This window comes from Lentzea sp. NPDC055074 (genome assembly GCF_053608005.1).
The window spans coordinates 647,629-704,521 of sequence record NZ_JBSGUQ010000001.1 but is presented as its reverse complement, the minus strand read 5'-3'; the positions used below and the strand labels follow the sequence as shown (position 1 = coordinate 704,521).

The 56,893-nt window shown below is 70.1% G+C and carries 52 protein-coding genes (2 of these 52 running past the window's edge); 33 read left to right on the top strand and 19 right to left on the bottom strand.

Annotated features, from left to right (window positions below; genetic code table 11):
* On the top strand, positions 1-200 hold the 3' end of the coding sequence (locus tag ACWF7A_RS03290) for a winged helix DNA-binding domain-containing protein (RefSeq protein WP_452248765.1). It extends 904 nt beyond the left edge of the window; 200 of the gene's 1,104 nt are visible here — the last part of the coding sequence; its start codon lies beyond the left edge, outside the window; it ends in the stop codon at positions 198-200.
* Positions 201-203: 3 nt separating this feature from the next.
* On the opposite strand, the gene ACWF7A_RS03285 is transcribed toward ACWF7A_RS03290, so the two are convergent.
* Positions 204-1,046, bottom strand: a complete 843-nt coding sequence (locus tag ACWF7A_RS03285) for a helix-turn-helix transcriptional regulator (RefSeq protein ID WP_452248764.1) — start codon at positions 1,044-1,046, stop codon at positions 204-206.
* A 102-nt stretch (positions 1,047-1,148) separates the two neighbouring features.
* On the opposite strand from ACWF7A_RS03285, the gene ACWF7A_RS03280 reads away from it, so the two are divergent.
* A complete protein-coding gene (locus ACWF7A_RS03280) occupies positions 1,149-1,988 on the top strand; it encodes an alpha/beta hydrolase (RefSeq protein ID WP_452248763.1) in 840 nt (279 codons plus the stop codon).
* Here the strand turns inward: ACWF7A_RS03280 and ACWF7A_RS03275 are convergent.
* A complete protein-coding gene (locus ACWF7A_RS03275) occupies positions 1,985-2,989 on the bottom strand; it encodes a hypothetical protein (protein ID WP_452248762.1) in 1,005 nt (334 codons plus the stop codon). The genes ACWF7A_RS03280 and ACWF7A_RS03275 overlap by 4 nt on opposite strands.
* Positions 2,990-3,074: 85 nt before the next feature.
* Here ACWF7A_RS03275 and ACWF7A_RS03270 point away from each other — a divergent pair, with 85 nt between their 5' ends.
* Entirely contained in the window at positions 3,075-3,509 is a 435-nt protein-coding gene (locus ACWF7A_RS03270) for a hypothetical protein (RefSeq protein ID WP_452248761.1), read from the top strand.
* 7 nt (positions 3,510-3,516) lie between these two features.
* On the opposite strand, the gene ACWF7A_RS03265 is transcribed toward ACWF7A_RS03270, so the two are convergent.
* Positions 3,517-4,221 (bottom strand): hypothetical protein, encoded by a 705-nt coding sequence (locus tag ACWF7A_RS03265; protein ID WP_452248760.1) that lies wholly within the window; start codon positions 4,219-4,221, stop codon positions 3,517-3,519.
* A 67-nt stretch (positions 4,222-4,288) separates the two neighbouring features.
* A complete protein-coding gene (locus tag ACWF7A_RS03260; protein ID WP_452248759.1) occupies positions 4,289-4,900 on the bottom strand; it encodes a uridine kinase in 612 nt (203 codons plus the stop codon).
* A 136-nt stretch (positions 4,901-5,036) separates the two neighbouring features.
* Between ACWF7A_RS03260 and ACWF7A_RS03255 the strand changes: the two genes are divergently transcribed.
* Genes ACWF7A_RS03255 through ACWF7A_RS03225 form a run of 7 tightly spaced genes read left to right on the top strand, consistent with a single transcriptional unit; the run spans position 5,037 to position 12,511 of the window.
* Positions 5,037-5,177: a hypothetical protein gene (locus tag ACWF7A_RS03255; RefSeq protein ID WP_452248758.1), complete on the top strand. Its 141-nt coding sequence runs from the start codon at positions 5,037-5,039 to the stop codon at positions 5,175-5,177.
* Positions 5,174-5,272 carry a K(+)-transporting ATPase subunit F gene (kdpF, locus tag ACWF7A_RS03250; protein WP_090063996.1) on the top strand — a complete coding sequence of 33 codons (99 nt, stop codon included), beginning with the start codon at positions 5,174-5,176 and terminating at the stop codon, positions 5,270-5,272. Before ACWF7A_RS03255 ends, kdpF begins: the two co-directional genes overlap by 4 nt.
* A complete protein-coding gene (kdpA, locus tag ACWF7A_RS03245) occupies positions 5,272-6,894 on the top strand; it encodes a potassium-transporting ATPase subunit KdpA (protein WP_452248757.1) in 1,623 nt (540 codons plus the stop codon). Before kdpF ends, kdpA begins: the two co-directional genes overlap by 1 nt.
* A complete protein-coding gene (gene kdpB, locus ACWF7A_RS03240) occupies positions 6,891-8,840 on the top strand; it encodes a potassium-transporting ATPase subunit KdpB (RefSeq protein WP_452248756.1) in 1,950 nt (649 codons plus the stop codon). Before kdpA ends, kdpB begins: the two co-directional genes overlap by 4 nt.
* Positions 8,840-9,367, top strand: a complete 528-nt coding sequence (locus ACWF7A_RS03235) for a potassium-transporting ATPase subunit C (protein WP_452248755.1) — start codon at positions 8,840-8,842, stop codon at positions 9,365-9,367. Before kdpB ends, ACWF7A_RS03235 begins: the two co-directional genes overlap by 1 nt.
* Positions 9,345-11,837, top strand: a complete 2,493-nt coding sequence (locus tag ACWF7A_RS03230) for a DUF4118 domain-containing protein (RefSeq protein WP_452248754.1) — start codon at positions 9,345-9,347, stop codon at positions 11,835-11,837. Before ACWF7A_RS03235 ends, ACWF7A_RS03230 begins: the two co-directional genes overlap by 23 nt.
* Positions 11,834-12,511, top strand: coding sequence for a response regulator (locus tag ACWF7A_RS03225; RefSeq protein WP_452248753.1), 678 nt, complete (start codon positions 11,834-11,836; stop codon positions 12,509-12,511). The genes ACWF7A_RS03230 and ACWF7A_RS03225 overlap by 4 nt, the downstream gene beginning before the upstream one ends.
* Before the next feature lie 3 nt (positions 12,512-12,514).
* Here ACWF7A_RS03225 and ACWF7A_RS03220 read toward each other — a convergent pair whose 3' ends face one another.
* On the bottom strand, positions 12,515-14,005 hold the full coding sequence (locus tag ACWF7A_RS03220) for a PIN-like domain-containing protein (RefSeq protein ID WP_452248752.1): 1,491 nt from the start codon (positions 14,003-14,005) through the stop codon (positions 12,515-12,517).
* Between the two features lie 116 nt (positions 14,006-14,121).
* Here ACWF7A_RS03220 and ACWF7A_RS03215 point away from each other — a divergent pair, with 116 nt between their 5' ends.
* The 7 genes from ACWF7A_RS03215 to ACWF7A_RS03185 all read left to right on the top strand — a co-directional run bounded on the left by ACWF7A_RS03215 (position 14,122) and on the right by ACWF7A_RS03185 (position 24,566).
* Positions 14,122-15,036 carry a glycoside hydrolase family 16 protein gene (locus ACWF7A_RS03215; RefSeq protein WP_452248751.1) on the top strand — a complete coding sequence of 305 codons (915 nt, stop codon included), beginning with the start codon at positions 14,122-14,124 and terminating at the stop codon, positions 15,034-15,036.
* Positions 15,037-15,103: 67 nt separating this feature from the next.
* Positions 15,104-16,591 carry an amidohydrolase family protein gene (locus tag ACWF7A_RS03210; protein ID WP_452248750.1) on the top strand — a complete coding sequence of 496 codons (1,488 nt, stop codon included), beginning with the start codon at positions 15,104-15,106 and terminating at the stop codon, positions 16,589-16,591.
* 113 nt (positions 16,592-16,704) lie between these two features.
* The gene (gene lysA / locus ACWF7A_RS03205; protein WP_452248749.1) at positions 16,705-18,015 is read left to right on the top strand and encodes a diaminopimelate decarboxylase; all 1,311 of its coding nucleotides are present in this window, start codon (positions 16,705-16,707) and stop codon (positions 18,013-18,015) included.
* Positions 18,016-18,059: 44 nt separating this feature from the next.
* Positions 18,060-19,340 carry an SWIM zinc finger family protein gene (locus ACWF7A_RS03200; RefSeq protein ID WP_452248748.1) on the top strand — a complete coding sequence of 427 codons (1,281 nt, stop codon included), beginning with the start codon at positions 18,060-18,062 and terminating at the stop codon, positions 19,338-19,340.
* On the top strand, positions 19,337-21,805 hold the full coding sequence (locus ACWF7A_RS03195) for a hypothetical protein (RefSeq protein WP_452248747.1): 2,469 nt from the start codon (positions 19,337-19,339) through the stop codon (positions 21,803-21,805). The genes ACWF7A_RS03200 and ACWF7A_RS03195 overlap by 4 nt, the downstream gene beginning before the upstream one ends.
* Positions 21,802-24,258 carry a DUF7825 domain-containing protein gene (locus ACWF7A_RS03190; protein WP_452248746.1) on the top strand — a complete coding sequence of 819 codons (2,457 nt, stop codon included), beginning with the start codon at positions 21,802-21,804 and terminating at the stop codon, positions 24,256-24,258. The genes ACWF7A_RS03195 and ACWF7A_RS03190 overlap by 4 nt, the downstream gene beginning before the upstream one ends.
* A gap of 5 nt (positions 24,259-24,263) precedes the next feature.
* Positions 24,264-24,566 carry a DUF6968 family protein gene (locus ACWF7A_RS03185; protein ID WP_452248745.1) on the top strand — a complete coding sequence of 101 codons (303 nt, stop codon included), beginning with the start codon at positions 24,264-24,266 and terminating at the stop codon, positions 24,564-24,566.
* Here the strand turns inward: ACWF7A_RS03185 and sph are convergent.
* From sph to ACWF7A_RS03170, 3 genes are all read right to left on the bottom strand, one after another.
* Entirely contained in the window at positions 24,559-25,485 is a 927-nt protein-coding gene (gene sph / locus ACWF7A_RS03180) for a sphingomyelin phosphodiesterase (RefSeq protein ID WP_452248744.1), read from the bottom strand. The two genes, ACWF7A_RS03185 and sph, sit on opposite strands and share 8 nt — an antisense overlap.
* A 109-nt stretch (positions 25,486-25,594) precedes the next feature.
* Entirely contained in the window at positions 25,595-26,563 is a 969-nt protein-coding gene (locus tag ACWF7A_RS03175) for a hypothetical protein (RefSeq protein WP_452248743.1), read from the bottom strand.
* Positions 26,564-26,660: 97 nt separating this feature from the next.
* Positions 26,661-27,347 carry a FadR/GntR family transcriptional regulator gene (locus tag ACWF7A_RS03170; RefSeq protein ID WP_452248742.1) on the bottom strand — a complete coding sequence of 229 codons (687 nt, stop codon included), beginning with the start codon at positions 27,345-27,347 and terminating at the stop codon, positions 26,661-26,663.
* Between the two features lie 78 nt (positions 27,348-27,425).
* Here ACWF7A_RS03170 and ACWF7A_RS03165 point away from each other — a divergent pair, with 78 nt between their 5' ends.
* Genes ACWF7A_RS03165 through ACWF7A_RS03150 form a run of 4 tightly spaced genes read left to right on the top strand, consistent with a single transcriptional unit; the run spans position 27,426 to position 32,307 of the window.
* Positions 27,426-28,688 (top strand): ABC transporter substrate-binding protein, encoded by a 1,263-nt coding sequence (locus tag ACWF7A_RS03165; protein ID WP_452248741.1) that lies wholly within the window; start codon positions 27,426-27,428, stop codon positions 28,686-28,688.
* A gap of 1 nt (position 28,689) precedes the next feature.
* Complete coding sequence (locus ACWF7A_RS03160) at positions 28,690-29,526, top strand: carbohydrate ABC transporter permease (protein WP_452248740.1); 837 nt, start codon at positions 28,690-28,692, stop codon at positions 29,524-29,526.
* Position 29,527: 1 nt separating this feature from the next.
* Positions 29,528-30,352 carry a carbohydrate ABC transporter permease gene (locus tag ACWF7A_RS03155; RefSeq protein ID WP_452248739.1) on the top strand — a complete coding sequence of 275 codons (825 nt, stop codon included), beginning with the start codon at positions 29,528-29,530 and terminating at the stop codon, positions 30,350-30,352.
* Positions 30,353-30,369: 17 nt separating this feature from the next.
* Complete coding sequence (locus ACWF7A_RS03150) at positions 30,370-32,307, top strand: alpha-galactosidase (RefSeq protein ID WP_452248738.1); 1,938 nt, start codon at positions 30,370-30,372, stop codon at positions 32,305-32,307.
* On the opposite strand, the gene ACWF7A_RS03145 is transcribed toward ACWF7A_RS03150, so the two are convergent.
* Positions 32,285-32,875: a bifunctional 4-hydroxy-2-oxoglutarate aldolase/2-dehydro-3-deoxy-phosphogluconate aldolase gene (locus ACWF7A_RS03145; RefSeq protein ID WP_452248737.1), complete on the bottom strand. Its 591-nt coding sequence runs from the start codon at positions 32,873-32,875 to the stop codon at positions 32,285-32,287. The genes ACWF7A_RS03150 and ACWF7A_RS03145 overlap by 23 nt on opposite strands.
* A 74-nt stretch (positions 32,876-32,949) precedes the next feature.
* Between ACWF7A_RS03145 and ACWF7A_RS03140 the strand changes: the two genes are divergently transcribed.
* From ACWF7A_RS03140 to ACWF7A_RS03115, 6 genes are all read left to right on the top strand, one after another.
* Positions 32,950-33,420, top strand: coding sequence for a hypothetical protein (locus ACWF7A_RS03140; protein ID WP_452248736.1), 471 nt, complete (start codon positions 32,950-32,952; stop codon positions 33,418-33,420).
* Positions 33,421-33,430: 10 nt separating this feature from the next.
* Positions 33,431-34,111 (top strand): SDR family NAD(P)-dependent oxidoreductase, encoded by a 681-nt coding sequence (locus ACWF7A_RS03135; protein WP_452248735.1) that lies wholly within the window; start codon positions 33,431-33,433, stop codon positions 34,109-34,111.
* Positions 34,108-35,250 carry a galactonate dehydratase gene (gene dgoD, locus ACWF7A_RS03130; protein ID WP_452248734.1) on the top strand — a complete coding sequence of 381 codons (1,143 nt, stop codon included), beginning with the start codon at positions 34,108-34,110 and terminating at the stop codon, positions 35,248-35,250. Before ACWF7A_RS03135 ends, dgoD begins: the two co-directional genes overlap by 4 nt.
* A 106-nt stretch (positions 35,251-35,356) precedes the next feature.
* Positions 35,357-36,424 carry an FAD-dependent oxidoreductase gene (locus ACWF7A_RS03125; RefSeq protein WP_452248733.1) on the top strand — a complete coding sequence of 356 codons (1,068 nt, stop codon included), beginning with the start codon at positions 35,357-35,359 and terminating at the stop codon, positions 36,422-36,424.
* A gap of 86 nt (positions 36,425-36,510) precedes the next feature.
* Positions 36,511-37,080 carry a helix-turn-helix domain-containing protein gene (locus ACWF7A_RS03120; RefSeq protein WP_452248732.1) on the top strand — a complete coding sequence of 190 codons (570 nt, stop codon included), beginning with the start codon at positions 36,511-36,513 and terminating at the stop codon, positions 37,078-37,080.
* 90 nt (positions 37,081-37,170) lie between these two features.
* The gene (locus ACWF7A_RS03115) at positions 37,171-37,911 is read left to right on the top strand and encodes a class I SAM-dependent methyltransferase (RefSeq protein WP_452248731.1); all 741 of its coding nucleotides are present in this window, start codon (positions 37,171-37,173) and stop codon (positions 37,909-37,911) included.
* A gap of 1 nt (position 37,912) precedes the next feature.
* On the opposite strand, the gene ACWF7A_RS03110 is transcribed toward ACWF7A_RS03115, so the two are convergent.
* A complete protein-coding gene (locus tag ACWF7A_RS03110) occupies positions 37,913-38,986 on the bottom strand; it encodes an ROK family protein (RefSeq protein WP_452248730.1) in 1,074 nt (357 codons plus the stop codon).
* Between the two features lie 87 nt (positions 38,987-39,073).
* On the opposite strand from ACWF7A_RS03110, the gene ACWF7A_RS03105 reads away from it, so the two are divergent.
* On the top strand, positions 39,074-40,258 hold the full coding sequence (locus ACWF7A_RS03105) for a YbiU family protein (RefSeq protein ID WP_452248729.1): 1,185 nt from the start codon (positions 39,074-39,076) through the stop codon (positions 40,256-40,258).
* Here the strand turns inward: ACWF7A_RS03105 and ACWF7A_RS03100 are convergent.
* The 6 genes from ACWF7A_RS03100 to ACWF7A_RS03075 are packed head-to-tail and all read right to left on the bottom strand — an operon-like array spanning position 40,244 to position 45,637.
* Positions 40,244-41,473, bottom strand: coding sequence for a sensor histidine kinase (locus ACWF7A_RS03100; RefSeq protein WP_452248728.1), 1,230 nt, complete (start codon positions 41,471-41,473; stop codon positions 40,244-40,246). The genes ACWF7A_RS03105 and ACWF7A_RS03100 overlap by 15 nt on opposite strands.
* Positions 41,473-42,153, bottom strand: coding sequence for a response regulator transcription factor (locus ACWF7A_RS03095; RefSeq protein WP_452248727.1), 681 nt, complete (start codon positions 42,151-42,153; stop codon positions 41,473-41,475). The genes ACWF7A_RS03100 and ACWF7A_RS03095 overlap by 1 nt, the downstream gene beginning before the upstream one ends.
* Positions 42,153-42,635 (bottom strand): hypothetical protein, encoded by a 483-nt coding sequence (locus tag ACWF7A_RS03090; RefSeq protein WP_452248726.1) that lies wholly within the window; start codon positions 42,633-42,635, stop codon positions 42,153-42,155. Before ACWF7A_RS03090 ends, ACWF7A_RS03095 begins: the two co-directional genes overlap by 1 nt.
* 13 nt (positions 42,636-42,648) lie before the next feature.
* A complete protein-coding gene (locus ACWF7A_RS03085) occupies positions 42,649-43,842 on the bottom strand; it encodes an ABC transporter permease (RefSeq protein WP_452248725.1) in 1,194 nt (397 codons plus the stop codon).
* The gene (locus tag ACWF7A_RS03080) at positions 43,839-44,519 is read right to left on the bottom strand and encodes an ABC transporter ATP-binding protein (RefSeq protein WP_452248724.1); all 681 of its coding nucleotides are present in this window, start codon (positions 44,517-44,519) and stop codon (positions 43,839-43,841) included. Before ACWF7A_RS03080 ends, ACWF7A_RS03085 begins: the two co-directional genes overlap by 4 nt.
* On the bottom strand, positions 44,516-45,637 hold the full coding sequence (locus tag ACWF7A_RS03075) for an efflux RND transporter periplasmic adaptor subunit (RefSeq protein WP_452248723.1): 1,122 nt from the start codon (positions 45,635-45,637) through the stop codon (positions 44,516-44,518). Before ACWF7A_RS03075 ends, ACWF7A_RS03080 begins: the two co-directional genes overlap by 4 nt.
* A 130-nt stretch (positions 45,638-45,767) precedes the next feature.
* Between ACWF7A_RS03075 and ACWF7A_RS03070 the strand changes: the two genes are divergently transcribed.
* The 5 genes from ACWF7A_RS03070 to ACWF7A_RS03050 all read left to right on the top strand — a co-directional run bounded on the left by ACWF7A_RS03070 (position 45,768) and on the right by ACWF7A_RS03050 (position 50,846).
* On the top strand, positions 45,768-46,616 hold the full coding sequence (locus ACWF7A_RS03070) for a helix-turn-helix domain-containing protein (protein WP_452248722.1): 849 nt from the start codon (positions 45,768-45,770) through the stop codon (positions 46,614-46,616).
* Positions 46,591-46,764: a DUF397 domain-containing protein gene (locus ACWF7A_RS03065; protein WP_452248721.1), complete on the top strand. Its 174-nt coding sequence runs from the start codon at positions 46,591-46,593 to the stop codon at positions 46,762-46,764. Before ACWF7A_RS03070 ends, ACWF7A_RS03065 begins: the two co-directional genes overlap by 26 nt.
* A gap of 58 nt (positions 46,765-46,822) precedes the next feature.
* Entirely contained in the window at positions 46,823-48,403 is a 1,581-nt protein-coding gene (locus ACWF7A_RS03060) for a hypothetical protein (protein ID WP_452248720.1), read from the top strand.
* Positions 48,404-48,422: 19 nt separating this feature from the next.
* Entirely contained in the window at positions 48,423-48,638 is a 216-nt protein-coding gene (locus tag ACWF7A_RS03055) for a hypothetical protein (protein WP_452248719.1), read from the top strand.
* A gap of 522 nt (positions 48,639-49,160) precedes the next feature.
* Positions 49,161-50,846 carry an HEXXH motif domain-containing protein gene (locus tag ACWF7A_RS03050; protein ID WP_452248718.1) on the top strand — a complete coding sequence of 562 codons (1,686 nt, stop codon included), beginning with the start codon at positions 49,161-49,163 and terminating at the stop codon, positions 50,844-50,846.
* A gap of 3 nt (positions 50,847-50,849) precedes the next feature.
* On the opposite strand, the gene fxsT is transcribed toward ACWF7A_RS03050, so the two are convergent.
* The 3 genes in view from fxsT to ACWF7A_RS03035 are tightly spaced (at most 2 nt apart) and all read right to left on the bottom strand, a layout consistent with a single transcriptional unit that may run on beyond the window.
* The gene (gene fxsT, locus ACWF7A_RS03045; protein WP_452248717.1) at positions 50,850-55,259 is read right to left on the bottom strand and encodes an FxSxx-COOH system tetratricopeptide repeat protein; all 4,410 of its coding nucleotides are present in this window, start codon (positions 55,257-55,259) and stop codon (positions 50,850-50,852) included.
* On the bottom strand, positions 55,256-56,323 hold the full coding sequence (locus ACWF7A_RS03040) for an AAA family ATPase (protein WP_452248716.1): 1,068 nt from the start codon (positions 56,321-56,323) through the stop codon (positions 55,256-55,258). Before ACWF7A_RS03040 ends, fxsT begins: the two co-directional genes overlap by 4 nt.
* 2 nt (positions 56,324-56,325) lie before the next feature.
* On the bottom strand, positions 56,326-56,893 hold the 3' portion of the coding sequence (locus ACWF7A_RS03035) for a VMAP-C domain-containing protein (protein ID WP_452248715.1). It continues 935 nt past the right edge of the window; the window shows 568 of its 1,503 coding nt (coding positions 936-1,503); its start codon lies beyond the right edge, outside the window; its stop codon occupies positions 56,326-56,328.

The following is a 56,893-nucleotide window of genomic DNA, read 5'->3' as shown; positions in this document are numbered from 1 at the left end:
TGGCCGGTGTGTGGCGGCCCACGGCGGACGGCGGCGTCGAGGCGACCGCCTTTCACGCCCTCGGCGAGGAGCAGTGGGCCGGGCTGGCGGGGGAGGCGGAGGCGTTGCGGAAGCTGCTCGGGGACCGGGAGCCGCAGGTGTACAAGCGTTATGCGCGGTGGTGGAACGGCCTTCCGGCCCATGAGGTTCGTGTCGTGTGACGGTCAGGGCGCGACGTTGGTCGCCTTGACGCTGTCCTGCGTCGACAGCAGGAGGAAGCGCAACCCCTCCCGCGACGCGTCGTCCGTCGCCGTGTAGGCGACGAGCAGCTGGTCCGGGTGGGTGTCGACGGAGAACTGCTGCACGTCGAGCACCAGACTGCCCGCCACCGGGTGGTGGTAGGTCTTGACGAGCTGCCGCGGCCCGCGCACCTGATGCGTCGCCCACCAGTTCCGGAAGTCCAGGTCCTTCACGCTCAGCTCGCCGACCAAAGAGGACAGTGCCGTGTCGTGCGGCGCGCGGCCGGCCTCCATCCGCAGCACCGCGACGCATTCCTGCGCCGAGCGTTCCCAGTCACCGTAGAGAGCGCGGAACGCCGGTTCGAGGAACGTCAGCCGGATCAGGTTGCGCTCCGGCGCGGGCAGCGCCCCGAAGTCGGTCAGCAGGGCGGACGCGCCCCGGTTCCACGCGAGAACGTCCATGCGGCGGTGCAGGACCATCGCCGGGATGTCCGGCATGCCGTCCAGCAGCTGCTGCAACCGCGCGGCGACCTCGGGTGCGGCCTGCTGCCGGGCCGGGGCGACGTCCGCGACCCTGAACAGGTAGTCGCGTTCGTCCGGGGCCAGCCGCAGGGCGTCCGCCAGCGCGTCCAGGACGGTGCGGGAGACCCGTTGCGTGCGGCCCTGTTCGAGCCGGACGACGTAGTCGACGCTCACGTGGGCGAGCTGGGCCAGCTCCTCGCGGCGCAGACCCGGGACGCGGCGCTGCCGGCCGTCGTCGGGGAAGCCCGCGTGCCGCGGGTCCAGCGCGGCGCGGCGGGTGCGGAGGAACTCGCCCAGTTCGGTCATGTCTCCAGTGTCCGGGTTTCCGGTGGCGTGTGCCTGGTACTGCTGTGCATAGGCTGGACTGTCCCTGGTTCACCTGGGCATCGCGGGACGACCGTGGTGGCCATGGACAACGTGACCTTCCTCAGCAACGGACTCGAGATCGCCGGCCACCTCTACCGGCCACAGCACACGCCTCGCGGGGCGATCGTCGTCGGGCATCCCGGCACCGGGGTGAAGGAGCAGACCGCGGGGGAGTACGCGCGGCGCCTCGCGGAGCAGGGCTTCCTGGCGCTGGCGTTCGACGCGGCCTACCAGGGCGAGAGCGCGGGACTGCCGCGCGGCCTGGAGGACCCGGCGCACCGGGTCGAGGACATCCGGGCGGCCGTGACGTTCCTCGGTGAGGAACGCGTCGGCGTGCTCGGGATCTGCGCTTCCGGTGGCTACGGCCTGGCCGCCGCCGGGACCGATCCGCGGATCAAGGCGATCGCCACCGTGAGCCTCGCCGACATCGCCCGCCAGTTCCGGTTCGGCGCGGACGGCACCCAGGACCCCGCTGTCCTGCGAGGACTCCTGGCACAGGGGCAGGAGGGGAGCTTCCCGCTGTTCCCGGAGACCGGGGAGCAGGCGCGCGAAGGCGGGCCGCACGCCTTCGAGGGCTGGGAGTACTACAGCACGCCACGAGGTGAGCACCCGCGGTCGGCGAAGACGCTGACCTGGAACAGCGTCGGCAGGATCGCCGCGTTCGACGCGCTGCGGACCGTCGAGCTGATCGCGCCGCGGCCGTTGCTGCTGGTGGCCGGACGCGAGGCGGTGACGTCGTGGATGAGCGTCGAGGCCTTCCAGAAGGCGGGGCAGGGCAAGGAGTTCCACTGGGTCGACGGCGCCACGCACGTCGACCTGTACGACAGGTACGTGCCGCAGGTCGTCGAGCGGGTGTCCGAGTTCTTCGGCGAGAACCTCTAGATCTGAGCGGCGACCGAACGCGCGCGGTCCAGGTCCCGTTGGTAGCGGCCGGGGTTGTGGGCGGCGAGCTCCTCGTACATCGCCAGGGACTCGGTGATCGCGGCCCCGGCCTCGGCGCGTTCGGACCGCAGGGTGCGGATCACGGCGTGGTCGGTGAGCGCGTCGGCCAGCAGGTAGGCGTGCTCGTAGGGGTCTTCCGCGTGCTGCTCCCGGTAGAAGGTGACCACTCGCGACGACGACTCCAGCGCGACGTCGAGCGAGCCCGCGTGCGCGGAGGCAAGAGCGAAGGTGTTGCGCGCCAGCGCTTTTCCGTCCTCCGTCCGGTTCAGCTCGATGCCCTTCGCGGCCGCCTCCGCCGCCTCGGCGTAGGCATGCCGCGAGATCAGGAGACCGGCGCGGTTGTTCATCGCCCGCGCGAGCTCCTTGCGGCCGAGGTCGCGGTCGTCGTACCTGGTCGCGAGGGCGATCGCCTCGTCACTGGCGGCGAGCGACTCGTCGAGCCTGCCGGCGTCGTGCAGCCTGCTGCCCAGACTGACCAGGGCGACCGCGAGCCGCAGCTCCGCCTTCACGACCACGGCCCGGCGTTCGGCGGTCGCGAGCATCGCGCGGTAGCGGTCCACGGACTCCCGGGCGGCCTCCAGCGCCTCGTCGAAGAGGCCCAGGTCGCGCATCCGGTTGCCGTGGTTGTGCAGCCCTCCGGCGAGGTCCGAGAGCGACAGCTCGTCGCCTTCCGCCTCCGCGTGCCGGCGCAGCACGGCCACGGCCTCGTCCGCGGACGCGCGGGCCTCCTCCAGCCTCCCCAGCCGCAGCTGCAGGAAGAAGAGCTCCTCGAACGCCTCGTGGCAGTTGATGTTGCGCCCCGAGCCGGAACGATCCCGCCAGAACACCGCGCTCCACGACGTGAGCTCGGCCGCCTGCTCGTGGTCGCCGATCGTCGCGAGGCGGTGGGCGTACTCCCGCCACGCGTGCGCGAGCTGGTAGCCCGGCAGCTCGTGCGGCACCGGCTCCTGGCCGTCCAGCTCGGCGACGGCCTGACGGGCGTTCTCGGCGGCCTCGGTGTGCCGGCCGAGCCTGCCGAGGAGGTCGGTGACCCAGTACCTGGCCGTGTTGGCGATCTTCGTGCTCCGGTGCCCCCGGCACGGCCAGGCTCAGCGCGAGCGGCAGCTCCTCCTGCGCGACCTCCAGCGCCTCCTCGTACCGTTCCTGGCGCATCAGGTTGTCGCGCAACGAGGTCAGCACGACCCGCAGCTTCTCCGGATCGCCGAGCTCCCGGCGGAACTCCAGCACCTCGTGGTGCGTCCGCAGGGCGAAGTCGTCCCATCCGGCTTCCTCGAAGTACTCCGCCAGCTCCACCAGTTGGTCCGCCAGCGCGCCGGGCGCGGGCCACTCCTCACGGGGCGTGGCCCGCAGTTCCTCGACGCGCGGCCACACGTACCCCAGCATCTTCAGAGGATCCGGGTAGCCGCTCCTGGCGGGCCGGTGCCACGTCTCGCCGCGGGTTACTGGCTTGATCACGCGTGAGTGGGTATCACGCGGTGCGCACCTCCGGGACGGCCTTCGCCACATTCTCCTCCGATGCGACGGAAGCGAGGCGCTGCGCCATCGTCCCGCCCTCGGGGGTCCCGGCCGGTGACGGCACCTTGCCCAGCAGGTACCCGGCGTGGCTCACGCCCAGCAGCACCAGCAGCGCGTCGGTGAACGCGGGCAGCCCGGCGATGCCCGCGGGGTTGCCGACGGCCCTCAGCGCGGAGACGGCCTGCGCCACGTAGATCAGCACGAGCAGCACGGTGATCACGAAGTTCTGGAACTTGGCCAGGTCGATCGACCTGCCCGCCGACGTGCCCTCCTCGGCCGTCAGCATCTCCCAGAACGACCCGCCCTCGGCGCCGAGCGGGTACGCCGCCACCGACTCCGGCCGGCTCGTGCTCTTCGCGACCTTGATGCCCGCCGCCACGACCCCGGACCCGACGGAGATGCCGAGCAGCCACAGCACCTGCTGGGGGATCTGGAACCCGGCGACGTCGACCTGCCCGGCCGCGAACCGGCCGAACGCCATGCCGCTGATGAGCGAGAGCAGCACGACCGTCCACACCATCACCTGCACGCGCGACAGGCTGTAGCGGCCACGCGCGTCCCGCAGCACGTTCTGCGCGCCGAGACGGCTGGGGACCACCACCGCGAGCAGCACGATGACGAGAGCGGACACGACCCAAGCCCAGAACGTGGTCGCCATGGAGGCCTCCTCGTTACGCCGTTCGGACGCTGTGGCCCTTACGTCGTCTCGAGATGACCTGGCGTTATCACGCCGGGTAACGATTTGGGGGTCGGTGTGCGTTGTGGTCGACCACCAGAGAGGCCCGCGAAGCCGGGTCGCAGCGCGCCAGGTACAGCCGCTGGCCCTCGACGTACCGCCGGTTGCGGGGATCGTCCGGATCGGACGGACCGCCGTCGCGCCCGGCCATCCGCGCCACGGACACCGCGAAGTCCACGTCGAGGAACACCGAGAAGTCCCAGTGCCGCACCAGTTCGTCCCGGTGCAGGAAGATCCCGTCCACCAGCAGCAGCGCGTCGGGTGACGCGACCTCGGCCGGCGGGTCGACGTACTCGTCGGTCTCCAGGTCGTGGCTCGCACGCCGGAACGGCCGCCCCTCGGCGAACGGCGTGAGCAGGAAGCCGACGAACCGCTCGTAGTCGTAGCTGTCGAGGAAGAACCCCTCCGGAGACGTCCGCCCGCGCTGCCACCGCACGGCACGCGGGTGGTGGAAGTCGTCCACGGACGCGCGCACGACCTCACGGCCCTGGGCCCGCAGGACGTCGGCCAAGGCGTCGCAGAACGTCGTCTTGCCCGCGCCGTCCACGCCGTCGATGGCGACCAGACCTCGTGCGGGCAGCAGTGCGGCGACCTCGTTCACCTCGGCACGATTTCACAGATCGTGACCGCGATGGGCCCTATCGGATGAGACCCAGGTCTCCCCGGCCTCAAGAACGCGTAAAAGCCGGACCCGCCCCCGTAAGGACGTTGTCAGGCACCCCCTGATCAGGGATTTCGTGTTGCACGCTTCCGGGCGTCATCAAGAAAACCTTGTCGTTGAAGGGAGCGGCGTCATGGCCGACCTGGCCTACGCGTTGCTGCTGATCGGGAGTTTCGTCGTGCTGGGCCTGACGGTGCGTGGACTGGAGAAGTTGTGAGCACGGGTCTCGTCGCGAACGCCGTCGCCGGCGTGATCGCACTCGGGCTGATCGTCTACCTGTTCATCGCACTCGTCAGGCCGGAGAAGTTCTGATGTCACCTCTCGTGGCCGGCCTCCTGCAGGTCGGCATCCTCCTCACGGCCCTGGCGGTCGTGTACCGGCCCCTCGGCGACCACATGGCCCGCGTGTTCAGCGCCAAGGGCCACTTAAGAGCCGAGAAGGCCATCTACCGCTTCGCGCGGATCAACCCTGACGCGGAACAGAAGTGGAGCACCTACGCGTACGGCGTGCTGGGCTTCTCCTTCGTCAGCATCGTCCTCCTCTACGTCCTGCAGCGCGTCCAGAGCGTGCTGCCGTGGAACTTCGACCGCGGCAACGTCCCCGAGGGCATGGCGTTCAACACGGCGATCAGCTTCGTGGCCAACACGAACTGGCAGTCGTACGTGCCGGAGGCCGTCATGGGCCACTCGGTCCAGATGATCGGCCTGACCGTGCAGAACTTCGTGTCCGCGGCCGTCGGACTGGCCGTCGCCGTCGCGCTCGTGCGCGGGTTCGTGCGGCACCAGACCGACCGGCTGGGCAACTTCTGGGTCGACCTCGTCCGCGGCACCGTCCGGATCCTGCTGCCGATCGCGTTCGTCGGCGCGCTGGTGCTGATCGCGTTCGGCGTGACGATGTCGCTGAAGTCCGGTGTGGACGTCGACGGCCAGGTCGTGGCCAACGCGCCTGTCGCGAGCCAGGAGGTCATCAAGGAGCTCGGCACCAACGGCGGCGGCGTCCTCAACGCGAACTCCGCGCACCCGTTCGAGAACCCGAACGAGTGGACGAACCTGATCGAGATCTTCCTGATCCTGGTCATCCCGGTCGCACTGACCCGCACGTTCGGTCAGCTCGTGGGCAACAAGAAGCAGGGCTACGTCCTGCTGAGCGTCATGGGCCTCATCTGGACGGCCATGCTCACGGTGATCTGGACCGCCGAGGCGAACGGCCTGCGGCCGTTGGAGGGCAAGGAACTCCGCTTCGGCATTCCCGGCAGCGCGATCTTCGCCGACGCCACCACCGGCACGTCGACCGGCGCGATCAACTCGCTGCACGACAGCTACACCGGCCTCGGCGGCGGTGCCACGTTGCTGAACATGCTGTTCGGCGAGATGACGCCGGGCGGTGTCGGCACCGGCCTCTACAGCATCCTCGTGATGGCGATCATCGCGATGTTCCTGGCGGGCCTGATGGTCGGACGCACGCCCGAGTACCTCGGCAAGAAGCTGGGGCGCAAGGAGGTCACGGCGGCCGCGGTGTCGATCCTCGCGATGCCGACGGTGCTGCTGATCGGTGCGGGCATCGCCGCGATCCTGCCCAGCACCCGGGCGGCGCTGAACAACCCGGGCGAGCACGGCCTGTCCGAGATCCTCTACGCCTACGCCTCGGCGTCGAACAACAACGGGTCGGCGTTCGCCGGCATCACGGTGACGAACGACTGGTTCCAGTCGTCGCTCGGGCTGTGCATGCTGTTCGGCCGGTTCGTCCCGATCGTCGCCGTGCTCGCGCTCGCCGGTTCCCTCGCGGCGCAGAAGAAGGTGCCGGTCACGTCGGGCACGCTGCCCACCACCGGGCCGTTGTTCGCGACGCTGCTGACCGGCTCGATCGTGCTGGTCGCCGCGCTGACGTTCGTTCCCGCTCTCGCTCTCGGTCCCATCGCGGAGGCACTGCTGTGACCACGAAACCCGGTCTCGCGGCCGCACTTCCCGAGGCCCTGAAGAAGCTCGACCCGCGCCACCAGCTGCGCAGTCCCGTCATGTTCGTCGTGTGGGTCGGCTCGTTGCTCGTCACCGTGTTCGCGGTGACTGAGCCGAGCGTGTTCACGATCGCCGTGGCGGCGTGGCTGTGGTTCACCGTGCTGTTCGCGAACCTCGCCGAGGCCGTCGCGGAAGGACGCGGCAAGGCCCAGGCGGACTCGCTCAGGAAGACGAAGAAGGACGCCGTCGCACGACTGGTCAGCGGTAGCGTCGTCCCCGGCACCGAGCTCAAGATCGGTGACCTGGTCGTCGTCGAGGCGGGCGAGGTGATCCCCGGCGACGGTGACGTCGTGGAGGGCATCGCGACCGTCGACGAGTCGGCGATCACCGGTGAGTCCGCCCCCGTGATCCGCGAGTCCGGCGGTGACCGTTGTGCGGTCACGGGTGGCACGACCGTGCTGTCGGACCGGATCGTCGTGCGGATCACGACCAAGCCGGGCGAGTCCTTCGTGGACCGGATGATCGCGTTGGTCGAGGGCGCGGAACGGCAGAAGACGCCGAACGAGATCGCGCTGACGATCCTGCTGTCCACGCTGACGATCATCTTCCTGCTGGCCGTCGTGGCGCTGCAGCCGTTCGCGATCTACTCCGGCGGCGAGCAGTCGGTGGTCGTGCTGACCGCCTTGCTGGTCTGCCTGATCCCGACGACGATCGGCGCGCTGCTGTCCGCGATCGGCATCGCGGGCATGGACCGGCTGGTGCAGCGCAACGTGCTCGCCACGTCCGGCAAGGCGGTCGAGGCCGCGGGCGACATCGACACGCTGCTGCTCGACAAGACCGGCACGATCACCTGGGGCAACCGCCGCGCGACCGAGTTCATCCCGGTCGGCCCGACCTCCGACGAGGAGCTGGTGGCGGCCGCGCGGCTGGCGAGCCTCGCCGACGACACCCCGGAAGGCCGCAGCATCCTCGAGCTGGCGGGCGGCGCACCGGCGAGCGAGCACGAGAAGACCGGCGAGTTCGTGCCGTTCACGGCGCAGACCCGCATGTCCGGCATCGACCTCGGCGACCGCAGCATCCGCAAGGGCGCGGCGTCCGCGTTCGAGCTGACCGACACCGCCCGCGAGATCGTCGACGAGATCAGCGCCCAGGGCGGCACCCCGCTCGTCGTCGCCGAGAACGGCCGCGTGCTCGGCATCATCCGCCTGTCGGACGTCGTGAAGCCCGGCATGAAGGAACGCTTCGCCGAGCTGCGGGCGATGGGCATCCGGACGGTCATGGTGACGGGCGACAACCCGTTGACCGCCAAGGCCATCGCGGAGCAGGCGGGTGTCGACGACTTCCTGGCCGAGGCCAAGCCCGAGGACAAGATGGCCCTGATCCGCCAGGAGCAGGAGGGCGGTCGCCTGGTCGCGATGACCGGTGACGGCACGAACGACGCCCCGGCGCTGGCCCAGGCGGACGTCGGCGTCGCGATGAACACGGGCACGTCGGCCGCGAAGGAGGCCGGCAACATGGTCGACCTCGACTCGGACCCGACCAAGCTCATCGAGATCGTGGAGATCGGCAAGCAGCTGCTGATCACGCGAGGAGCGCTGACGACGTTCTCCGTCGCCAACGACCTAGCGAAGTACTTCGCGATCCTGCCCGCCATGTTCGCGGCCATCTACCCGGCGCTGGACAAGCTGAACATCATGCGGCTCGCCACGCCGCAGTCCGCGATCCTGTCGGCGGTGATCTTCAACGCCCTGGTGATCGTGGCGCTGATCCCGCTGGCCCTGAAGGGCGTCCGCTACCGGCCGTCCAGTGCGAGCGCCCTGCTGCGGCGCAACCTGCTGATCTACGGCCTGGGCGGCGTCGTGACGCCGTTCGCCGGGATCTGGCTGATCGACCTGCTCGTACGACTCATCCCCGGGATCGGCTGATGAACAACTTCCTGAAGCAGTCGTGGGCGGGTCTGCGGATCCTGCTCGCGCTCACGGTCCTCCTCGGCGTGCTCTACCCGTTGTCGGTCTGGGGTCTCTCGCGGATCCCCGGCCTGCACGCCAACGCCGAAGCCATCGACACGACCCTCGTGGCCGTTCCGCGCGAAGGAGAGCAGTACTTCGTGCCACGGCCGTCCGCCGCGGCGCTGCCCGCGTCCGGCGGCTCGAACAAGAGCGAGATCAACGAGGACTACACGAAGGTCATCGCCGAGCGCAGGACGGAGATCGCGCAACGCGAGGGCGTGCCCGAGAACGAGGTCCCGCAGGACGCCGTCACGGCGTCGGCCTCCGGTCTCGACCCGCACATCAGCCCGGAGTACGCGGCGCTGCAGGTGCCCCGCGTGGCCCGCGCGTCCGGGCTGTCCGTGGAGGAGGTGCGGGAGTTGGTGGCCTCCAACACCCACGGCACCTTCACCACCACCGTCAACGTGACAGCGCTGAACCGTGCCCTCGACAGCGCCCGTTGACGGTCGCCGGGGTGAGCTGAGGATCTACCTCGGCGCCGCTCCCGGCGTCGGCAAGACCTTCGCCATGCTCGGCGAGGCCCACCGGCGCCGGGAGCGGGGCACGGAGGTGGTCGTCGGGCTCGTGGAGACCCACGGCCGTGACAAGACCGCCTCCCTGCTCCACGACCTGGAACTGGTGCCGCGCAAACGTTTCCGGCACCGAGACCTCGAAGTGTCCGAAATGGACGTCGACGCGATCCTGGCACGCAGGCCCGAGGTCGCCGTCGTCGACGAGCTCGCGCACACCAACGCGCCGGGCTCGCGCAACGAGAAGAGGTGGCAGGACGTCGAGGAACTGCTCGAAGCGGGCATCGACGTCCTGTCCACGGTCAACGTCCAGCACCTGGAGTCGTTGAACGACGTCGTGGAGCGGATCACCGGTGTGCGGCAACGGGAGACCGTGCCGGACGAGGTGGTCCGCCGTGCCGAGCAGGTCGAGCTGATCGACATCACGCCCGAGGCGCTGCGGCGCAGGCTGGCGCACGGCAACGTCTATCCCGCGCACCGGATCGACGCCGCGCTGGGCAACTACTTCCGGCTCGGCAACCTGACGGCGTTGCGCGAGCTGGCGCTGCTGTGGGTGGCGGACCAGGTCGACGTGGCGTTGCAGCGCTACCGCAACGAGAAGGAGATCACCGACACCTGGGAGACCAGGGAACGGGTCGTCGCGTCGATCACCGGCGGTCCGGAGAGCGAGACGCTGATCCGCCGCGCCCGCCGGATCGCGACGCGGGCGGGCGCGGAGCTCCTGGTGGTGCACGTGCTGCGCGGCGACGGGCTGACCGGCGTCACCCCCGAGCACATCGCCCGCTCCCGCAAGATCACCGAGGACGTCGGCGCGACGTTCCACTCGGTCGTCGGGGACGACGTGCCGACGGCGCTGCTGGAGTTCGCCCGCGGCGTCAACGCCACCCAGCTCGTGCTGGGGACCTCGCGCAGGTCCCGGGTCGCGCGGGCGTTCGACGAGGGCATCGGCGCGGCGGTCGTGCAGGAGTCCGGCGCGATCGACGTGCACATGGTCACGCACGACGAGTCGCGGCGCGGCCTGCGGTGGAAGACCGCCGCGGACCCGCTGTCGTGGCAACGCCGTGCGCTCGGCTGGGCGCTCTCGCTCCTGCTGCCCGCCGCCGTGACCGCGCTCGGCATGCTGTGGCGCGACGAGCTGGACTTCTCGACGGACCTGGTGGCGTTCCTGCTGGCCACGTGCGTGGTGGCGATCGCGGGCGGGCTCGGTCCGGCGTTGCTCTGCGCGGTGCTCGGGGCCGGACTGCTGAACTACTTCTTCACCGAGCCCTACTACAGCCTCGCGGTGCAGACGCCGGAGAACGTGATCACGCTGGCGGCGATGGTGATCGTCGCGACCGTCGTGGCGCTGACGGTCGACCGGGCGGCACGGCTGGCGGAGCAGGGCGCGCGGGCGCGGACCGAGGCGGCGTTGCTGGCCTCCTACGCCCGCACGGTGCTGACGTCGCCCTACCCGCTGGCGCGGCTGCTGGAGAAGATCCGGGTCAACTTCGGCCTGGAGTCGGTGGCGCTGCTGGAACGCCGGGACGGGGCCTGGACGCGGGTGGAGTGCGCCGGGCAGGACCGCGGGCCGGAGTCCGAGGTGACGGTCACCGCGGATGTGCGGTTGAAACTGAGCGGACGGGTGCTGCCCGCGAGCGACCAGCGGGTGCTGGAGGCGGCGGCGGGGCAGACGTTCATGGCGCTGCGGCAGCAACGCATGGCCGCCGACGCCCTCGGCGCGCAACGGAAAGCGGAGTCGGCCGAGCTGCGCACCGCGTTGCTGTCCGCGGTCGGCCACGACCTGCGCACGCCGTTGACGTCGATCAAGGCGGCCATCGGCAGCCTGCGCGACACCTCGCTAGCTCTGTCCGAAGAGGACACTCTTGAGTTGATGGAGACGGTGGAGGAGTCCGCGGACCGGCTGACCGGCCTGGTGGACAACCTGCTCGACTCGTCGCGGCTCGCCACCGGCTCGGTCGAACCGGTGCTGCGGCCCGTCGGCTACTACGAGGTCGTGGCACGGGCGCTGACCGGCACCGGGGGAGAGGTGTCGGTGCTGGTGGACGAGGACCTGCCGCCGGTGCTCGCGGACCTGGGCCTGCTGGAACGCGTGGTCGCCAACGTGGTCGACAACGCCCTGCGGCACGGGCGTCCGTCGCCGGTCGCGATCCGCGCCAGCCGCCACGGAACGTCCGTCGAGCTGCGGGTCGTCGACCACGGCCCAGGACTGCCGAAGAAGGCCGGGCACAAGGTGTTCGCGCCGTTCCAGCGTCTCGACGACCGCTCGACCGGCATCGGCCTGGGCCTGAGCGTCGCGAAGGGCTTCACCGCCGCCATGGGCGGGGAGATCAGCGCCGAGGACACGCCGGGTGGTGGCCTGACCGTGGTCATCTCGCTGCCCGCCTACGAGGAGAGTTCCGGATGACGTCAGTGCTGGTGGTCGACGACGAACCGCAGATCGTGCGCGCGTTGAGGATCAACCTCAGCGCGCGGGGCTACGACGTGATGACGGCCTACGACGGCAAGTCCGCCCTGGGCGTCGCGGTGGAGGGCAAGCCGGACGTGGTCGTGCTCGACCTCGGCCTGCCCGACATCGACGGCGTGGACGTGATCGCCGGCCTGCGCGGCTGGTCCACGATCCCGATCATCGTGCTGTCCGCGCGCACCGACTCGTCGGCCAAGGTCGAGGCCCTCGACGCGGGTGCCGACGACTACGTGACCAAGCCGTTCGGGATGGACGAGCTGCTGGCCAGGCTGCGCGCGGCCGTCCGCCGCAACGCGGCCCGCGAGGACGGCGACCCGATCGTCGAGACGTCGTCGTTCGTGGTCGACCTGGCGGTGAAGAAGGTGCGGCGGGACGGTCGTGAGGTGCACCTGACGCCGACCGAGTGGGGGCTGGTCGAGATCCTCGCGCGCAACCCCGGCCGGCTCGTGTCGCAGCGGCAGCTGTTGCAGGAGGTGTGGGGGCCGATGCACGTCAACGAGTCGCAGTACCTGCGCGTCTACTTCGCCCAGTTGCGGCGCAAGCTGGAGGACGACCCGGCGCGGCCGCGGCACCTCATCACGGAGCCCGGGATGGGATACCGGTTCGAGGTGTGAGGGCTAGCCGGCGTAGTCGGGATTCGGGATGAGTTCCCTCTTCAGATAAACCAGGTCGGCTCCCACGGCGTCTGCCACCGACTTGAAGTACTCGAGTTCGGAGGGCACCGAGCGCTGCGTGATCACGATCATCGGCGGGATGGTCGTGGAGTCCCGGCTGCGCGTGGCGGCGTCGAGCAGCTGCTCGAACTCCGCTTCGGCGCCCCAGCACACAGACCGCACCTCTGCGCCATTGGTCGCGAGGCACCTGAACGGAATCTCGGTCTTGGTTCCTGGCTGTACGCGCCAGTCAGGTCCGCAAGCCTCATCGAGGATCTCGGCAGGCGACTGAAACCGCATCGCGACCAGGTCCGTGTACGGACCGAATCCGTCGAGGGCCTTCCAGTGGAAGCGCAGTGGATTGTCCTTGATCCACAGGCGAATCTCCGGAGCGGACAGGTAGTCGGACAGGACGCCCCCGATCGCCGGGTCGGCGATCCAGTCGGTGACCGCGCGGTGCGCCATCTTGGACGGCAGATAGGTTCCGTGCGTATCGGCGATCTGACGATAGATCTCGGCCACGACTGCTCTGGCCACCTCGGGCGGTACCGACTCGCCGGTGACGTTCTCGACGCGCTCGATGTCGTCGGCCGACTTCGGGTTCACGTGCACGTCCGTCAGCGAGTCCGCCCGCCTGATGAGTTCCGACGGCTGGATCATGAACAGCCGATGCCCGGTGCACCGGCGGAACTCCGCCATCAGCTCCAGCCGGGGCCCGCGCAGCTGACCCTTGCTCCGCCTCCACCAGTCGTCCTTGGCGTCGCTCGTCACCAGCAGCACGTCGCACTTGCGGCGCTCGGCCTCCAGCAGCACCTGTTTCCACACCAGGTAGTCACCGGCCCGGTTCTCCGGGGCGGTCTTGTCCAGGTCGAGGTAGCCAGGCGGCTCCTTGGCGGCGATCCGGCGCTCGGCCTCGGCCACGGCGGCCTCGTGCTCCTCGACCGGCAACGCCGAGCCCTTCCGGTCGGCGAGGATCGAGTCGAGCGCGGTGACGATGGCGTCGTTGTTGGTGTCGTGGGGGTGCGCGTTGGAGGCGGCTTGCTCGCTGATCGTCCCTCGGACGGTCTGGAACACGCCGTTCAGCTTGGTGAGCAGGTCGTTGCGCTCGCCTTCCGGCAGGTAGATCCGTTTGCTCCAGGCCCGCACGGCCTCCTCGGCGTCCTGGCGTGCCTTGTCCAGCTTGGCGAGCGACTCCTTCGGCGTCTCGCCCAGCTGGTCGATGACCGACTCTCGGTTGCGCCAGAACTCGCGCATCACCTGGTGGGGGATCCACAGGCCGTTGCCCAGCGACTGCATGACCTTGATCAGGTCGGCCCGCGTCGTGCTGTTGAACCGGTAGAGGTTGAGCAGCACGTTGGCGTCGAACACGACCATGCCGTTGGTCAGCGTGTTCTTGTAGTCGTCGGACGTCGGCGTCCGGTAGTCCTCGAAGCCGTCGAAGATGCCATCCGTCACGGCCGGGAATCGTATCGAGACGTGGTGCCGCTGAGCGACCGACCGTTGACGCGACGCTGTGAGAGCGCTTCCATGGAGGTCCGCTGCCGCACGATCGTGACAGAGAGGTCATCGTCGTGGCTCGAAAACTCACGCGCGCGCTGCTGGGACTGGCCCTGGTCCTCCCGCTCTCCGGCATCGCGCAGGCAGCGGTCCCACCCACCCCGCCAGGCTGGTCCCTGGCCTGGTCCGACGACTTCACCGGGGCGAACAACTCCGCCCCGAACGGAAACAACTGGATCGTCGACACCGGCCACGGCTACCCCGGCGGCCCCGGCAACTGGGGCACCGGCGAGATCCAGCGCTACACCAACGACCGCGCCAACCTGGCCCTGGACGGCTCCGGCAACCTGCGCATCACGCCGCTGCGGGCCGCGAACGGCGAGTGGACGTCGGCCCGCATCGAGACCCGCCGCGCGAACTTCAAGGCGCCCGCGGGCGGCATCCTCCGCATGGAGGGCCGCATCCAGATGCCGAACGTGACGGGCAACGCCGCCCTCGGCTACTGGCCCGCGTTCTGGGCCCTGGGCTCGCCGTACCGCGGCAACTACTGGAACTGGCCGAGCATCGGCGAGTTCGACGTGATGGAGAACGTCAACGGCATCAACAGCGTCTGGGGCGTGCTGCACTGCGGCGTCAACCCCGGCGGCCCGTGCAACGAGACCAACGGCCTCGGCGCGTCCCGGGCGTGCCCCGGCAGCACCTGCCAGTCGGCGTTCCACACCTACCGCTTCGAGTGGGACCGCTCGGTCAGCCCGAACCAGCTGCGGTGGTACGTCGACGGCCAGCAGTTCCACGTCGTGCGGCAGAACCAGATGGACGCGACCTCGTGGAACAACATGACCTCCCACCAGGGCTACTTCATCCTGCTGAACGTGGCGATGGGCGGGGCGTTCCCGAACGGCGTGGCGGGTCGTGCGACGCCGACCGCGCAGACCACGCCCGGCAGGCCGATGCTGGTCGACTACGTGGCGGTGTGGACCCGGCCGTAGATCCGGGGGTCAGCCCCACTGCCCCGCCTCCCAGAAGTCGCTAGCTTGGGTGAAGGGGGTGGGAGCAGTGGGGGAACTGGCACGCCGGGAAGTGCTGTCCTGGCTGGGCAAGGGCGCGCTCGGAGCCGTCGCGCTGGGAGCCGTGGGTCAGCCCGCGTCCGCGGCGAGCGGTGTGACCGCGCTGCGAGGGGCGACCCTCGTCGACGGCACCGGCCGCGCGCCGGTCCGGGACGCGACCATCGTGCTGGCCGGCGACCGGATCCTGGCCGCGGGCCACCTCCGCGACCTGCCGCGCGGTGTGCGGGTGATCGACCTCGCCGGGAAGTACGTGATCCCCGGCCTGTGGGACCTGCACACCCACGCGACGTTCTTCGAGGACACCCTGGCGCCGTTGCACGTGGTCCAGGGCGTCACCGGCATCCGCGAGATGTGGGGCACGCCGGAGACGCACGACACCCGCCGCCGCGTCGAGTCCGGTGAGATCCTCGGCCCGCGCATGGTGCTCGCCAGCGCGATCGTCGACGGCCCCGGTTCGATCTGGCCCGGCTCGGACGTCGTGCGCACGCCTCAGGAAGCCCGTGCGGCCGTGCGGCGGGCGAAGGACGGGGGAGCCGACTTCGTCAAGGTCTACTCGTTCCTCTCGCCGGAGTGCCACGCCGCCATCGCGGACGAGGCGCGCAGGCTCAGGATCCCGTTCGCCGGCCACGTCCCGGCGCGCGTGCCCGTGCAGGACGCGCTGGCCCAGCACACCCACGAGCACCTGTACAACCTGTTCACGTCCACCTCGGACAACGCCGACGCCCTCTACGCCCAGCTCCGGGCGATGCCCGACGACCCGGCCGACCCGAACTGGTGGGGCCGTCACGCGGGCCGGATCGAACGGGCGGCCGTCGCGACCCACTCCCCTGCCCGCGCGGAAAAGCTGTTCACCGCGATGGCCGAGCGGGGCACCTGGCAGTCGCCGACGCTCTTCGTCGAACGGAACATGTCCCGCTCGCCCGAGGTGATCACGAGCGATCCCGTCGCCCTCGAGCGCCTGCGCTACATCCCGGTCGACCTGCGCGCGCAGTGGCAGCAGATCATGTCCGCCCGCCCACCGCGCACCCCTGGGGAAGTGGCCGAGCTGCAGAGGTTCGGCGACGCCCGCATGCGCCTGCTCCAGCAGATGCACGAGGCAGGCGTCGGTGTCGTCGCGGGCACCGACGCCGGGTTCGCCTACGTGTTCCCGGGTTTCTCCCTGCACGACGAGCTCGCGTTGCTCGTGCGGGCCGGACTCACGCCGGGGGAGGCGCTCCAGGCCGCCACCAGGGAGGCCGCGCGCTGCCTCGGACTGGAGCACGAGACGGGCACGGTCACGCCGGGCAAGCAGGCGGACCTGGTCGTGCTGGACGCGGATCCGTTGCGGGACATCACGAACGTCGGCCGCGTCCACGCCGTCGTGAGCCGCGGCCGTTACCTCGGACCGGCCGACCGCGCCCGGATCCTGCGGGAGATCGAGGCCGCCGCGCGGGAGTCCGTCGAGGTGCCGCCGACCCCCGCCGGGTGCCTGCACTGACGCTGTGGCCCGCGCCACCGTGATCGTCAGGATCGCGTCAAGGCGGGACCCGCGCGCGTCAGGGTCTCGCCCGGGATCTGGGCAACGGCACGCGCCGGGCGTGTGCTGGACGCATGACACTCGCGGAGTTGTTGCCCAGCATCGGATGCTCCACCGAACCGGTGCTGGAAGAGGGTCTCTGGCCGGACGGCACCCGCGTCGCCGGCCAGGACCTGCTCATCGGTGGACTCCCCGCCACGCAGCTGGCAGCGAACTTCGGCACCCCCTGCCAGGTCCTCGACGAACAGACGGTCCGCACCAGGGCGAAAGCCTTCCGCACCGCGCTCCCGGACGCCGAGGTCGTGTTCGCCGGGAAGTCGTTGCCCTGTCCCGAGGTCTACCGCTGGATGGCGCAGGAGGGCCTGTCCCTCGACGTCTCGTCCGCCGGGGAACTGGCACTGGCCAGGGCCGCGGGCTTCCCGGCGAGCCGGATCATCCTGCACGGCAACGTGAAGACGGCCGAGGACCTCAAGGCGGCGCTGGAGTACGGCGTCTCCCGGATCGTCGTCGACTCGTTCGACGAGATCGCCCAGCTCGGCGCTCTGGCCACGCACGGCCAGGAGGTCATGATCCGTGTGACGCCCGGCGTCGACGCCCACACCCACGCCAAGATCGCGACCGGAGTCGAGGACCAGAAGTTCGGTTTCTCCCTCGCGTCCGGCGCGGCACTGGAGGCGGTCCTGCGCGTGGCCGAGCAGCCGTCGCTGAGACTCGTTGGCCTGCACTGCCACATCGGCTCGCAGGTCAGGCACGTCGCGAGCTACGAGGAGGCCGTGCGGCGGATGGTCGGCCTGATCGCGTCCTGCGGCACCAGGATCGAACAGCTCGACCTCGGCGGCGGCTTCTGCGCCCCGTACCTGCGGGGCGACCACGACTTCGACCTCGCGGGCTTCGCCCACCGCGTCACCGCCACCCTGAACTACGAGTGCGCGCTGCACCGCGTCCCGCCACCTCGGGTGCTCGTCGAACCGGGCCGCGCGATCGTCGCGAACGCCGGCGTCACCCTCTACCGGGTGTGCGCGGTGAAGGAGTCCACTCGTACGTTCGTGGCGGTCGACGGCGGCATGAGCGACAACCCGCGCCCTGCCCTGTACGGCGCCCAGTACGCCGTCCGGCTGGTCGGCCGGGGCGGCAGGCCCAAGCCGGTGACGGTGGTCGGCCGGCACTGCGAGGCGGGCGACGTGCTGGCCGAGGACGTGCCGCTGCCGGGCGACGTGCACGCCGGTGACCTGCTGGCCGTCCCCGCGACGGGTGCCTACCACCACGCGCTGGCCTCGAACTACAACCAGGTCTGCCGGCCGCCGGTCGTCGCCGTGAAGGACGGGGTCGCGAGGCCGATCGTGCGCCGGGAGACCGAGGAGGACCTGTTGCGCCGCTATGTTTGATCATTCGGGTGCTGAGTCGAACGTCTGTTCCCTAGAGTGGCGCGATGCACTCGTACGCCTACGTGGCCGACTCGCGGCTGGACGAGACGCGGCGCGCCCTCGGACTGCAGACCTCCGGCGGCCGGGCGCCGAACCCGCGCTTCTTCACCGGGTTCCTCGGTGACTCGCAGCAGGCCGCCACGGCGTTGCTCGCCATCGCCAGGATCGCGGGCACCCGGTACTTCCAGCCCACCACGGAACGCCTGCGGGACCCGGTCGTCACCTGCAACGGCGACCGGCTGCGCTTCGAGTCGTTCTCCGGCTGCTGCGGCGTCTACGCGCGCCTGGACGTGCTCTCGCAGGCCCTCGACGGCGAGGTGCACGATCGCGGCACCACGAACGTCGACGTCAACGAACCGCTGCGGCGCGCGCTCGCCCGCGTCACCAAGGGCGACCCGCTGCACCTCACGGTCGGGCCCGACCAGGTCGAGTTCGGCACTCTCGACGGCGCGGTCGTCGAGAAGAAGGTCCCGCTGCCGCCGCGCTGGCTGCGCGGGTTCGCCGAGACCCAGGTCCTCACCTCGAAGTTCGACCTGAAGGCCGAGCTGTCGCCGATGGACGCGCAGCGGTTCCTCAAGACACTGCCCAAGGGACGCGCGGCCGTGTGGGCGGTACCGTCCGGGAAGTCGTTGCGGCTCAGCGGAACGGCCTCGGCCAACGCCGTGTGCCTGGCCGGCCCGAACCGCCTCGAGACGCTGATCCCGTTGCTGCGCTTCGCGAAGGCCGTCCGGCTCTACGGTCCGCCCGCCGACGGCAAGCCCGTCGCGAGCGGCTGGGAGGTCGACCTCGGTTCGCAACGCCTCACGCTCGTCCTGTCGCCCGAGGTGACCCGAGGCCTGTCCGGTGAGGGCGCCGTCCTCGACGGGCTCGCGGCGGGGGACGCCGACACGGACGCCGAGCTGATCGGCGCGCTGCTCGACTTCGAACCCCGCGTGGACGTCGCCGACCTGGCCGACCGCTCCGGGCTCACCACGGCCAGGGTGAAGGACGCGCTGGCGCAGCTCGGTACGGCCGGGCGCGTGGGCTACGACCTCGCCGAGGCGTCGTACTTCCACCGCGAACTGCCCTACGGCGGCATCGACGTCGAGGCCATGAACCCCAGGCTGCGCAACGCGAAGGCTCTCGTCGAGCAGAACGCCGTCAGCTGGGACGGAGACACGGCGGTCGTCGGCACCTACCGCGTCAACGGCGACGCCTGCACCTGCCAGTGGTGGGCCGAGTACCGCGGTGGCCGCGGCAAGTGCAAGCACGTGCTGGCCGCCGGCATGGTCAGGGGGAAGGCGTGACGTTCGACCGGATCCAGGCGCTGATCGAGGCCGATCAGAAGCTCGCGCTCGGCGAGGCGCTGAAGAACCTCACGCCGGACGAACGCAAGGACCACGCGAAGGACCTGGTGGCGTACGAGAAGGCGCACCGGGCGGGCGACAACCGTTGGCAGCACGCGGAAACGCTCGCCATCGCGGGAGCGGGCCTGTTGCCGAACGCCTCGGCGCTCGCACCGTGGCTCGTGCGCTACCGGATCTTCTTCCAGAGCAGGCGCCCCGACAACGGCATCACCGTGGTCATCGACGTGCTGCGGCACCGCGAGCTCCCGTGGACGCCGGATCTCGTCACGAGGATCGCCGCCAAGATGCCGGCGCGCGAGCGCTGGCGGCAGGACCTCCTCCACGTCGTCCTGGAGTTCTGCGGCGACGAGCCGCCGGACTCCGACGGTTTCCTGTTGCACCTCATGGACTTCGGCGGCCACGAGCGGTGGCGGCCCGCGTTCGACGCGCTGATCCCGCGGATGCTGGAGACCGTCGGCAGCGGTGTGGTCCTGGGCAGCGCGCGACGGAGGTGGCCGGAGTTCCTGTGCCGCCAGGCCGACCGGCAGGTGCTCCTCGACGGCTGCCTCGCCCGCCTGCAGCAGAGCGGGACCCCCGGCGAGATGGACGGGTTCCTCGCCCTGCACGAGGCCATCGGGGTCACCCTCGACGAGGTCGCGGCGCACGCGCGGGACTACGTCGCCATGCTCCCGGACGCGCGGTCGACGGTCGCGAGCCTCGCGCAGAACCGGTTGCAGTGGCTGGACGACGCGGGCAGGCTCGACTTCGGCCTGCTCACCGAGGCGAGCCGCTGGGTGTTCGGGCGCACCGAGAAGAAGCTCGTCCGCGCCCAGCTCACGTGGCTCGGCAAGCACGCCAAGGCGAACCCGGACGAGGCGCTGCTGACCGCCGCCGAGATGTTCGCCCACGAGTCGGACGACCTGCGCGGCCAGGCCGTGAAGCTGGTCGTGAAGCACCTCGGCAACGCGAGCGACGCGACCCAGGCCGAGATCCGCGCGCTGGCCGAGCAGCTCCCCGCGGACCTCGCGGAGCAGCTCGGCGGGTCCACCGCGCGCGAGGACGCCGTGGAGCTGCCGCCGTTCGAGCCCAGGCCGTTCCCCGCGCCGATCGCCACACCGGACGAGCTCACGCGGGAGGTGCTGGCCGTGTTCGGCCACCACTCCGGCGCGATCGATCCGTCCACGGTGGAACGAATCCTCGAAGCGCTGGTCCGGTTCGCCTGGCAGGACCGGGACGCGCTCGCGAAGGCGCTCGAACCGTTCTCCGACAAGACACCGTGGTTCGACAACGCGCGGTACAACCCGCGTGCCGAGTTCGTCAGGGCCGTCATCGCCGCCCGCGCGAAACCGCGTCCGCTCAAGCGGGAGCTCAGCTCCGAGGTGGACTTCGCACAGAACTGGGAGCCCGGCAAGGGCATCGGCGGACTCGCCGACCAGCTCGCCAAGCGGCTGCACGAGATCGGGCGGGGTCTCGTCCACCTGCCGAAGCCGGCCCTGGTCTCCACGCCCACCGAGACGTCTGGACTGCTCGACCCCGCCACGTTGCTCGAACGCCTGACCAGGGCCGAGTCCGAGGGCTGGGAGCCGTGGCAGCGCGACCTGCGCCAGGCCGCCGACCGCCTGCCGCGCGACACGGACGCCGCCCTGTTCGCGTCGCTGACGAGCAGGGCGGGCGCGAAGGTGCGCGACTGGCTCACGTCCAGGACCGACCCCGAGATCGTGATCACCGAACGCACCTACCGCTACCCCTACCGGTACGCGCACGAGCTCACCGACGTCGGGCTGTACGCGACCGTCACCCCAGGCCTGGAACAGCCGGAACACTCCCTGCGCGAGCACGACGACTGGGGTCCGCTGATCGAGTGGTGGCCGTCCTCGCTGCCCGTGCAGCGCGAGGTCGTCGCCGCCCACGTCGTGCCGCACCTGCGGGCGCGGACGCAGTCGAAGGGCAACGACGGCCCGATCCTGCCGATGCTCGCCGAGGCCCACGGCCCGGCGGGACCTGCCCTGCACCTGGCCCTCTGCTACGGACTGGGCGCCGAGCTGACCCTGAACCGCGCGCTCGCCGTCGACGCGATGCTGATCCTCACCGCCCGCGACCAGCTCGACGGCAGGACGCTCGGTGATCTCCTGGGACAGCTGCTGCAACGCGGTGACGTCGTGCTGAACCGGGTCGTGCCCGGCCTGCGCGACGCGGCCCGCTCCGGTGCGGACCGGCAGGTCTGGGACGCGCTCACCACCGCGCTCCCACGGCTCTGGGCCCACCACCGCGTCGCCGACGTGGTGGAACTGGCCGTCGAGCTGGCCCAGCGGGTGCGGCCGGGCGGCACCGTCGACGGACTCGCCGAGGTCGCCGCCCGCAAGGGGACGAGCAAGGCAGTGGTGCAGGCGAGGAGGCTCGTCGCGGCTCTGGGAGGGACGGCGTGAGCTTCGACCGGATCCAGGCGTTGATCGAGTCCGACCAGCACCTCGCGCTGGCGGAGGTGCTCAAGAGCCTCACCCCCGAGGAACGCGGGCACCGCGGGAAGGAGCTGGTCGCGTACGAGAAGGAGCGCCGCGCGTCCGGCCGGAACTGGGACCACCACCCGGCGATGCAGATCGCGGGGATCGGGTTGCTGCCGACCGCGTCCACGCTCACGCCGTGGCTGGTGCGCTACCGGATCTGGTGGCACCGCATGAGCCGGGAGAACGGCACCGCCGAAGCCCTGGACGTGTTGCGGCACCGCGATCCCGCGTGGCTGCCGGACCTGCTGGTGAGGCTCGCCGGCAGGATGCCGACCCGCGACCTCGACCGCAACGACCTGATGCGGATCGTGCTGGAGTTCTGCGGCGACACCCCGCCGGACACCGACGGGTTCCTGTTGCACCTCCTGGACTTCGGCGACCGGTCGCGGTGGCGTCCGGCGTTCGACGCGCTGATCCCGCGCGTGCTGGAGGTCGTCGGCGCCGGCGCGATCCTCGCGGACTCAGCCGAATGGAGAACGTTCCTGCGGGACCGGGCAGACCGGCGGGAGCTGCTCGACGGGTGCCTCGCACGGCTCCAGCAGGGTGGTGCGCCCAAGGAGATGGAGGGTTTCCTCGCGCTGCACACGCTCCTCGACGTGACGCTGGACGAGGCGGCCGACCACGCGCGCGACTACGTGGCGATGCTGTCCGGCTCGCGGTCGACGGTCGCCGGCGCCGCGCAGGACCAGCTGAAACGGGTCGACGAGGCGGGCAGGCTCGACTTCGACCTGGTCGCCGACGCGAGCCGCTGGGTCTTCGGCCGCACCGAGAAGAAGCTCGTCCGCGCCCAGCTGACGTGGCTCGGCAAGCACGCCAGGTCCGCTCCGGACGACGTGGTGCTGGCCGTCGCGGAGCTGTTCTCGCACGAGTCGGACGACCTGCGCGGCCAGGCGGTCACGCTGATCGCGCGGCACCAGGCGAAGATCGGCGACGCCACCCGCGCCGAGCTGCTGTCCCTCGCCGAACAGCTGCCACCCGACCTCGCCGCGCGGCTCGGCGCCGAGACGGTCGCGGAGGAAGTCCTCGCACTGGCGCCGTTCACGCCCCGCCCGTGGCCCGAGCCGATCGCCACCCTCGACGAGCTGACCGGCGAGGTGCGCGCCCTGTTCGGCCGCAACACCCCCGACATCGACCCCGTCGCGGTGGAACGGGTCCTCGAAGCCGTGGTCCGGTTCGCCTGGCAGGACGGGGAAGCGGTCGCGCGGGCGTTCGGCCCGGTCTACGACAAGTACCCGTGGATCAGGTACCGGTTCGACCTGGAGGCCTACCTCGAACGCCCGTCGCCCGAAGCCCGGACGATGCTCATGACGGTCATCGCCGCTGTGGCCGCGCCCGCGGAACCGTTCGGTCAGATGGAGGAGGCGGTGGGCGAGGGCACGCCTCTGCAACACCTCGCCAAGCGGTTGCGCGAGATCGCCAGGGGCCTCGTCAGGTCCCCGCGCCCGTCCCTCGTCTCCACACCGACCGAGACGTCCGGTCTGCTCGACCCCGCAACGCTCCTCGAACGGCTCGCGAAGGCGGAGGCGGACGAGTGGGAACCGTGGCCGCGCGACCTCCGGCAGGCGTACCACCGGCTGCCGCGCGACACCCGGCCCGAGGACTTCGCGTCACTGGGGAGCACCGCGGGCGCCCGGCTGCGCGAGTGGCTCACAGACACGTCCGATCCCGTCGTCGAACTGGTGGAACGCACCCGCAGCACGCCCTACGGCTACATCGCCCCGCCGCGTCTGGAGAAGCGTCTACTCGTGACGGCCGAGCCCGGTCTGTCCACACCGGAGCAGCATTGGTACGGCTACAGCGAATGGGAGGCCATGCTCCCGTGCTGGCCCGCCCTGATGCCCGTGCAGCGGGAGGAGATCGCCGCGCATCTGGTGCCCCATCTGGCGAACCGGTGCGAGTCCAAGGGCGAGGACGGCGCACTCCTACCTGCCCTCGCCGAGGCACACGGCCCGATCGGCGCCGCCACGCACCTCGCGCTGGCCTACGGACTCGGCGCCGAGGCGACGGTCGGCCGCGCCCACGCCGTGGACGCCCTGCTGATCCTCGCGTCACGCGGCCAGTTCGACGGCAGCGCGTTCGGCGAGGTCGTCGGCCGGCTGGTCGAGGGTGGCCACGTCGCGCTGAACCGCGTCGTCCCGTGCCTGCGCGACGCCGCCCGCTCCGGCGCCGCCCCGCAGGTCTGGGAGGTGCTCGTGGCCACGTTGCCGAAGGTGTGGTCGCACAACAGGGTCGCGGACCTGGTCGAGCTCGCGGTCGAACTGGCCCAGCGGCTCGAACCGGGCGGCACGGTCGAGGGTCTGGCGGAGGTGGCGGCCCGCAAGGGGTCCGGCAAGGCGGTCGTCCAGGCCCGCAGGCTGGCGAGCGCACTAGGCTGACTCGCATGGAACTGGGAGTCGTCGTCGCGGAACGGCGGATCGAGGGCAAGGCACCGGACGGAACACCCTTCGAGGTGGTGATCAGGTTCGGTGCCCCGCGCCCGGACCCGTTGAGCCACAGCGGGGACTGGGAGTGTCCACACCAGATCGGCGAGGACGCCGTGGACGCCTCTTACGGGGTGGACTCGCTGCAGGCGTTGCTGCTCGGCGTCTCCGCCGTGCGGATCAAGCTGGCCGAGTCGGGCGCCACCCTGGACTGGATGGGCATGCCCGACCTCGGCCTGACGGTCGCGCCCCCGTTCAGCTAGCGAAGACGGGGTAGTGGTCGGACAGGTCGTCGAAGGTGTACTTGCGCCCCCACGACCAGATCGACCACTCAGGACTCTTCACGCGGCGGGTCTCGTTGCGCAGCAGGGGCCCCTGGATCGTCAGCACGTAGTCGAGGTGCTCGGACGCGTACTCGGGCCCGTACTGGTCGCGGCAGACGCTGTTGTCCGCGCAGTCCCACGAGAACGGGTGCCCGACCACCTCAGGCGTCCGGGCACCGAGCTCCGCGACCATCTTCGGGAACTCGGCGCCGGCCTTGATCACGTTCATGTCGCCCGCCACGTACACGGGTTCGCTCGCGGGGATGGCCCGCGAGGCCAGGAACGCCTTGATCTCGGCCCGCTGCCTGGCCCGGTACCCACCCGGCGCGCTCGTGCACGTCGAGTCCTCGGCCTGCATGTGCGTGCCGATCACGTGCATCGGCCCCGTGGGCGCCTCGATCCGCACGTACGCGAAACCCTTGTTGGAGAACCAGTCCGCACCGCAGCCGTCCCGGTAGACGTGCTGGATCCGGGTGGTGATCGGCCACCGGCTCAGCACCGCGACACCCCCGTCCTCGGGTGTCGAGTCGCTGTACCTCCCGCTCGTGACGTCCCACCCGGCCTTGCTGCGGCCCAGCACCGGCGTCTGGTGCGGGTAGGTGTCGCGCAGGTTCGCGAGCAACCTGTCCGAGGCGGCGTTGTCGAACGCCTCCTGCAGCACCACGACGTCCTGCCCGTTCAGCACGCCGGTGCTGTCGACCAGGTCGGCGCGGGCGACCTGGCCCCAGTTCGGGTAGAGGTTCCGCGAGAGCATGAAGACGTTGTAGGTGGCGATCTTCGGGGCGGCGGGGGCCGCGACCGCCGGGGTGGCGGCCGAGAGTGTCAGCGCTACGGCGGCGGCGAGCGTGATCAGGCGCATGACGTCCGATGCTGACGGACGTGAATGTCTTTCACAACCGCATAGCGGTACCCGATGGTGTCGTATCGATTAAGACTCAGCGCAGCCGATGGAGGTGCGTCCTCGCTGGCTAGATGCTCAAGCGGAAGTCCTCGATCTTCTGTCGAATCACTGCCCATGGCTCTGCGTCGGCGTCTCGGGCGGTCAGCATCTGGTTGAGGTCGTTGTCGTCGATGACGATGATGAGTTTGGAGTGGAGCACCCACTGTTCCCTCATCGTCCACGTCGCCCCGGTGTCAGCGCCAAGTCGCGTGATGATCATTCCGAAGAGTCCCGTGCCGCGCAGTGAAAGGTAGTTTGCAAGCTGGAGGACCTCTTGCTTCTTCACGTCGCGCCTGTAGTTCTTTGCGTCCATCACGACGAAGTCTGCGTGGTAGTGCGTGCGCATGAAGTGCCAGTATCCGCTGTCAGCATAGTTCGCCATGATGGCGTCGCGTCTATTTACCCCAGGTCCATCGGAGAGTTCCGGTCGGGGTACGCCGAGGGGTGGGCTGAACAGATATTCGCAGGCCTCTGTGCACAACTTCTGATATGCCACCCAGGCGTCACGTCCTGGTTTGATTTCCCGCAAGCGGCTCCGCAGGAGATGGCCTGCAGGTACATCCCTGACTGGAGGGCGTGTTACCTGAATCCCTTCCGGCGTAGGGATGTTCGCGCGTTCGGCTGCCTCGAAGAGATCGGGTCCGCTGATTACTTCGATTCCTCTGGAGCTGAGGAAATCGATTCCGCTTTGTCGAATCACCCCCGGCACAACCAGGATGCGATTTGCTACTAGCTGTGGTCCGATTTTGTCAGATGCTTTTTTGAACTGTTCGGATATTACTTCGATTCTGCCTTGAGTGCTCGGAGTGTCGGATTTGATTTCGACGAGCACCAGATTTCCCGCGTGGTCCTCGGCGACATAGTCTATTCCAAATCGGTCGCCTCTGTCCATCGATGCGCGGGGAATATTGAGCGCTGCTCCGAGTACATCACCCGCAAAGCGCTCGAACTCGTATGAAGACCAAGTGTTGGCATCTCGATCGGACCTGTTGTGCATCTTGCTCCAACCGCAACGCGGGGCTATCTCTCACATCGGTCTTCGAGATGCGGTGCTCAGTCGTTACTGGAGGTTGGGGAGTCGTCTGTGGTCTGGCTCAGCGCAGCCGATCGAGGTCCGCCCCCGACTTGTCGACCAACGCCCGCATCGCCTCGTAGGCGGCCTCGGGATCACGAGCGGAGATCGCGTCCAGCACCGCGCGGTGCGACGGCACCGGGTCGTCGTCGACGGTCCCGTGCACCAGCTTGTCCCGCTCGGCCAGTCCGATGGCGATGATCCGCTCGACCTGAGTCAGGAACGTGTTGTGCGTGGCCGCCATCAACAACCGGTGGAACTCCAGATCGGCCCGGACGGTGGCGGCGAGATCCCGAGCGGCGGCCATGCGGTCGAGAGCACCACCGATCGCCTCGATGTCCGCGTCCGAAGCGCGCTCGGCGGCCAGCCGGGCGGCCGCGGGCTCGACGATCACCCGCATCTCCGTGAGCTCGTCGAACAGCCCGTGGTCCGAGCCCGCCTGCGTCTGCCAGCGCATCACGTCGGTGTCGAGCAGGTTCCACGACGAGCGCGGCTGCACGAACGTGCCGCGCTTCTGGCGCGCATCGATCATGCCCTTGGCGGACAACACTTTCAGGGCCTCGCGCAGCGCGGTCAGGGACACGTCCAGTTCTTCCCGCAGCGCCGGGAGGTCGAGGGTGTCGCCCTCGCCGATCTCACCGGCGAGGATCCGGCCCGCCAGCGCCTCGACGGTCTGGCCGTGCACGCCACGAAGCCGCTTCTCGCTCATGAGGTCAGAGCATACGGCACATCATAAATTATGAATTATTCTTGACTTGATCATGGTCAGCGCGCACTCTTCTCAGCCATGGACAGGCGTCACTTCCTCCGCGTCACCGCTGCCGCGGGTGCCGGGTTGCTGGTCAGCGGCACGGCTTCCTGCGCCACCTCGGGGTCCTCCGGCCCGGTCACCCAGGCCGCGGGCACGGCCACGATCCAGTCGAACCTCTCGGCGCCCGCCGCCAAAGCGGCGATCGACGCACTGGTGAAGGCGTTCAACGACAGGAAGGGCGCACAGGCCTCGGTCAACACCGTGGCCTCCGAGACCTTCCGCACCCAGCTGCCGAGCTACCTGACCTCGGCCACCCCGCCCGACCTCTTCACCTGGTACCCCGGCGCGCTGCTCAAGGGGTACGAGGAGAAGGGGCTGCTGCTCGACATCAGCGACGTCTGGCAGTCCATGGGCGACTACCCCCAGTCGTTCAAGACGTTGAGCGGCAAGGTGTTCGTGCCGACGACGTACTACTGGTGGGGCTTCTTCTACCGCAAGTCCCACTTCACCAGGTGGGGCGTGACCCCGCCGAAGACCTGGACCGAGTTCGTCGACCTGTGCAGGACGTTGCAGGGCAAGGGTGTCATCCCGCTCGGCATGGGCGCGGGGTCGGACTCGCCGTGGACCGCGTCGAGCTGGTTCGACCACTTCAACATCCGGATCAACGGCGCGTCGTTCCACCGCGAGCTGCTCGCCGGCAAGCAGAGGTTCGACGACCCCAAGGTGAAGGCGATCTTCACGCCGTGGCGCGAGGTGCTGCCCCACACCGACCCGAACGGCACCGCGATCGGCTTCCAGGAGGCCACGACCGCGATGCTCCAGGGCCGCACGGGCATGCTGCTCACCGGCGCGTTCTTCGCCGACGCGGCACCGAAGGACGCGATCGACGACATCGACTTCTTCCGGTTCCCGATCATCGACCCGAAGGTGCCGCTGGCGGAGGAGGGCCCGACCGACGGCTTCTTCGCGAGCGCCAGGTCCCCGCACGTCAAGGAGCTGAAGGAGTTCCTGACCTACGCGGCGACGGCGGAGGGGCAGGAGGTCTACGTCAAGGCCTCGTCCGGCACGGTCCTGCCGACGCACCCGAACGCGAAGGACTCCGGCACGCCGCTCGTCACCAAGGGCCGCCGGCACCTCGAGGAGGCCGCGGAGATCACCCAGTTCTTCAACCGCGACTCCAGCGACGCGCTGCAGCCCACCGCGGACGCCGCGCTGGTCCAGTTCCTCCAGCAGCCCGACCGGCTGGACACGATCCTGACCACGTGGCAGAAGGCCGCCGAGCAGGTGTGGTCGAGCTGACATGACCAGGAGCTCCACCAGGATCCCTCCGATCCTGCTGCTGTTCGTGCTCGTCCCGCTGGTGGTGGAGGGGTTCTGGGTCTTCTGGCCCGCGCTGCAGGGGTTCTGGCTCGCGCTGACGAACTGGGACGGTGTCTCGCCGCCCCGGTTCGTCGGGCTCGACAACTACGCGCGGATGATCGACGACCCGGTCTTCCACACCGCCGCCACCAACACCGCGATCTGGCTCGTGCTCTTCGGCGGCCTGTCCGCGGTGGGCGGCCTCGGCATGGCCGTGCTGCTGCAGAAGGAGCGCCGCGGGGTCGGGATCTACCGCGCCGCGCTGTTCGTGCCGGTGGTGTTCTCGCTCGTCGCCACCTCGCTGATCTGGCAGGTGCTCTACCAGCCGGGCGGCATCTTCGACTCGAGCCCGCTCGCCGACCCCGGCACCGCGATCTACGCGGTGCTGGTCCCGGCGCTCTGGCGGCAGGTCGGGTACGTGATGGTGCTGTACCTGGCGGGCCTCAAGGGCATCGACCCCGGGCTGTACGAAGCGGCCACTCTGGACGGTGCCACCGGCTGGCAGAAGTTCCGGCACATCACCTGGCCCCAGCTCGGCTCGGTCAACTCGGTGGTGCTGTCGGTGATCGTGATCGACTCGCTGCGGTCGTTCGACGTGGTGTGGTCGATGACGCGCGGCGGGCCCTACCACTCGTCCGAGCTGCTCAGCACGTACATGTACTCGACCGCGTTCCAGTCGCTCAAGCTCGGCTACGCATCGGCACTCGCCGTCGTCATCTTCGTGCTGGCCTTCGGCGTGATCGTGACCTACCTCGTCCGCGCGTTCCGGGAGAACTGAGATGTCGGGTAGCACTTCTTCTGGCCGCGTCTTCCACGCCGTGGCGGGCACGATCTCCGTGCTCTGGCTGCTGCCGATCGCGGCGGTCCTCGTCACCGCCGTCCGGAGCTTCGACGACATCGCCGCCAACGGCCTCGCGTCGTTCCCGCGGTCGTTCACGTTCGCGGGGTTCGCCGACGCGTGGACGAACGGCGGCGCGGGCGCGATGTGGAACAGCGTCGTCGTGACCGTCCCGACGGTGTTCCTCTCGCTCGCACTGGCCTCGGCGGCCGCGTACGCGTTGAGCCGCTTCCAGATCCCCGGCCGGCGCTCGATCATCCTGCTGATGCTCGCGGGCAACCTGCTGCCCCCGCAGATCCTGCTCGTGCCGGTGTCGAAGCTGACCGAGGTCCTCGGCATCTACGACACGCTGTTCGCGCTGATCGTGGTGCAGGTCGGCTTCGGGCTCGGCTTCTACACGTTCGTGCTGCAGGGCTTCATGCGCGCGATGCCGAACGAGGTGCAGGAGGCCGCGACCATCGACGGAGCCGGTCCCGTGCAGATCTTCTGGCGGATCGTGCTGCCGACGACCAGGCCCGCGCTCGCCGCACTGGCCGCCCTGGCGTTCACCTGGATCTTCAACGACCTGCTGTGGGCGATCACCGTGCTGCGGTCCTCCGCCGTGATGCCGGTGACCCCGGCGCTGCTCGCGTTGCAGGGCCAGTACGTCTCGAACTGGAACGTGATCGCGGCCGGCTCGGTGATCGCGGCGATCCCGACCGTGGCGGTGTTCCTGCGGTTCCAGCGGCACTTCATCTCCGGACTCGCGGTGGGAGCGGTCAAATGAACCGGTGGACCCTTCGGATGGCCACCACCTCCTACACGGTGGCCGTCGAACCCGGCGGCCGCTGGGCCGAAATCGTGGCCTGGGGCCCGCACGGAGTCGAGCAGGGACCGTCCGCCTACCAGAACCTCGGCGACGTCCACTTCATCACCGAGGCCGACGCGGCGCCGATCGAGTACGTGCCGCGCGGCGAGCGCCCGTTCACCGGTGCCGACCTCGAAGTGGACGGCGACTCGTGGTTCACGTTCGAGGGCGCGTCCGAAGAGGACGGCGTGCTGAGGCTGGCGTTCGCCGACGAGGTCGCCGGCCTGCGCACCGTGCTCTGCTACCGCCCCGAACCCGGTGTCGACGTCCTCGCACGCTGGGTCGAGGTGACCAACCTGCGCGACGAACCGGTGCGTCTCAGCAGGATCGGGTCGGCGGGCGTCTGCCTGCCCGTCCGGGAGCCCCGGCTCTCGTTCCTGCACGGCGAGTGGGCCCGCGAGTTCCAGCTGGACCACGTGACCCTGCCCGCGGGCGGGTTCCGCATCGGCAGCTCCTACGGCGTTCCCGGGCACAACTACGCGCCCTGGCTGTCCGTGGACGACACGTGGGGCGTGTCGCTGGCGTGGTCCGGTTCCTGGGAGATCACGGCCGAGGTCGAGCCGTCCGGGCTCACGCGCGTGCGTGCCGGGATGCTCGGCCCGGTCGTGGTCGAACCGGGGGAGACCTTCGTGACGCCCGAGCTGGCGCTGGCGTACTCGACGGACGACCTGCCGGGCGTGTGGCACGCCTACGACCGGTCGCGGTCACGACCCGCCCGCAAGCCCGTGCTCTACAACTCCTGGGAGGCCACGGGTTTCGAGGTCGACCTGCCGAAGCAGCTCGACCTGGCCCGCGTCGCGGCCGACCTCGGCGTGGAGCTGTTCGTCGTGGACGACGGCTGGTTCCAGGGACGCCACGACGACACCGGCGGCCTCGGCGACTGGTACCCGGAGTCGCCGGACTTCGCCGCGTTCGTCGAGGACGTCCGGGCGACGGGCATGGAGTTCGGCCTGTGGGTCGAGCCGGAGTCCGTCAGCCCGAGGTCCCGGCTCTACGCCGAGCACCCGGACTGGATCTACCGTCTGCCCGGCCGCGAACCCACGCTCATCCGCAACCAGATGCTGCTCGACCTAGGCCTGCCCGAGGTGTACGAGTTCGTCGTCTCCACTTTGGACAGACTGCTGACCGGCCATCGGATCAGCTATCTGAAGTGGGACATGAACCGCCCCGCCACCGAACGCGCGGGCGAGCTCGACGACGCGCACGTCCGCAACTACTGGCGAGTGCTCGGCCACCTGCGATCCCGGCACCCCCACGTGCTGGTCGAGGGGTGCGCGGGCGGCGGCGGCCGGACCGACCTCGCGACCACCGGCATGGTCGACGTGGTGTGGCCCAGCGACAACACCGCCCCGCTCGACCGCCTGAAGATCCAGCACGGCTTCCTGCACATGCACGCCCCGCACCTGATGTCGTCGTGGGTCACCGACGCGCCCGGCTTCTTCGACGCGCGCCCGCGTTCGCTGAAGTTCCGGTTCGTGCTCGCCATGGCCGGTGTGCTCGGCATCGGCGCGGACGTGCGGCACTGGTCCGCCGGGGAACGCGCCGAGGCGGCCGGGCTGGTCGCCCGCTACAAGGAGATCCGCGACGTCGTGCACGGCGGCGAGACGCACCTGCTGGCCGAGGACGCCATCCAGTACAACGGTGCGGACCGGGTCGTCGTGCTGGCCTGGAACACGGGCCCGCTCACGGGCGTGCCGCTGGTGCCCGGCCAGTGGTCGAGGGTGAAGCTGAAGGGACTGACCGCGGCGTCCTACGTGGACGAGAACGGTCAGGTGTGCTCGGCGGCGCACCTGACCCACGTCGGGCTGCCGTTCGCCTGGTCGCGGGCGAACGACGCCGACGTGGTGGTGCTCAGGGCCTCAGCAACGCCCTGATCTCCTCGATGGGCGTGAGGGCGAGGGCGGACCCGACCCCGCACGCCACCGCGCCGGCCTCCAGCCAGGCGGGAACATCGGCGGGTGCGATGCCACCGGTCGGCACCAGGGGCGCGTAGGGCATCACAGCGAGCACGTCGCGCACCCACCGGGGAGTCGGCGCGGGGAACACCTTCACCGCGTCCGCACCGGCCTCCAGCGCCTGCACGACCTCCGACACCGACCCGGCGCCGGGCAGCACCGCCGCCCCGTACCGGTGCCCGGCCTGGATCACCGAGACGTTCAGGTTGGGCGCCACCAGGAACTGCGCCCCGGCCCGTGTGGACGCCACGGCGGACGCCTCGTCCAGCACGGAACCGGCGCCGATCACGGCGTCGGGGTAGTCCGCGCGGAGCCGCCGGATCGCGTCCAGCGCACCGGGGTTCGTCAACGGCAGCTCGAGGGACGTGATGCCCGCGTCCAGCAACGGAACGGCGGCCTGAACTGCGGAGGAGGCGTCGGCGGTGCGAACGATCGCGATGATGCCCTGCCGCACGACCGCCTGGGTGATCTCGTAGCGGTAGCTCACGCCCGCCAGCCTACTACACATAAATTAGGAATTATTCTTGACATCTGTGAGTCGGGCGGGAGAGGCTCACGACCATGTCGGTTCGCAGAGTCGCGTTGGCCATCGCCTTGATGTCCTTGGTGGCGACACCCGCTCACGCAGGTGACGACCAGGGAGCGCCCACCTACTACGACAGTGGTGTCGCCGACTGGAAGCTCGACGCCGTCGAGGTCGACTTCCTCTGCGGCATCTTCGCGAACCTCGAGCCCGCACAGGCGTTCACGGACTTCGGCAGCGCCCGGCTCGGTGACGAGGCGCTGGTGTTCAGCCGCGGTACGGGCGGCGAGCTCGAGATGCTGAAGAACGGCACGTGGTCGAGCCTCGGCAAGGCGATCCAGGGCCGGCCCGCCGTCCGCACCGTCGGTTCCTGGGGCGGCTGGTTCCACCGCTCCGAGTTCCCGGGCAACTCGCTCGTGGGCGCCGTCGGTGCTACTGCTGGTGCGGACGGCTCCGCGTGGACCGTGGTGCGCGGGCCGGACGACAAGGTCTACCGGCAGAAGCTCTAGGAGAACGTGCATGAAGCGCGCGGTGGTGTCGGGTGCGGCGGCGGGAATCGGTGCCGCGACGGCGAAACACCTGACGGACAACGGGTACCGGGTCGTCGGGATCGACCTGCGCGGTGATGTGGCCGTGCAGGGGGACGTCAGCGACCCGGCGACCTGGCAGCGGGCGGTCGACCTGTGCGACGGCGCCGTGGACGCGTTGGTGAGCAACGCCTACACGGTCGACGTCAAGCCGCTCGACGCCACGAGCCCCGCCGAGTGGGAACGCCAGCTCGCGGTCAACCTCGGCGGCGCGTTCCACGGCGTGCAGGCCTGTCTGCCGTCGCTGCGGGAACGCAACGGCGCGGTCGTGCTCGTCTCGTCGGTGCACGCGCACTTCGGCATCCCCGGCCACGGCGCGTACGCGGCCTCGAAGGGCGGGCTGGTCGCACTGACCCGCCAGCTCGCCGTCGAGTACGCGCCCCACGTCCGTTTCAACGCGGTGCTGCCCGGTCCCGTGCTGACGGCGGCGTGGGACCGGGTCTCCGGCGAGGACCGGGAACGCAGTGCCCGAGCCACTCCGGCCGGACGCCTCGGCGACCCGGCCGAGGTGGCCTCGGTGATCGGTTTCCTCCTATCTTCGGCTGCGTCGTTCGTGACGGGCGCGGAGCTTCTGGTCGACGGCGGCTGGTCCGCGGCGAAGGACTCCTCATGAAGGTGACGGCGGTCGAGACGTTCCTGGTCGAGCCCCGCTGGCTGTTCCTCAAGGTGAGCACCGACGAGGGGGTGACCGGCTGGGGCGAACCGGTCGTGGAGGGCAGGGCGGAGACGGTCCGCGCCGCCGTCCACGAACTGTCCGAGCTGGTCGTCGGCCAGGACCCGCTGCGCGTCGAGGACCTGTGGCAGGTCCTGCGGCGCGGCGGTTTCTACCGCGGCGGCCCCGTCCTGTCGTCGGCGCTCTCGGGCTACGACCACGCTTTCTGGGACATAGCAGGCAAAGCACGCGGCCTGCCGGTGCACGAACTGCTCGGCGGTCCGGTCCGCGACCGGGTGCGCGCGTACTCGTGGGTGGGCGGCGACCGTCCCGACGGCGTGTACGACGCGGTGGCACGGCAGGTCGCGGCGGGCTTCAGCGCCGTGAAGATGAACGCCACCGCGGAGATGCGCCCGATCGCCGCGCCCGCCGAGGCCGAGGCGGTGCTGGCCAGGGCCCGCGAGGCCCGGGAAGCCCTGGGCCCGCAAGGAGATCTCGCGATCGACTTCCACGGCCGCGTCTCGCCCGCGATGGCCCGCCGGCTCGTGCGGATGCTCGAGGAGGTGCAGCCGATGTTCGTCGAGGAACCGGTGCTGCCCGAGCTTCCCGCCGAGGTGCTCGCGTCGGTCGTGCAGTGCTCGACGGTGCCGATCGCGACGGGGGAGAGGCTGTTCTCGCGCTGGGAGTTCAAACCGGTGCTGGAGGCCGGGGTCGCGGTCGTGCAGCCCGACCCGTCGCACGCGGGCGGCATCTCGGAGCTGCGGAGGATCGGCTCGCTCGCCGAGGTGTACGGGGCGTCGATCGCGCCGCACTGTCCACTCGGGCCGATCTCGCTGGCGGCGTCGTTGCAGGTCGCGTTCACCACACCGAACTTCCTGATCCAGGAGCAGAGCGCGGGCATGCACTACAACGGCTCCGACCCGTCGTACCTGGTGGACATGGCGCCGGTGCGGGTCGTGGACGGCTGGATCGCGCGGCCGACCGGACCGGGGCTCGGCGTCGAGGTCGACGAGGCGGCGGTGCGGCGGGCGGCGGAGGTCGGGCACGCGTGGCGGTCGCCGGTCTGGCGGCACGACGACGGGTCCTTCGCGGAGTGGTGACAGCGCCTGCCAGCCGCTGCCAGCGAGGTGAGCGCGGGCTGCCAGCGCCGGGGGTGAACCTGGTCGTGCCGTCAGGGAGGCGGCACGATCTCCAGGGGAGCACCACATGCACGTCACGATCATCGGCGCCGGTCTGGGCGGCCTCACGCTCGCCCGCGTGCTGCACGTCAACGGCGTCCCGTCCACCGTCTACGAGGCGGAGGCGTCGCCCACGGCGCGCACCCAGGGCGGCATGCTCGACATCCACGACTACAACGGCCAGATCGCCGTCGAGGCCGCGGGCCTGGTGGACGAGTTCCAAGGCCTCGTCCTGGAGGGCAGGCAGGCCCTGCGCGTGCTCGACTCCGATGGCGCGCTGCTGTTCGAGAAGGAGGACGACGGCACGGGCGGGCGTCCCGAGGTGCAGCGCGCCGACCTGCGGCAGATGCTGATCGACTCGCTCCCGGCCGGCACCGTCCGCTGGGGCGCCAAGGTCCCCGGGGTGTCCGGGAAGACGGTCACGTTCGCGGACGGCAGCACCGTGGTCGCTGATGTGCTCGTAGGTGCCGACGGCGCGTGGTCACGGGTGCGCGCGTCCCTCACCGACGCCACGCCGGAGTACACCGGCATGGCGTTCGTCGAGACCTACCTCTACGACGCCGACACGCGGCACCCGGAGGTGGCGAAGGCGGTCGGCGGCGGTTCGATGTTCGCGCCGGGCCAGGGCAAGGGGATTCACGCGCACCGGGAGGCCGGCGGCGTCCTGCACGCCTACGTCGAGTTCACCCGGCCGCTGGAGTGGTTCGGCGACCTCGGGCACATCATGGCCGAGTTCGAGGGCTGGGCCCCCGAGCTCACCGCGCTGATCACCGAGTCCGACACGGAGCCGGTGTTCCGCCCGCACTACGCCCTGCCGTCCGGGCACCGCTGGGAACGGGTGCCGGGCGTGACGCTGGTCGGCGACGCCGCGCACCTCATGCCGCCCAACGGCGAGGGCGCCAACCTCGCCATGCTGGACGGCGCCGAGCTCGCGCTGGCGTTGGCGACCAAGGACGTCGAGACCGCCCTGGCCGAGTACGAGGAGGCGATGTTCGTGCGCGCCGCCCACACCGCCGAGGACTCCGAGGAGATGATGCAGAGCCTGTTCGGCGACGAGCCCCCGCAGAAGCTGCTGGACCTGCTCGTCGAGGCCTAGCGGCGTGACGCAGAACGTCCGCGGCGCACCCGTCCGGCCGCGGTTGCACCGGCGACGTTCTGATCCACGCCACTAGCATCGACCGCATGACCACAGAGGACGGCGACCTGGACGGCCTGGTCCGCAAGCGGATCCGCGCCCTCCGGGTCGCCCAGGGCTGGTCGCTCGACGAGCTCGCCGGCCGGGCCCGGCTCAGCCCGTCGTCGCTCAGCCGCATCGAGAACGGCCAGCGCCGCCTCGCCCTCGACCAGCTCGTGACGCTGGCCAGAGCCCTCGACACCTCGCTCGACCAGCTGGTTGAGACCGACACCGACGACGTGATCGTCAGCCCCGTGATCGACGGCGCCCACGGCAGCATGCGCTGGCCCATCAGGGCCGAGCCGGGCATGACCGTCCAGCGTCAGCGCATCACCACCCCGCCTCCCGACAACCCGGCCTCGCTCCGCGCGCACTCGGGCCGCGAATGGCTGGTCGTCCTGTCGGGCACGGCCGTGCTGCTGCTCGGCCACCGCACGTTCCGCGTCGAGAAGAACCAGGCAGCGGAGTTCCCGACGATGCTGCCGCACGCGATCGGCACGGCGGGCGGGCCGTGCGAGATCCTCGGCATCTTCGACCGGGAGGCGCGGCGCGGCCACAACGCCGACCGGAAGACGTGATCTTGCGCGGACGGCAGGACAACGCCCGATCGTCTTGCCAAAAGCGCAAGCGACCGTGCATCTGACGCACGCCAGACCTACCTTGGCCACATGAGCGCACACGGACATGGGCACGGCCACGGACATGGCCACGGACACGGCCAGGACGATCAGGCAGAGATCCTCGACCTCGACGCCGAACTCCTCGCGACCCACACCGCCGACATCATCGACGGCCTCCCCGTCTCGAGCCCGCGTCAGATCGTCGACCTGGGCGCCGGCACGGGCGCGGGCACGTTCGCGCTGCTCAGCCGTTTCCCCGAGGCCCACGTCACCGCGGTCGACTCCTCGCTCGACCACCTCCGGCGCCTCCGCGTGAAGGCGGGCGAACGCGGTCTCGCCGACCGGGTCCACACCGTCCTCGCCGACCTCGACACCGACTGGCCCGACCTCGGTACCCCGGACCTGATCTGGGCCTCGGCCTCCCTGCACCACATGACCGACCCGGCCCACACCCTCGGCCGGCTGCACAAGACCCTCGCGCCGGGCGGCCTGCTGGCCGTGGTCGAGCTAGCCGGCATGCCCCGGTTCTTCCCGGAGCAGGCCCCGGACGCCCACGACGAACGCCTGCCCCACCGCGGCGCCGACTGGGGCCCGAAGCTCACCGAGGCCGGGTTCGCGGTCGAGGGCGAACGCACCGTCACCGTCCACATCGAACGGTCCGAGGCGGTCGAACGCTACGCCCGCATCGTCCTGCGCCGGCAGCTCGAACCCGAGGACCTGGAAGCCGCCCTGCGACGCGAAGACCTGGCCCTGCGCACCGAACGCACGGTCTGGGCGGCGCGGAGATGAGCTAGCGGGCCGTCTCGACCAACGCCGTCCGCAAGCGGCGCAGGGCATCGGCCCGCGCTCCGAGCAACGAGGGCTCCTCGACCGACGGCGCGGCCACCGGCACCTGACGCGGCAACCGCGCGCAAGCGCGGTGGATCGCGGGCAGCAACGCGGGCCCCCAAGGCCCGCCCACCACGACCACGGCGGGGTCGGCCAGCGTCACCAGGGCCGTCACGACACCACCGATCGCGGTCGCGACCACGTCGTGCACCTCGTCCGAGACCAGCAGCCGCGCCACGTCGATCGCCGTGGTCCCGTGCTGCCGCAACCCCAGTTCGCCGAACACCTCGATGAACGGTGTCGCGCCCGACGGCCCGACCGTGACCAGGTGGGAGATCTCGCCTGCCAGCCCGGAGTGCCCGCGCCGCACCGACCCGTCGCTCACCAGCGCACACCCCAGGCCCTCGCCCAGGTACAGGTAGGCGAAGTCCGCGACCCCCAGCGCGGCGTGCTCGGCCTGAGCCGCCCAGTTCACGTCGTTGTCCACCACCACGGGCTCGCCGACCAGCGGCCGCAGCACCTCGACCGGATCCAGCTCGCCCACGAGGAACGGCGAGTCGGGCAGGTGCACGAGCCGTCCGGTGTGCCGGTCGACCGGATCGGCCGCGCTCACCGTGCAGAGCCGGACGCGTTGTCCCGCAACGGCTTCCGCGGCGACCAGCGGCAACACCCCGGCGACCTCGGCGGGGGAGCCGATGGGCTGCCGTGCGCGGGTGACGACGTCCCCGTGGGCGTCGACGCACTCGGCCGTCACGGCGCCCGGCGCGATCGTCACGACCAGCGCGACGCCCACGTCGGGTGCCAGGCCGTAGAACGAGCCGACCCGCCCCTTGCCGCGCCCGCCGGGGGTGCGTTCGCCGGTGTCGGCGACGAGCCCGGACTCGACGAGCCGGCGGACGCTCTCGCTCACGGTCGGCTTCGACAGCCCCGTCTCGACCGCCAGCTCGGCCCGCGTCAGCTTGCGCGCGGACATCAACGAGCGCAGCACGTGCTCGTCGGAGATCGAGCGCAGCAGTTCCTGGGACGGTCTGGTCACGCGACGGACTCTAGTTAGGGGTCTTGCCTACAACGGTGCGACACGCCTACAGTTCTAAGTTAGGAGGCCTTACTGGAAGGAGCCGCCGTGCTGCCGAGCTGGGACACGACACCCGCTGACCTGCCCGAAGCGACGCGCGAGATCAAGAAGGCGATCCGCGCGAACATCGAGGCGTCGGGCCGCACCGTCGAGGAGGTGTTCGCGGTCGTCGAGCAGCGGATCCGCCGCGAGGTCGAGGACGTGAAGGCGGGCCAGGCCTGGCCCGTGATCGACTACGCGGACATCGAGAACGGCACCGCGAGCACCGAACTGGTGAAACGCCGAGGCTGTCTGGTCGTGCGCGGCCACTTCGACCGCGAGCAAGCCCTTGCCTGGGACAAGTCCATTGTGGACTACGTCGAGAGCAACGCCTTCTTCGACAACTACCGAGGCCCCGGCGACGACTTCTTCGGCAGCGTCGGCTCGAAGCCCGAGATCTACCCGATCTACTGGTCACCCGCGCAGACCGAGGCCAGGCGGCACGAGCGCATGGCCACGGTGCAGCGCTTCCTCAACGGCCTGTGGCACCACGAGGGCTGGTTCGACCCGTCGAAGGACGTCGGCTACCCGGACCGCATCCGCCGCCGCCCGCCCGGCGCCGACTCGAACGGCCTCGGCACCCACCTCGACCCCGGCACGCTCGACCTGTGGATGACGCGGGAGTACCAGCAGGCGTTCCGGCACCTGTTCAACGGCACGCCGGAGCAGTACGACCCGTGGGACGCCGCCCACCGCACCACCGGCCCGCAGTACCCGGGAACCACGATGTGCTCGGTGTTCCGCACCTTCCAGGGCTGGACGGCGCTCTCCGACATGGACCACGACCAGGGCGTGCTGCACACCGTCCCGATCCCCGGCGCCATGGCGTACCTGATGCTGCGCCCGCTGCTCGACGACGTCCCGGACGACGACATGTGCGGCGTCACCGTCAACCAGGTCTTCCCGGTCGGCCCGAAGTACCACGCATTGCTGATCGAGGCCCTGAGCGGCATCCCGGACGTGAAGGCCGGCGACTCGGTCTGGTGGCACTGCGACATGATCCACAGCGTCGCGCCGGTCGAGGACCAGCAGGGCTGGGGCAACGTCCTGTACATCCCGGCCGCGCCCGCCTGCCCGCGCAACGACCGCTACGCCGAGGAGATCCAGCGGGCGTGGGCTACGGGGTCGAGTCCCAGCGACTTCCCCGAGGAGCACTACGAACGCGCGTGGCCGAACCGCTCACGCCCCGAATAGCACCCGGAACACCGCGCCCTCGCCGGGCGCGGTGTCCAGCTCGATCCGCCACTCGTGCGCCGCGACCAGCGCCGCCACGATCGACAGCCCGAGCCCGCTCCCACCGGTCCCGCGAGCCGGATCGGCGCGGTAGAAGCGTTCGAACACCCGCGAAGCCACGTCCGCGCTCATCCCGGCCCCGTGATCGGCCACCTCGACCGAGTCCGGGCCGAGCCGCACCTCGATCAGCCCCGACGTGTGGACCAGGGCGTTGTCCAGCAGGTTCGTCAGGATCCGCCGGACCCGAGCCTCGTCCGCCTCCACGAGCACCGGCCCCGCGGGCAGCTCCAGCGAGACACGAGGACCGGCTTCGGCCACGGCGTCGTTCACCAGCACGACCAGGTCCACAGTGGACAACGCCGGCGGCTGCTCCGAGTCGAGCCGCGCCAGCTGCAGCAGGTCGTCGACCAGCACCCCCATCCGCGCGGCGTGGTCCTCGACCCGCCGCAGGACCTCGGCGGCATCGGTGGCCGCCCCCTGCCGGTACAGCTCGGCGTACCCGCGAATCGACGTCAGCGGCGTCCGCAGCTCGTGCGAGGCGTCGGCCACGAACTGCCGCATCCGCTTCTCCGACGACACCCGCACCGCGAACGCCGCCTCGATCTGCCCCAGCATCGTGTTCAACGCGGACGCCAGCCGCCCGACCTCCGACCCCGGCCGCCGCACCGGAACCCGTCGCGACAGGTCGCCGTCCGCGATCTCCCCGGCGACCTGCTCGACCTCCTCCAACGCCCGCGTCGAGGCCCTGACCAGCGCATACCCGGCCATTCCGACGAGGATCAACGCGCCGAGGCTGATCAGCAGGAACGCCAGCCGCAGGTCGTCGACCGCCCGGTCCACCTCCGACTGGTCGACGGCCGCGACCAGCTCGGCCCCGTCCAGCTGCCGCATCACCACCCGCGACGAGCCCGCGGTGACGTGCTCGCCGGGTGTCATGGAACCGAACGGCGGCAACCCCTCCAGCGCCGTCCCCGCGACGACCCCGTCGGCGTCGCGCAGGACCACGTTGTCCCGCAACGGAAGCGTGCGCGGCGACGCCACCGCCCGGTCCAGCCGGGCGTCGAGCTGGTGCAGGAGGTAGTTCTCCATCACCTGCGAGCCGACCAGCCACGTGCCGAACAGGCCCGCGGCCACCAGGGCGACGAGCACGACCACCAGCCGCACGCGCAACGTCATCAGCGGATCATGTACCCCAGGCCGCGGACCGTGTGGATCAGCGGAGGATCGGCCACCTTGCGTCGCAGGTACGAGATGTACGACTCGACCACGCCGACGTCGCCGTCGAAGTCGTGCGACCACACCTGGTCCAGGATCTGCGCCTTCGACAGCACCCGTCCGCTGTTGCGCATCAGGTAGTGCAGCAACCGGAACTCCGTCGGCGACAGCTCCACGACCCGCGTCCCGCGCCGCACCACGTGGCTTTCCACGTCCAGCGAGAGATCGCCGCACGTCAGCTGCTCGGAACCGCTGGGACGGGTGCGCCGCAGCACGGCCGTCACGCGGGCGATGACCTCCTCCAGGCTGAACGGCTTGGTGATGTACCCGTCGCCGCCGATCGTGAGCCCGGTGACGCGGTCGTCGGCCCCGTCCCGCGCAGTCAGGTACAGCACCGGCACCCGCACGCCGAGCGAACGCAGCCGCCGCACCACCTCGAACCCGTCGCGGTCGGGCAGCATCACGTCGAGCAGCACCAGGTCCGGGGAGCCGTCACGGGCGGCGGTCACCGCCTCCGAGCCGGTCGCCGCGCTCGCCACGGTGAACCCGGCGAACCGCAGGCTGGCGCACAGCAGCTCGCGGATGCTTGGTTCGTCCTCGACGACGAGCAACCGGCCCCGTTCCACCCGGGAACCCCGCATCAGCCGGTGGCCGGCCGCTGGGTGATGGTCTGGCCGCTCACCGTGCCGTCGGACCCGGCCTGGCCCTGCACGACGACCTGCTGCCCTGCCTTCAGGTCCGCGAGCTTGCCCTCCGAAGAGACCTCGACCTTCGTGCTGTCCGAAGTGGACACCTTCACGACCTGCCCGTTCTGCGTCTTCACGTACACGGTCGTGCCGTCGACGTGGTCGATCGTCCCGACGGTGCCGCGCCCGAACTGGCCACCGCCCTGCCGGTTCGTCCCCGAGGGCGGCGTCCCGTTGAACTGCCTGCCGGCCGCGTTCTGCCGCGCGGGCGTCTCGGCGGCACCGAAGGACTTCTGCACGAACACGCCGCCGACGAACGCCACGATCGCGAGCACCGCGACCCCGAGGACCACCGTGGTCTTGCCGAGGCCTGCCTTGCGCTCCTTCAGCTCGGCCGAGATGTCGTTTTCGAGAGGCTGGTCGAGTGGGTTGGACACGGTCGTGAACTCCTCATTCATGCCGGAGGGCTTCGATGGGACGGAGCTTCGCGGCGCGGGAGGCCGGGTAGCTGCCGAAGAACAGGCCGATCAACGCGGACACCGCGAACGCCAGCAGCACCGACGACGGCACGAGCACGGGCTGGATGCCCGCGATGGTGAACTGGCTGCCGATCATCCCCGCGGCCACGCCCAGCGCCCCGCCGAACAGGCTCAGCAACGTCGCCTCGATCAGGAACTGCCCGAGGATCGACGACCGGGGCGCGCCCACGGCCTTGCGGATGCCGATCTCCCGGATCCGCTCGGTGACGGTCACCAGCATGATGTTCGTGATGCCGATCCCGCCCACCAGCAACGAGATCGCCGCCACCGACGCCAGCAGCACGGTGAACGTCTCCGTCGTCGCGGTCCGCGCGGTCAGCAGCTGGTCCTGGCTCAGGATCCGGTAGTCCGAGGTGGTCCCGGTGATCTTGTGACGCCCGTTGAGGATCGTCGTCACCTGCGTCTGCGCGTTCGGCAACGCGTCCGCGGACTGCGCCTGCACCACGATCTGGGTGAGGCTGCCGTACCCGGTCAACGCGTTCTGCGTCGTCGTCAGCGGCGCCACGACCATGTCGTCCGCGTCCTGCAACCCGCTGGACCCCTTGGCCGCCAGCACCCCGACCACGGTGAACGGGATGTTGTTGACCAGCATGGACTTCCCGACCGGCTCGGTGCCCGGGAAAAGCTCGGTCGCCACGGTCGCGCCGATCACGACGACCTTGCGCGCCTGCTGCACGTCGTTGTCGGAGAACAGGTTCCCCTGCGCGACCTCGCTGTTCGTGGTGCTGAAGTACCGCGGGTCCGAGCCGATGAACTGTCCGATGTCGTGCGTGGTGTCGCCGTACCCGGCCGTCGCCTGCGCACTGACGACGGGCGAGGCGTACTTGACGTCGGGGGAGTCGGAGCCGACCAGCGCCGCCGCGTCCGCCGTGGTCAGCGGCTTGGCCGTGCCGCCGGGCTGGGCGCGTTGCGGGCTGATCGTCAGGATGTTCGTGCCGAGCCCCGCGATGCTCTGCTGCACCGCGCTCGACGCGCCGTTGCCGACCGCGATCAGCAGGATCACCGACGCGACACCGATCAGGATGCCCAGGGTCGTGAGCCCGGACCGCATCTTGTTCGCGGTGAGCCCCCGCACGGCGAAGGCGGCGATCTCGAAGACCCTCACACCAGCACCCCCGCGACTCTGCCGTCCACGACGCGGACCGTGCGCATGGCGTGCGCGGCGACCTCGTCCTCATGTGTGATCAGCACGACCGTGCGCCCGCTGGCGTTGAGCCGGTCGAGGATGCCGAGCACCTCCCGGCTCGAGTCGGTGTCGAGGTTCCCGGTCGGTTCGTCGGCGAGCACGATCGCGGGCGAGGTGACCAACGCCCGTGCGATCGCGACCCTTTGCTGCTGACCACCCGACAGCTCGTTGGGCCGGTGGTGCGTGCGGTCCGCGAGACCGACGAGATCGAGCGCGGCCAGCGCCCGTTCCCTGCGCTGGGCACGCCGAACTCCCGCGTAGACCAGCGGGAGCTCGACGTTCGCGAGTGCCGTGGTGCGCGGCACCAGGTTGAACGACTGGAAGACGAAACCGATCTTCCTGTTGCGCAGCAACGAGAGCTGCTCCTCGTCGAACTCGCCGGTGTCGATCCCGTCGAGCAGGTACCTGCCGCCGGACGGCACGTCGAGGCACCCGAGGATGTTGAGCAGCGTCGACTTGCCCGACCCGGACGCGCCCATGATCGCGATGTACTCGCCCTTCTCGACCGTGAGATCGAGGCCCCGCAACGCGTGCACGGCCGTGTCGCCGCCGCCGTAGGTCTTGCGGAGGTCGCGGACCTCGATGACCGGGCTCATCGACCGGTCCCGGTGAACCCGCCACCGTTGCGCTGACCGGTGCCCGTACCGGGGAACTGCCCGCCCTGCTGCTGACCCGTGCGGTTCTGGTTGGTCGACGTGGTCACCTGCGGCAGCACCACTTCCTCACCCGCCGACAGCCCGGACTTGATCTCCACGTACTGGTCACCGCGCACCCCGACCTCGACGGTCTTGCGCGTCTCGGCCCCGTTCTCCAGGACGGCGACCGAGCTCGCCCCGTTCACCGTCTGCACCGCGGCGGCCGGCACGGCGAGCACGCCGGTGGCCCCCGCGACGGTGACCTCGACACTGGCCGACTGCCCCGGCCGCAGCCCCGCCGGCGGCTCGGTCAGCGTGAGCGTGACTCCGTACTGCACCACGTTGTTCGCCGTCGTGGGCGTCAGGTCGACCTGCGTGACCTTGGCCTGGACCGGCTGCGACTGCAGGGCGTTGACCGTGACGGTCGCGGCCTGGTCGGCCTTGAGCTTGCTGACGTCCGACTCCGACACGTTCGCGTGCAGCACCAGGTTCTTCAGGTCGGTGACGACGACGAACCCGGACGCCGCCGTGGTCGTGGTGGTGGAGGTGCTGCTGCCCGACGTGGTGCCGGAGCCGACCTTCTGCCCGACCGAGCCGGTGACCGACGTGATCGTCCCGTCGCCCGGCGCCGTGAGGGTCGTGGACGCGAGCGTGTCCTTCGCCTGCTGGAGCGCGAGCTGCGCCTGCCTGTAGGCCGTGAGCAACGCCGTCGTGCCCGTGCCCTTGTCCAGCGCGGCGTTGAGGTTGCCCTGCGCGATGTCGACCTGCAGCTGTGCCTGCGTCGGGTCGAGCTTCGCGAGCTGCTGGCCCTTGGTGACGACGTCGCCGACCTTGACGTTGATCTCCGTGACCGTCCCGCTCGCCCCGAACGAGGCCGCGGCGCTGAACGAGCTCTGCACCGTCCCGGACGCCGTCACCACCTCGCTGACGTCGCGGTTGGCGGCGGCGGCCGTGCGGGCGGCGGTGGGCTGGGCACTGCCGGAGGAACCGAAGAACACCAGGTAGCCGGCCACACCGGCACCGAGGAGCACCACCACCAGCAGTCCGTTGATCACCCAGGATCTGCGACGTCGAGTCATGGCACGGGATCGTCGTCTGCCAAGCTGTGGCAGGGCTGCGAGTTTCCTGGCAGCTAGCTGAAGATCAGCCGCTTCGTTTTCACCCTAATGAGCCCCTTGTTGCTCTTCGAGCAAGCCCTACGTTCGGGGAATGGCCACCAGTACTCCCTCCACGGCGTACAGCCGGGATCTCGGCGACGAACTCCGCAAGCTCCGCGAGACCTGCATCAAGCTGACGGGTGCGGCGTTCGCCGTGCGACTCGGCTGGGACCCCAGCAAGGTCTCGACTCTGGAGAACGGCAAGTACCGCCCGAGCGAGATCGATCTGCTGCAGTACCTCTCGATGCTGGGCAAGGACATCGACTTCTTCGAGGACTTCAAGCGCCGCTACCGCTGTGCCTTCGAGGAGTACATCGTCCAGGTGCCGGACAACCTGCGCACGCTCGCGATGGCCGAGGCGACGGCGATGGTGATCACGAGCTACGACGTGCAGGCGGTGCCGGGTCTCATCCAGACCCCGGAGTACGCCGACGGTCTCTACCGGCTCACAGGATTCGTGCCGGAGGAGCGGATTCCCACGGTGGTGCAGTTCCGCATCGATCGGCAGGCGATCCTGAAGCGCCACGATCGGCCGACCTGCCTGTTCTACATCCACGAGCACGCGCTGCAGATGCAGGTCGGCAGTCCCGAGATCATGGCGGACCAGTACGCGGCGCTCCTCTTCAACGCGCACCGCATCCGTGTCGTACCCGCCGGTGTCTCGGTCGCGTGGACCAGCTGCGTGCTGTGGGAGTACGAGAAGGCGATGCCCATCGCGTTCACCTCGACCGATCTGGCCAAGGTCTTCGTGCAGGATCCAGCCGCCATCGCGCGCACCCGGTTGCTGTTCGACCGTTTGGCTGAGGTCGCCTTGGATGAGGAACAATCGCGGAGCAAGCTGGCGGAGTACGTCGGCCGACCGCGAGAGGACTTCAATGCCCCAGGAACGCGCTTGGCGTAAGAGCAGCTACAGCGGCGGCACCGAGGACGACAACTGCGTCGAGGTGTCGCTCGCCGGTGACGCGCTCGTCCGTGACTCGAAGAACCCGTCCGGCAGCGTCCTGACCTTCAGTTTCTCCGCCTGGGAAAAATTCCTCGAAACTCGTTGAACCGGTTCCCGTCCCAGCACGTGTTCCCGCCGACGAACGGGATCGAGGGGGATGGGCCATGGCTGACGAGAAGACGGTGTTGATCGGCCGCTGCGGCCCGACGGTGATGCTGCCGAAGCAGGGGAGCCGCGTCGTGCCGCTGCGCCAGTCCGCTCCGCTGCGAGTGGACGTCGCCGGCGGTGGCCCGGTGGGTCTGGCGTTCGCGTGCACCGTGAAGTCGCTGCTGGGCGACGGCGTCACGGTCCGCGTCCACGACCGCCGCTGGATGTACCAGGGCAACCGCGTCGTGTGGAAGGGCCAGGCCGAGGGCAACAACCGCCGCGAGCAGGTCGTGACGCTGCAGAGCAACGTCTGGGCGTCCCTGCCCCTCGCCGTGCAGCAGCGCCTGTTCACGCAGGGCAAGTTCTCCGAGATGTGGCCGCTCGGTCCGGACTCCCCGGCGTCCAAGGGCAGGCCGCGCAACATCAAGATCCGCTGGATCGAGGACAGCCTGCTCGACATGGCGCAGGACGTGTACGGCATCGAGGTCGTCCCCGGCGCCTACACCCCGCCGGCCAAGTTCGACGGCCTGCACGTGCTCGCCATCGCGGACGGCGCCCGTTCGGCGACGCGCGACGCGTTCTCCGCCCAGTTCGGCACGCCGAGCCGCGAACTGTTCTCAGTGGACGGTTCGCCGCTGGACGAGCGGGTCCTCGGCATCCGCGTCAACGCCAAGGTGCCCGACGAGCACACCGTCCCGCTCACCGTGGGGCAGAACAGGTTCCTCTTCAACTCGCTCGGCGGCGGCTTCATCAACATGCGCCTCACCGCCGAGGAGGCCTCCGAGATCGTCGCGCTCGGCGAGAGCGGCCCCGTCTCGTGCATCGGCAAGTTCGGCTGCTCGATGCGCCCCCAGGGCAACGGCCGCTTCGTCTGCGACCGCCACCGCGCCGTCTTCAAGCCGTCCGTCGACAAGCTCTCCTACCTGTGGCCCCGGATCCTCGACGGCCTGCGCTTCTTCGGCGTCGGAGTGGCCGACGTCGTCGGCATCAACTCGTTCACCCTCGGCATGCAGCAGATGTCGAAGTTCACCGCACAGCTCGCCCCCTCCACGTTCGGCTTCCTGCTCGGCGACGCCGCGAACTCCCTGCACTTCTGGCCGGGCCGGGGCCTCAACACGGGCCTGAAGAGCGCGCTCTCCCTGGCCGTGAACCTGCAGAAGCGCTGGCGGGGCAACGCCTTCCGCGCGGCGGACTTCGCCCAGCACGAGGGCATCATGCAGCAGCTCCAGTACCGCGAGAAGTCCCGCGCCTGGACCACCATGCTCATGCCCGACGCCGAAGGCACCCCGCGCGGCATCGAGGACCGCATCCGCACGGGCCTGCAGGGCCCCTGCGACCGCGCCGCCCTGGTCAAGACCCTGTTCGAGCGCGTGATCGCCATCAAGAACCGCATGGGCGACCGCATGGGCCCGCTCGCCACCGACGAGTGGTACTACGGCCGCATCATCGCCATGGACACCCGCACGCTGAAGGTCATGGTGGAGTCCGGGGCGTGGATCACGCGGGAGATCGGCGGCGAGGAGGTCGAGGTCCCCTCGGCGGCGCCGGCCATCGCACCCGAGCAACCGTCGAACCGGGGACTGTCGCTGGTCAGCTAGCCCGTCTTTCGCACCTGCCGTGCGGGAAGCGCCCCGCTTTCTGTGCGTCGACGCGCAATCCGCGTTCTCGGGGCAAAGGGCTGCGCGCCTTTTGGTTCGCGTGTTCATTCGCTCAATCCGCTCGACGTTTTACCGCGCCGGCGGCCGGATCGTCGAAGTGTCCGTGCGCGAATATCCGTTTCGCGGTTGGTTCGAAGAGGGGATCTTGATGTTGATCCGCGCGGGCGGGCGTTGATCTCCGCAGGCCGGGTGATCACGATCGTCGTGGGTGGGCTCATTGCCGGTGCAGGTCCGCTTCGGCGCCGCCGGTCACCGATCCGGCGGCCGTGCTTGCCGGACGTGATCGGCTCCCGCGTGACCTCACGTCAGGGCAGTCGCGACCGCACGACGGCGGCCGGCTCGGCGGGAAATGTCCTGTTGTTGGCATTGACATGACTCAGTGAGCCTGCAGACTCCGATATTCCTGCTGGGCTGGGTGCGCGGAAGCAGGCGCGCACCCCATTCGGGCGAGGGAGAATCCCCACGCTGGGTCTCCCCGCGCGCTTGCGGTTCGGGCATCATGGAAATGTCGGACAGCGAGGGGAGGGGCGCGGGCGATGGATTCACGAAAGGACCTGCTGACCCATCAGATCGACCTGACAGGGATTCCTCTTTCAGAACTCTGCTTTCTCCGTCAGCCTGAACTGAGCGCCGCGATCCGGCGGGCTATGGCGCACGCCCGCAGCACGGCACCGGCGGACGCAGTCCAGGAACAAAGGTGAGCCCAGGGGGCCTGCTGGGGAGGCTCCACCTGCCGATCTCCGTTTTCGACCAGATCTGTGCCGGCCCGATCGACGCCCGCAGCGTCGCTGTGCTGCGCGACAGTCAGTACAACGCCCGGCGGTTGATGCTCAGGTCGTTGCTGGAGATACCACCGCGAGCAGGTCCGTTCAGCGACGTCGCACGGGTGTGGTCCGTGCTCGCCGAGGCAGAGCGCACCGCGCCCGAGGTGGTGGAGTCGGTGCTCATGTACCCGATGGTGGGCGTTCGTCTGGCCAGGGCGTTGCACGACGGTCCCGCGGCGTCCGCGAGTGAAGCCGCGGTGCTGCACGTCGTCGCCGCCGCGGCCGCTGTCCGATGTGGACTGGACTGCGTCGTCGCGGTGCCGGTCGTGCACGGCGCCGTGACGTTGCCGACGGTCGGTCAGTGGCAGCTCCCCTCCGCCGGTTTCCCGGTCGGGCACGTCGAGCTGCGCATCGACGGGGGAGCGGCGGAGATCATCGGACGCGGGGCCACGTTCACGGCCGCCGAGGAACACGAGGTCTCGGCGGACGGCCGGACTCTGACGGTCACCGTCGAGGACCTCGACCCGCATCGCGAGTTCACGACCTCGTTGCCGCCCGCTCCTCTCGACGCGGTCGAACACGACGAGTGGCGCAAGCTGCTCGGCGAGGCCTATCGCCTGCTCACGCGGTGGCATCCCGGTTTCGCCGAGGAGTTGGCGGCCGCGTTGCGCGTGCTGGTCCCACTCGGCGCCACGGCCGTCGTCGCTTCGTCGTCGTCACACGCGTTCGGCGCGATCGCCCTGTCGGCCAAGGAATCGGCCACGCAACTCGCTGAAGCGCTGGTGCACGAGATCCAGCACTCGAAACTGAACGCACTGGTGGACCTGGTCGACCTCAGCGCCGAGCAGACCAAGTGGGTCTACGCCCCGTGGCGGGACGATCCACGCGGGTTGATCAGCATGCTGCACGGAATCTACGCGTTCACGAGTGTGGTCGAGTTCTTGCACGTGCAGCGCGATCTGGTGCCGGACGCCGAGGCGCGCCGAGCCGGGTTCGCGTTCGCGCTGCGCCTCCGCCAGGTCAGGACGGCCGTGGGCTCGTTGCGCGGCAACACCGATCTCACCGACCTGGGCAGGGCGTTCGTCGCCGGTGCCTCGGTGCGGCTTGCCGAGTGCGAGACCGCACCGGTACCGGCAGGACTGGAGGCGACGGTCACCGACCTGCTCACCGAGCACCGCGCCGGCTGGTGCGCGCGGCACGTGAAGCCTCACCCGGCCGACGTTTCGGCGCTCGCCGCCGCGTGGGTGCGTGGTGCCGAGTGTCCGGGCACGGCGCGCACCGAGATCGTGCCGGGCAGTGTGAGCGGAGGCTCTCGGAGAAGAACACTGCTGGAGATGCGCGTGCTCGCCCCCGAGAGGTTCGAGCACGCGGTCTCGATCGAGTCGGCCGACACTATGTTCGCGCGAGGGGAACGCGAGGCGGCGGCGGCCGAGTACGCCCGTCGCATCGGGTCCGACCCCCGTGACGGTGACGCGTGGATCGGACTCGCGCTGGCCTCACGTGCCACGGCACTGTGCGACCAGCCCGCGACGGTGCGCGCCGTGCACGCGGCGGTCGCCACGCGCACCGGCACCTCACCCGAGCCGGGACTGCTCGCCGCCTGGATGGCGGCGAGCTGACCGTCAGAGTTCCATCGTGTCCGTGTCGCAGTTCGCTCGCACCGACTGGCTCGCGGCGACCGTGGCCGGGTGCTTGTCGCCGAGCACCTGACGGAAACCGGCCATCGTCTTCGTGTGCAGGATCGCCGCCTCGTCGGACCGGCCCGTCGCGGCGAGGTCGATCGAGAGGTTCAGAGCCACGGCGAGGGTGGACGGGTGGGTCTCACCGAGCACGCGGGCCGAGCGGACCAGCAGGTCCTGGTCCAGCACCAGCGCTTCGGCGTGCTCTCCCAGGGCGGCCAGGTCGCTCGCCAGGTTCGTCGCCGTGACCAACGAGAACGGGTGGTTCTCGTCGAACACCGCGTGCAGCCCGCGCAACGCGTGTTCGTTGAGCTCGCGAGCTCGCTGCACGTCTCCGGACAGCCGGCAGGTCACCGCGAGGTTCGTGGCCGCGATCAGGGTGTAAGGGTGGTCCTCGCCGCGCACCAGCTTGAAGAGGCGGATGCTCTCCTCGGCGATCTCCAGCGAACCCGGCAGGTCCGGGATGAGTCGCAGGTCCGCGGCAAGGCACATCAGCGAGGTCGCGGTGTCGATGTGCTCGTCGCCGTGCCTGCGGCGGTAGAGAGCGACGCACTGTTCCGACTGTTCGCGCGCGCCGACGTGGTCGCCTGCCTTGCGCAGTGCCACCGCGAGGTTCCGCATCGCGCCGATCGTGAACGGGTGGTCCTCGCCGAAGAGTTCTTTCTGCTTCGCGAGCGTGCTCTGCTGCATCCGGCCCGCGCCCACGTAGTCGCCGCATTCCCTCGTATCCATGGAAAAGGCGTTCAGAGACCGGTAGGTCTGCAGGTGGTCGGCGCCGAGCACGGCGGTCTTGCGTCGCACCACGTTCTCGTCGAGATCGCGTGCGCGGAAGAACTGGCCGGTGAGCCGATAACAGCTGGCGAGGTTGTTCGCGTAGTTGAGCGTGGCCGGGTCGTTCTCGCCGAGGAGGTCCCTGGACTTGTCGTACACCTGCTGCTGGAGCTCGAGCTCCTCGGCGAACCTGCCCTTCGTGCGCCGGTCCGCGGCCACGGTGTCGAGCATGGTCAGCAGGGTCTCGTTGTCCTCGTCGACCGCGCCTCGCAGCAGTTCGAGGTTCCGCTCGTTGAGCGCCATGGCCTGGTCGATCTTGCCGAGCCTGCGCAGCGCGACCGCGTACCGGCGTGACATCTCGAGCGTGTCCAGGTCCGCGTCGCCGAGCGTGTCCCGCCACACCGCGACGCACTGCTCGGAGAGGTCGAGCGCGCCACCGTAGTCACCGCTCGCATGGAGGTAGCGGACGATGTTGAGCATCAGCAGCCGCACCCACTTGTCACGGCAGTCCATCGCCCGCGACATGGTGGTGTGGGGGAGGAGCTCGGCGTAGCGCGGCCAGTTCTCGCTGTTCTCCGGGTCTCCGGGATCACCGTGGACGAGCAACTCGTGGACCGCGTGTCGCATGTTGTCCTGCTCGTTGCGATCCAGGCGGTTCTTCAACACCGTCTGGACCAGCCGGTGCAACTGGAGCGTGTTGTTTCGATGATCGATCTTCGCGAGGCTGTACCGGCTGATCTCGCGCACGGCACGGTTGAGCTTGATCGGATCGCTGAAGGCCTCGGACAGCGCGTCGGGGACGGGAGCGCCGCGCACACCGCTGAAAAGGTTGCGGGAGATGGGTTCCGGACCGAAGAAGGCGCAGACTTGGAGGAGCTGCAACGCCGCGCGGTGCTCGTTCTTCAACCGGTTCAGCGGAACGTTCCACGCCGCCGCGACCGGCAGCTGGTAGTCGGTCGACGTCCCCGTCTCCAGCAGTTCGGTGCGGTTCTGTTCGAGCAGTCCCAGATACTCCGAGACCTGCATGCCGGTCTGTGCCCGCCACGCGGCCGCCTGCTCGATCGCCAGGGGCAGGTCGCCCAGTGCCTCGGCGAGTCGTTCCGCGTCGGCGTCGGACAGCTCACCTCCGCGGCGGTTCAGCAGTTCCTTGCTCTCGGCGCGGGTGAACAGGTCGACCTCGACCGGCCGTGCGACGCCCGCCCACTCGGAGTTGCGGGACGTGACCACCACGTGGCCGGTGCCGGCGGGGAAGAACTGCCGGACCGCTTCGGGGCGATCAGCGTTGTCGAAGACCAGGAGCCAGCGCGAATGGGGAGCCTCGCCGCGCCGCAGCGTCTCGAGCACCGCGGGCACCGCCGTGTCTGCGGACGTCGCCGCGGGGACACCCATCCTCTTCGCCAGTTCGACCAGACTCGACGTGATCTGAGCCGGGTGTTCCGCCGAGATCCACCACACGACGTCGTACTCCGACGCGTGCTGATAGATGTACTCGACGACCGTCTGGGACTTGCCGACACCACCCATGCCGTGCAGCGCCTCGGGCAGGACCGCTGTCGCGCCGGGTTCCAGCAGGCGCTGACGTAGTTGTTCCAGCAACTGCTGCCTGCCGACGAAGTCGGTGTTGCGCAGCGGGACCGGCCCCCACACCCGAGGTTGGCTCACGCCTTCGCGACGTGATTCAGTCGAACGAGGGACTTCTAGAGCTGACACGTTTTCTCCCTCGGTCGACGTCGCGGCGGCTGGCGGCACGGCCACGTTCGGGGGTTCGGTCAACGGCACTGAGGAATCCTCCTGGTCTACGAGCTGAATCGATCCAGATCGGTTCTGTTGCTCGTGAAGCCTAGAGGCGGCAAGGCGTTTCGCTCTATTGCTGTAGGGACCCGAAAGCGCCCGGAAGACGGCTTCCTGGACTCTGATGTAGGGCAGGTTCTCGGGGTTCGACACGGGATCATCGGTGTCGTCCGGTGCGTCGAGCGCGGCGACGAAGTTCCGCAGGGTCCCGTTGACGTGCTCGGCGTACCGGCCCACCATCCGGGCGACCCTGATGGTGTCCATCCGGCGGACCCCGGACAGCAGCTCCTCGCGGACGCCCTCGTGGAACTCGTAGGCCACGCGGGCCGGGTCGGGCGAGGAACCGTTGGCGGGCAGGCGTTTGAGCAGGCCGCTCAGCACGACCTCGGCCAAGGTGGACAGGCTCGACCCCGGCAGCATGATCCGCTGGACGAGCGTGATGAGCGGCAGGCTCAGAGGGATCGCCGCCAGCAGGCCGGCCAGGTGGAACGCCTGCACCGACGCCTGCGTGCGGAAGCGCATCACCCGTGTGCGCACCGAGAGCTGCTCCTCCGCCTCGGGCTCGATGGTGACCACGTCCTCGTCGGCCCGTTTGCAGACCAGGGTGGCCGTGGTCTCGACCCATTCGGAGCCCGGTGAGGTGAGCAGCCTCGACCAGCCGGAGAACCAGTCGGCGGAGAGACCCAGCACGGGCACCGGGAGAGTGCCCGCGTCGCCGACGTCGAGCGCGAGGTCCGGCTCCACCACCCGCACTCGCAGGTCCTTGTTGGCCGCGCCTGGTCCCGGTGCGTTCAACCGCACGCGGCGAGTCGTCAGGCCGCCCCACCGCCACAGCCGTTGCTCGAGGACGTGCACGACGGCGGTCGGCATCACCCGGCCCCACTGGTACAGCAGCTCACCCGCCGAGCCCTCGTGCCACGCGCGGCCGACGGCGTCGGTCATCACGAGCACGATCCTCCTGCCCGTCGGGTCGACGACGTCGGGCCAGCGGTGCCCCCGGCCCGGCCGGCCCTCCGGCATCAGCGTCAGGTCGGCGAGCGAGGCCTTCGAGCAGTCGAGCCGCATCAGGCGCACGTCGCGGAACGCACCCAGGCGGCGCAACAAGAACAGGAAATCACGCACCGTCTGCTGCCAGATCTCCATCGACGGCCCGACGTCCGCCACCAGGACCACGTCGAAGCGACGGGACGGTGCTGGGCGCCATTCGGGCAGCCACAACCCTTCCTGTGCGGCACGGACCGCCGTCGCCTCCTCGTCCAGCGCGGACCGCCACGGTGACGGCGACCTGCGGGTGAACGGGCGCAGGGCCGCCTCGATCCGCCGCGGTTCGGACAGCGCGGGAACCGTGGGCCAGGCCAGGGGAGCCTCGCCGTCGGGTGCAGTGCCACCGAACTCCGTCGTCGGCGTGCCCCTGAAAGATCCCGGCGTCCAGTTCCTCGCTTGCGGGGCGGGCTGCTCGGGCGGTGCGGGAGGCGCGGGTGCCGCGGACTCCCGCTGCTCCGGCGTCTCCTCGGCGGCCTCGGCCTCGGCCTCAGGCTCGCGGGTGGACGGGGTGGGAGCGGGCACCTCCTGGGGGTCCGCGTCGGACGGAGGTGCCGGCTCCGGCCCGGTACCGGGCGAGCGCAACCGCCCTGCGAGCCACAGGGCGTCCCGCACCTCCCGGTAGGTCAGGTCCGATGTGGACAGCGGCTCGGCCGCTCCGTGGGCGTGAACGAACTGTTGGAGCACAACAGCATCGACACCGGCCAGGTCACCGGCCGGTGTTCGTTCGTCCCGCGGAGGCAGACTCATCCCGCCTCCGACGACAACGGGTGCCAGATCGCGGTGAGGAGCTTGTTCCAGTCCTGGTCCGGCGCGTAGTTACCGGACGTGGCGAGCTGCGTCGCGAGGTGCACGGCGTTGAGCAACTGGTCGGAGGCCAGCCCGCCGAGCTGCGCGCTGCGTTCCAGGAAGTCGGCGATGAGCCTCGACAGGTCGACGCTGTCCGTCCCGCCCAGGTGCGCGGCGACCATGCCGCCCAGCTGGTCGAAGTCCGGCGCCTCGAAGTGGAGCGTCAGGCATCGGCGCAGGAAGGCCGGGGGGAACTCGCGCTCGCCGTTGCTGGTGATGATGACGATCGGGAACTGCCGGCACCGCACGACACCGTTGCCCACCACCGCGGAACCGCCGCGATCGGCGGTGAACACGGTGACGTCCGGCTGTTTCCTGGCGAGCCGCACCAACTCCGGTACGTCGTACTCGCCCTCCTCGAAGACGTTCAGGAGGTCGTTGGGGAGATCGATGTCGCCCTTGTCGAGTTCGTCGATCAACAGCACCCTCGGAAGGTCGAACGGGAGCAGCGCGGTGCCGAGCGGGCCCAGGTGGACGTAGTCGCCCACGTCCGGTTCCCCTTCTCCGCCAGGGGATCGGCCCGCGGCGGCCTGCACGCGGCCGATGGCGTCGTAGAGGTACAGCCCGTCTTTGAGCTCCGTGCGACTCGTCACGGGCCACCGCAGGACCGGGCCGAGGCCGAGCTCCCTCGCGACCAGATAGGCGAGCGAGGACTTCCCGGTACCGGGATTTCCCGTCACCAGCAACGGCCTGCGCAGGTAGATGGCCGCGTTGACCGTGATGACCTCGAGCGGCTGCGGCTTGCGCGGCGTGCGAAGCAACGCGCCGATCCGCCGGACGGTCTCGGCCTCGTCGTCCTGCGGGCGCACCACCTGGCCCTCACCGGTGAACCTGCGCCACGGAGGTGGTTCCGGCAGCGCGCCGATCGGCGACGTCGCCGCGTCTCCGGTGCCGCGGTACACGTGCCATCCGGGCGAGGCGGGAACCTCACCCTGTTTCGCGGAACCGTTCGAACCCTGGTTCATCCCTATCCCACCGACACCCCTTCTGGCGGTGCCGGGTGAATCGGCGCCACCACCCTCGCCGGGTCGTCCCACAACACGGTCAGCTTCGCGCAGACGTGGCCCCCCGCCGCGCCTTCGGCGAACGCCGTCGCCCTTGCCAGCCTGATCCGCTCGAGCAGGTGGTGCGGGTCGTCCTCACTGTGCAGGAGCTCCTCGACGACGGCCAAGAACTCGGCCGAGTCGCACTTCTCCCGATGCCAGACGACGAGCGGGACGCCGGCGCGCAGGCCGGCGGCGATCTCGTCCCGGCCCGTCCTGTCGGTCTGGGGCGGCGCGCTCAGCACCAACGAGACCAGCTTGGGCTTGCGTTCGAAGTTCGAGACGAGCTCCCGCCACCCGTCGCCGCCCGAGGACCGGCTCCAGAACGCGGAGTCCCTCTGGATCGCGCCGGAGCTCAGGAGCTGGAAGGTCAGCTCGTCCCACCGCGCGTGCCACGACCGGTGCCACTTGCGCTTGACCATCCGGTCGAGACTGCGCACCACGAGCGGGTAGTGGCAGCCGATGGGCTCGGGAATGGGCGAGTCGGTCTCC

What these genes read in the sequence shown, in the direction of transcription:
- ACWF7A_RS03095 (WP_452248727.1), bottom strand. Translation starts at nt 42,153, where the DNA reads ATGCGGGGTTCCCGGGTGGAACGGGGCCGGTTGCTCGTCGTCGAGGAC.
- ACWF7A_RS03135 (WP_452248735.1), top strand. Translation starts at nt 33,431, where the DNA reads ATGAAGCGCGCGGTGGTGTCGGGTGCGGCGGCGGGAATCGGTGCCGCG.
- ACWF7A_RS03200 (WP_452248748.1), top strand. Translation starts at nt 18,060, where the DNA reads ATGCACTCGTACGCCTACGTGGCCGACTCGCGGCTGGACGAGACGCGG.
- ACWF7A_RS03070 (WP_452248722.1), top strand. Translation starts at nt 45,768, where the DNA reads ATGGCCACCAGTACTCCCTCCACGGCGTACAGCCGGGATCTCGGCGAC.
- ACWF7A_RS03080 (WP_452248724.1), bottom strand. Translation starts at nt 44,519, where the DNA reads ATGAGCCCGGTCATCGAGGTCCGCGACCTCCGCAAGACCTACGGCGGC.
- ACWF7A_RS03225 (WP_452248753.1), top strand. Translation starts at nt 11,834, where the DNA reads ATGACGTCAGTGCTGGTGGTCGACGACGAACCGCAGATCGTGCGCGCG.
- ACWF7A_RS03165 (WP_452248741.1), top strand. Translation starts at nt 27,426, where the DNA reads ATGGACAGGCGTCACTTCCTCCGCGTCACCGCTGCCGCGGGTGCCGGG.
- dgoD (WP_452248734.1), top strand. Translation starts at nt 34,108, where the DNA reads ATGAAGGTGACGGCGGTCGAGACGTTCCTGGTCGAGCCCCGCTGGCTG.
- kdpA (WP_452248757.1), top strand. Translation starts at nt 5,272, where the DNA reads ATGTCACCTCTCGTGGCCGGCCTCCTGCAGGTCGGCATCCTCCTCACG.
- ACWF7A_RS03125 (WP_452248733.1), top strand. Translation starts at nt 35,357, where the DNA reads ATGCACGTCACGATCATCGGCGCCGGTCTGGGCGGCCTCACGCTCGCC.
- ACWF7A_RS03235 (WP_452248755.1), top strand. Translation starts at nt 8,840, where the DNA reads ATGAACAACTTCCTGAAGCAGTCGTGGGCGGGTCTGCGGATCCTGCTC.
- ACWF7A_RS03120 (WP_452248732.1), top strand. Translation starts at nt 36,511, where the DNA reads ATGACCACAGAGGACGGCGACCTGGACGGCCTGGTCCGCAAGCGGATC.
- ACWF7A_RS03265 (WP_452248760.1), bottom strand. Translation starts at nt 4,221, where the DNA reads ATGGCGACCACGTTCTGGGCTTGGGTCGTGTCCGCTCTCGTCATCGTG.
- ACWF7A_RS03150 (WP_452248738.1), top strand. Translation starts at nt 30,370, where the DNA reads ATGGCCACCACCTCCTACACGGTGGCCGTCGAACCCGGCGGCCGCTGG.
- ACWF7A_RS03155 (WP_452248739.1), top strand. Translation starts at nt 29,528, where the DNA reads ATGTCGGGTAGCACTTCTTCTGGCCGCGTCTTCCACGCCGTGGCGGGC.
- ACWF7A_RS03075 (WP_452248723.1), bottom strand. Translation starts at nt 45,637, where the DNA reads ATGACTCGACGTCGCAGATCCTGGGTGATCAACGGACTGCTGGTGGTG.
- ACWF7A_RS03100 (WP_452248728.1), bottom strand. Translation starts at nt 41,473, where the DNA reads ATGACGTTGCGCGTGCGGCTGGTGGTCGTGCTCGTCGCCCTGGTGGCC.
- ACWF7A_RS03185 (WP_452248745.1), top strand. Translation starts at nt 24,264, where the DNA reads ATGGAACTGGGAGTCGTCGTCGCGGAACGGCGGATCGAGGGCAAGGCA.
- ACWF7A_RS03175 (WP_452248743.1), bottom strand. Translation starts at nt 26,563, where the DNA reads ATGCACAACAGGTCCGATCGAGATGCCAACACTTGGTCTTCATACGAG.
- ACWF7A_RS03280 (WP_452248763.1), top strand. Translation starts at nt 1,149, where the DNA reads ATGGACAACGTGACCTTCCTCAGCAACGGACTCGAGATCGCCGGCCAC.
- ACWF7A_RS03065 (WP_452248721.1), top strand. Translation starts at nt 46,591, where the DNA reads ATGCCCCAGGAACGCGCTTGGCGTAAGAGCAGCTACAGCGGCGGCACC.
- ACWF7A_RS03160 (WP_452248740.1), top strand. Translation starts at nt 28,690, where the DNA reads ATGACCAGGAGCTCCACCAGGATCCCTCCGATCCTGCTGCTGTTCGTG.
- lysA (WP_452248749.1), top strand. Translation starts at nt 16,705, where the DNA reads ATGACACTCGCGGAGTTGTTGCCCAGCATCGGATGCTCCACCGAACCG.
- ACWF7A_RS03115 (WP_452248731.1), top strand. Translation starts at nt 37,171, where the DNA reads ATGAGCGCACACGGACATGGGCACGGCCACGGACATGGCCACGGACAC.
- fxsT (WP_452248717.1), bottom strand. Translation starts at nt 55,259, where the DNA reads ATGAGTCTGCCTCCGCGGGACGAACGAACACCGGCCGGTGACCTGGCC.
- ACWF7A_RS03060 (WP_452248720.1), top strand. Translation starts at nt 46,823, where the DNA reads ATGGCTGACGAGAAGACGGTGTTGATCGGCCGCTGCGGCCCGACGGTG.
- ACWF7A_RS03040 (WP_452248716.1), bottom strand. Translation starts at nt 56,323, where the DNA reads ATGAACCAGGGTTCGAACGGTTCCGCGAAACAGGGTGAGGTTCCCGCC.
- sph (WP_452248744.1), bottom strand. Translation starts at nt 25,485, where the DNA reads ATGCGCCTGATCACGCTCGCCGCCGCCGTAGCGCTGACACTCTCGGCC.
- ACWF7A_RS03285 (WP_452248764.1), bottom strand. Translation starts at nt 1,046, where the DNA reads ATGACCGAACTGGGCGAGTTCCTCCGCACCCGCCGCGCCGCGCTGGAC.
- ACWF7A_RS03140 (WP_452248736.1), top strand. Translation starts at nt 32,950, where the DNA reads ATGTCGGTTCGCAGAGTCGCGTTGGCCATCGCCTTGATGTCCTTGGTG.
- ACWF7A_RS03170 (WP_452248742.1), bottom strand. Translation starts at nt 27,347, where the DNA reads ATGAGCGAGAAGCGGCTTCGTGGCGTGCACGGCCAGACCGTCGAGGCG.